49 protein-coding genes and 4 pseudogenes (1 of these 53 only partly in view) are annotated in these 57,671 nt (G+C 43.6%); 22 read left to right on the top strand and 31 right to left on the bottom strand.

The window, feature by feature from the left end; translation table 11 throughout:
• The 7 genes from scpC to HUG15_RS20120 form a co-directional block, all read right to left on the bottom strand.
• Positions 1-1,417 carry the 5' portion of a succinyl-CoA:acetate CoA-transferase ScpC gene (scpC, locus tag HUG15_RS20085; protein ID WP_200125183.1) on the bottom strand. 101 nt of this gene lie to the left of the window's left edge, so 1,417 of the gene's 1,518 nt are visible here — the first part of the coding sequence; the start codon lies at positions 1,415-1,417; its stop codon lies off the left edge, out of view.
• Positions 1,418-1,546: 129 nt separating this feature from the next.
• Positions 1,547-2,197 (bottom strand): LytTR family DNA-binding domain-containing protein, encoded by a 651-nt coding sequence (locus tag HUG15_RS20090; RefSeq protein ID WP_200125185.1) that lies wholly within the window; start codon positions 2,195-2,197, stop codon positions 1,547-1,549.
• An 831-nt stretch (positions 2,198-3,028) separates the two neighbouring features.
• Positions 3,029-7,912 carry a brain acid soluble protein 1 gene (locus HUG15_RS20100; RefSeq protein ID WP_200125189.1) on the bottom strand — a complete coding sequence of 1,628 codons (4,884 nt, stop codon included), beginning with the start codon at positions 7,910-7,912 and terminating at the stop codon, positions 3,029-3,031.
• A gap of 18 nt (positions 7,913-7,930) precedes the next feature.
• Positions 7,931-8,272, bottom strand: a complete 342-nt coding sequence (locus HUG15_RS20105; RefSeq protein ID WP_200125191.1) for a DUF5362 family protein — start codon at positions 8,270-8,272, stop codon at positions 7,931-7,933.
• Positions 8,273-8,416: 144 nt separating this feature from the next.
• Positions 8,417-9,127, bottom strand: a complete 711-nt coding sequence (locus HUG15_RS20110) for an RDD family protein (protein ID WP_246516416.1) — start codon at positions 9,125-9,127, stop codon at positions 8,417-8,419.
• A gap of 386 nt (positions 9,128-9,513) precedes the next feature.
• Entirely contained in the window at positions 9,514-9,942 is a 429-nt protein-coding gene (locus tag HUG15_RS20115) for an RDD family protein (RefSeq protein WP_211202286.1), read from the bottom strand.
• Positions 9,943-10,279: 337 nt separating this feature from the next.
• Entirely contained in the window at positions 10,280-10,498 is a 219-nt protein-coding gene (locus HUG15_RS20120) for a hypothetical protein (RefSeq protein WP_211202287.1), read from the bottom strand.
• A 153-nt stretch (positions 10,499-10,651) separates the two neighbouring features.
• On the opposite strand from HUG15_RS20120, the gene HUG15_RS20125 reads away from it, so the two are divergent.
• The 3 genes from HUG15_RS20125 to HUG15_RS20135 are packed head-to-tail and all read left to right on the top strand — an operon-like array spanning position 10,652 to position 13,247.
• The gene (locus tag HUG15_RS20125; protein ID WP_200125197.1) at positions 10,652-11,335 is read left to right on the top strand and encodes a response regulator transcription factor; all 684 of its coding nucleotides are present in this window, start codon (positions 10,652-10,654) and stop codon (positions 11,333-11,335) included.
• A complete protein-coding gene (locus HUG15_RS20130) occupies positions 11,332-12,702 on the top strand; it encodes a sensor histidine kinase (protein ID WP_200125199.1) in 1,371 nt (456 codons plus the stop codon). Before HUG15_RS20125 ends, HUG15_RS20130 begins: the two co-directional genes overlap by 4 nt.
• On the top strand, positions 12,699-13,247 hold the full coding sequence (locus HUG15_RS20135; protein WP_200125201.1) for a PepSY domain-containing protein: 549 nt from the start codon (positions 12,699-12,701) through the stop codon (positions 13,245-13,247). Before HUG15_RS20130 ends, HUG15_RS20135 begins: the two co-directional genes overlap by 4 nt.
• Before the next feature lie 206 nt (positions 13,248-13,453).
• On the opposite strand, the gene HUG15_RS20140 is transcribed toward HUG15_RS20135, so the two are convergent.
• From HUG15_RS20140 to HUG15_RS23760, 5 genes and pseudogenes are all read right to left on the bottom strand, one after another.
• Entirely contained in the window at positions 13,454-13,951 is a 498-nt protein-coding gene (locus HUG15_RS20140; protein ID WP_200125204.1) for a YusW family protein, read from the bottom strand.
• Between the two features lie 137 nt (positions 13,952-14,088).
• A complete protein-coding gene (locus HUG15_RS20145; protein WP_200125206.1) occupies positions 14,089-15,240 on the bottom strand; it encodes an acyl-CoA dehydrogenase family protein in 1,152 nt (383 codons plus the stop codon).
• 283 nt (positions 15,241-15,523) lie between these two features.
• On the bottom strand, positions 15,524-17,233 hold the full coding sequence (gene cysI, locus HUG15_RS20150; protein ID WP_200125208.1) for an assimilatory sulfite reductase (NADPH) hemoprotein subunit: 1,710 nt from the start codon (positions 17,231-17,233) through the stop codon (positions 15,524-15,526).
• A 20-nt stretch (positions 17,234-17,253) separates the two neighbouring features.
• A complete protein-coding gene (locus HUG15_RS20155) occupies positions 17,254-19,116 on the bottom strand; it encodes an assimilatory sulfite reductase (NADPH) flavoprotein subunit (RefSeq protein WP_200125210.1) in 1,863 nt (620 codons plus the stop codon).
• A 480-nt stretch (positions 19,117-19,596) separates the two neighbouring features.
• Positions 19,597-19,680 (bottom strand): annotated as a pseudogene (locus tag HUG15_RS23760) (DUF454 family protein); the annotation flags it as partial.
• Positions 19,681-20,408: 728 nt separating this feature from the next.
• On the opposite strand from HUG15_RS23760, the gene HUG15_RS20165 reads away from it, so the two are divergent.
• The 4 genes from HUG15_RS20165 (at position 20,409) to HUG15_RS20180 (ending at position 23,996) form a co-directional block, all read left to right on the top strand.
• The gene (locus tag HUG15_RS20165) at positions 20,409-21,008 is read left to right on the top strand and encodes a LemA family protein (protein ID WP_200125212.1); all 600 of its coding nucleotides are present in this window, start codon (positions 20,409-20,411) and stop codon (positions 21,006-21,008) included.
• Positions 21,008-21,883, top strand: coding sequence for a zinc metalloprotease HtpX (gene htpX, locus HUG15_RS20170; protein WP_246516698.1), 876 nt, complete (start codon positions 21,008-21,010; stop codon positions 21,881-21,883). The genes HUG15_RS20165 and htpX overlap by 1 nt, the downstream gene beginning before the upstream one ends.
• A 15-nt stretch (positions 21,884-21,898) precedes the next feature.
• On the top strand, positions 21,899-22,975 hold the full coding sequence (locus HUG15_RS20175) for a branched-chain amino acid aminotransferase (protein WP_200125216.1): 1,077 nt from the start codon (positions 21,899-21,901) through the stop codon (positions 22,973-22,975).
• Between the two features lie 88 nt (positions 22,976-23,063).
• Entirely contained in the window at positions 23,064-23,996 is a 933-nt protein-coding gene (locus HUG15_RS20180; RefSeq protein ID WP_246516700.1) for a nuclease-related domain-containing protein, read from the top strand.
• A gap of 137 nt (positions 23,997-24,133) precedes the next feature.
• Here HUG15_RS20180 and HUG15_RS20185 read toward each other — a convergent pair whose 3' ends face one another.
• Positions 24,134-24,517 (bottom strand): hypothetical protein, encoded by a 384-nt coding sequence (locus tag HUG15_RS20185; protein ID WP_200125220.1) that lies wholly within the window; start codon positions 24,515-24,517, stop codon positions 24,134-24,136.
• Between the two features lie 137 nt (positions 24,518-24,654).
• Positions 24,655-25,269 carry an RraA family protein gene (locus tag HUG15_RS20190; protein ID WP_200125222.1) on the bottom strand — a complete coding sequence of 205 codons (615 nt, stop codon included), beginning with the start codon at positions 25,267-25,269 and terminating at the stop codon, positions 24,655-24,657.
• Between the two features lie 106 nt (positions 25,270-25,375).
• On the opposite strand from HUG15_RS20190, the gene smpB reads away from it, so the two are divergent.
• Positions 25,376-25,849 (top strand): SsrA-binding protein SmpB, encoded by a 474-nt coding sequence (gene smpB / locus HUG15_RS20195; RefSeq protein WP_200125224.1) that lies wholly within the window; start codon positions 25,376-25,378, stop codon positions 25,847-25,849.
• 542 nt (positions 25,850-26,391) lie between these two features.
• On the opposite strand, the gene HUG15_RS20200 is transcribed toward smpB, so the two are convergent.
• From HUG15_RS20200 to HUG15_RS20220, 5 genes are all read right to left on the bottom strand, one after another.
• A complete protein-coding gene (locus HUG15_RS20200; RefSeq protein WP_211202289.1) occupies positions 26,392-27,315 on the bottom strand; it encodes a sensor histidine kinase in 924 nt (307 codons plus the stop codon).
• Positions 27,315-28,025, bottom strand: a complete 711-nt coding sequence (locus HUG15_RS20205; RefSeq protein ID WP_200125228.1) for a response regulator transcription factor — start codon at positions 28,023-28,025, stop codon at positions 27,315-27,317. The genes HUG15_RS20200 and HUG15_RS20205 overlap by 1 nt, the downstream gene beginning before the upstream one ends.
• A 64-nt stretch (positions 28,026-28,089) precedes the next feature.
• Entirely contained in the window at positions 28,090-28,803 is a 714-nt protein-coding gene (locus tag HUG15_RS20210; protein ID WP_200125230.1) for an ABC transporter permease, read from the bottom strand.
• A gap of 49 nt (positions 28,804-28,852) precedes the next feature.
• The gene (locus tag HUG15_RS20215; protein ID WP_200125232.1) at positions 28,853-29,611 is read right to left on the bottom strand and encodes an ABC transporter permease; all 759 of its coding nucleotides are present in this window, start codon (positions 29,609-29,611) and stop codon (positions 28,853-28,855) included.
• Positions 29,608-30,525, bottom strand: a complete 918-nt coding sequence (locus HUG15_RS20220; RefSeq protein ID WP_200125234.1) for an ABC transporter ATP-binding protein — start codon at positions 30,523-30,525, stop codon at positions 29,608-29,610. The genes HUG15_RS20215 and HUG15_RS20220 overlap by 4 nt, the downstream gene beginning before the upstream one ends.
• Before the next feature lie 403 nt (positions 30,526-30,928).
• Here HUG15_RS20220 and HUG15_RS23200 point away from each other — a divergent pair.
• From HUG15_RS23200 to HUG15_RS20255, 8 genes and pseudogenes are all read left to right on the top strand, one after another.
• Positions 30,929-31,039, top strand: a pseudogene (locus HUG15_RS23200) (2,3-dihydro-2,3-dihydroxybenzoate dehydrogenase); the annotation flags it as partial.
• A 22-nt stretch (positions 31,040-31,061) separates the two neighbouring features.
• Complete coding sequence (locus tag HUG15_RS20225; RefSeq protein WP_200125236.1) at positions 31,062-32,225, top strand: isochorismate synthase; 1,164 nt, start codon at positions 31,062-31,064, stop codon at positions 32,223-32,225.
• Between the two features lie 6 nt (positions 32,226-32,231).
• Entirely contained in the window at positions 32,232-33,848 is a 1,617-nt protein-coding gene (locus tag HUG15_RS20230; protein WP_200125238.1) for a (2,3-dihydroxybenzoyl)adenylate synthase, read from the top strand.
• 26 nt (positions 33,849-33,874) lie between these two features.
• Positions 33,875-34,795, top strand: coding sequence for an isochorismatase family protein (locus HUG15_RS20235; RefSeq protein ID WP_200125240.1), 921 nt, complete (start codon positions 33,875-33,877; stop codon positions 34,793-34,795).
• 12 nt (positions 34,796-34,807) lie between these two features.
• Entirely contained in the window at positions 34,808-41,929 is a 7,122-nt protein-coding gene (locus tag HUG15_RS20240) for an amino acid adenylation domain-containing protein (protein ID WP_200125242.1), read from the top strand.
• Positions 41,926-42,120, top strand: a complete 195-nt coding sequence (locus HUG15_RS20245) for an MbtH family NRPS accessory protein (RefSeq protein ID WP_200125245.1) — start codon at positions 41,926-41,928, stop codon at positions 42,118-42,120. Before HUG15_RS20240 ends, HUG15_RS20245 begins: the two co-directional genes overlap by 4 nt.
• Positions 42,121-42,122: 2 nt before the next feature.
• Entirely contained in the window at positions 42,123-43,538 is a 1,416-nt protein-coding gene (locus HUG15_RS20250; protein WP_200125247.1) for an MDR family MFS transporter, read from the top strand.
• Between the two features lie 10 nt (positions 43,539-43,548).
• Complete coding sequence (locus tag HUG15_RS20255; protein WP_211202290.1) at positions 43,549-44,232, top strand: 4'-phosphopantetheinyl transferase family protein; 684 nt, start codon at positions 43,549-43,551, stop codon at positions 44,230-44,232.
• A gap of 106 nt (positions 44,233-44,338) precedes the next feature.
• On the opposite strand, the gene HUG15_RS20260 is transcribed toward HUG15_RS20255, so the two are convergent.
• The 7 genes from HUG15_RS20260 to pdxR all read right to left on the bottom strand — a co-directional run bounded on the left by HUG15_RS20260 (position 44,339) and on the right by pdxR (position 50,391).
• Positions 44,339-45,007, bottom strand: coding sequence for a hypothetical protein (locus HUG15_RS20260; RefSeq protein WP_200125251.1), 669 nt, complete (start codon positions 45,005-45,007; stop codon positions 44,339-44,341).
• Positions 45,008-45,207: 200 nt separating this feature from the next.
• Positions 45,208-46,089 (bottom strand): hypothetical protein, encoded by an 882-nt coding sequence (locus tag HUG15_RS20265; RefSeq protein WP_211202291.1) that lies wholly within the window; start codon positions 46,087-46,089, stop codon positions 45,208-45,210.
• Positions 46,086-46,346: a hypothetical protein gene (locus HUG15_RS20270; protein WP_200125255.1), complete on the bottom strand. Its 261-nt coding sequence runs from the start codon at positions 46,344-46,346 to the stop codon at positions 46,086-46,088. Before HUG15_RS20270 ends, HUG15_RS20265 begins: the two co-directional genes overlap by 4 nt.
• 247 nt (positions 46,347-46,593) lie before the next feature.
• Complete coding sequence (locus HUG15_RS20275; protein ID WP_200125257.1) at positions 46,594-46,857, bottom strand: hypothetical protein; 264 nt, start codon at positions 46,855-46,857, stop codon at positions 46,594-46,596.
• On the bottom strand, positions 46,858-47,133 hold the full coding sequence (locus tag HUG15_RS20280) for a hypothetical protein (RefSeq protein ID WP_200125259.1): 276 nt from the start codon (positions 47,131-47,133) through the stop codon (positions 46,858-46,860).
• 82 nt (positions 47,134-47,215) lie between these two features.
• Positions 47,216-47,845 (bottom strand): class D sortase, encoded by a 630-nt coding sequence (locus tag HUG15_RS20285; protein ID WP_246516417.1) that lies wholly within the window; start codon positions 47,843-47,845, stop codon positions 47,216-47,218.
• 1,157 nt (positions 47,846-49,002) lie between these two features.
• Positions 49,003-50,391: a MocR-like pyridoxine biosynthesis transcription factor PdxR gene (pdxR, locus tag HUG15_RS20290; RefSeq protein WP_200125261.1), complete on the bottom strand. Its 1,389-nt coding sequence runs from the start codon at positions 50,389-50,391 to the stop codon at positions 49,003-49,005.
• 146 nt (positions 50,392-50,537) lie between these two features.
• Here pdxR and HUG15_RS20295 point away from each other — a divergent pair, with 146 nt between their 5' ends.
• The 6 genes and pseudogenes from HUG15_RS20295 to HUG15_RS20320 form a co-directional block, all read left to right on the top strand.
• Positions 50,538-50,966: a GNAT family N-acetyltransferase gene (locus tag HUG15_RS20295; RefSeq protein WP_200125263.1), complete on the top strand. Its 429-nt coding sequence runs from the start codon at positions 50,538-50,540 to the stop codon at positions 50,964-50,966.
• Between the two features lie 20 nt (positions 50,967-50,986).
• Positions 50,987-51,985, top strand: a complete 999-nt coding sequence (locus HUG15_RS20300) for a S66 family peptidase (protein ID WP_200125265.1) — start codon at positions 50,987-50,989, stop codon at positions 51,983-51,985.
• A 191-nt stretch (positions 51,986-52,176) separates the two neighbouring features.
• On the top strand, positions 52,177-52,608 hold the full coding sequence (locus HUG15_RS20305) for a GNAT family N-acetyltransferase (protein ID WP_200125267.1): 432 nt from the start codon (positions 52,177-52,179) through the stop codon (positions 52,606-52,608).
• 33 nt (positions 52,609-52,641) lie between these two features.
• Entirely contained in the window at positions 52,642-53,436 is a 795-nt protein-coding gene (locus HUG15_RS20310; protein WP_200125269.1) for an AAC(3) family N-acetyltransferase, read from the top strand.
• 43 nt (positions 53,437-53,479) lie between these two features.
• Positions 53,480-54,101 (top strand): annotated as a pseudogene (locus HUG15_RS20315) (LysE/ArgO family amino acid transporter).
• Between the two features lie 56 nt (positions 54,102-54,157).
• Positions 54,158-54,325 (top strand): annotated as a pseudogene (locus HUG15_RS20320) (DinB family protein); the annotation flags it as partial.
• Between the two features lie 150 nt (positions 54,326-54,475).
• On the opposite strand, the gene HUG15_RS20325 reads toward HUG15_RS20320, so the two are convergent.
• From HUG15_RS20325 to HUG15_RS20345, 5 genes are all read right to left on the bottom strand, one after another.
• Entirely contained in the window at positions 54,476-55,642 is a 1,167-nt protein-coding gene (locus HUG15_RS20325; RefSeq protein ID WP_200125271.1) for an RNA-guided endonuclease InsQ/TnpB family protein, read from the bottom strand.
• 470 nt (positions 55,643-56,112) lie between these two features.
• Positions 56,113-56,274 (bottom strand): hypothetical protein, encoded by a 162-nt coding sequence (locus tag HUG15_RS23205; protein WP_246516418.1) that lies wholly within the window; start codon positions 56,272-56,274, stop codon positions 56,113-56,115.
• A gap of 175 nt (positions 56,275-56,449) precedes the next feature.
• Positions 56,450-56,872 (bottom strand): hypothetical protein, encoded by a 423-nt coding sequence (locus HUG15_RS20335; protein ID WP_200125273.1) that lies wholly within the window; start codon positions 56,870-56,872, stop codon positions 56,450-56,452.
• Positions 56,873-56,889: 17 nt separating this feature from the next.
• Positions 56,890-57,111, bottom strand: a complete 222-nt coding sequence (locus HUG15_RS20340; protein ID WP_200125275.1) for a MerR family transcriptional regulator — start codon at positions 57,109-57,111, stop codon at positions 56,890-56,892.
• Positions 57,108-57,404, bottom strand: coding sequence for a hypothetical protein (locus tag HUG15_RS20345; protein WP_200125277.1), 297 nt, complete (start codon positions 57,402-57,404; stop codon positions 57,108-57,110). Before HUG15_RS20345 ends, HUG15_RS20340 begins: the two co-directional genes overlap by 4 nt.
• Positions 57,405-57,671 lie beyond the last annotated feature (267 nt).

Raw genomic sequence — 57,671 nt, forward strand, 5'->3', positions numbered from 1 at the left:
GTTCACACGCTTCTTTGTAATAAGCATAGAGTTGTTCCCGATACATCGAATGGGCACAGTTATCAATGATGAGAGGCACGCGTTCTTTCGGTGCTAATCCGCGCAAGTCGGCATAGCCTTGTTCTGTCACAATAACATCCACATCGTGTTCGGTATGATCGACGTGGGAAACAAAAGGCACGACGCTTGAGACATCTCCCCCTTTTGCTATTGATTTGGTAACAAAAATCGAGAGTCGCGAATTTCGCGTGAAATCTCCTGAACCACCGATTCCATTCATCATTTTGGTGCCTAGAATATGAGTCGAATTCACGTTGCCATACAGATCGACTTCGATCGGCGTATTAATGGAAATCAAGCCCAGACGCCGAATGATCTCCGGATGATTTGAAATTTCTTGTGGCCGTAAAATCAAACGGTCGCGGTACTTGTTAATATCGGCATAGACTTTGTCAATTTTCGTTTCGGACAGTGTGATGGAACACCCCGAAGCAAAGCGGACTTTGCCAGCGTCCATAAGATCGAAAACAGCGTCTTGCAAAACCTCGGAGTACACTTCCAAATCCGTAAACTCCGAATCCAAAAGGCCATGCAGAACGGCATTGGCCACCGATCCAATGCCGGACTGCAGTGGCGCCAGGTTATCCGGCAAACGACCCAATTCTTTTTCTTTACGTAAAAAATCGATCAGATGGTTAGCCATAACAGCCGTTTCCTCATCGGGCGGCACAATCGTCGATGGGGAGTCGGCTTGATTGGTAATAACGACCCCTTTAATTTTTTCAATATCGACGGGAATGCCTTTCGATCCGAGACGGTCATCAACATTCATCAATTGAATGGGGTCACGGCTTCCTTGCTCGCCTGCTTCATAAATATCATGCAACCCTTCCAATTCTGCGGGATGGGCAAGGTTCAACTCAATAATGACCGCCTCCGCTTTTTCTACGAAAATGGATGAGTTGCCAACCGATGTCGACGGAATAATTTCGCCGTTTTCCGTAATTGATATCGCTTCCACAATGGCGACATCAACAGGATTCAGAACGTCTTGGCGAAGAGCTTCAGCGGTGTGTGATAAATGCTGGTCCACAAAAAACATATCTCCCTGATTAATCTCCCTGCGCATCGTCCTATCTGCCTGAAAAGGAAGACGTTTATGAACGATACCGGCATCAGCCATGATCCGATCGATATCGGAGCCAAGAGAAGCGCCAGTATACACATTCACTTTCAAGTTTTCATGTTTTGCTTTATCAACAAGTGCAGATGGAACGGCCTTAGCGTCCCCCGCTCTTGTGAAGCCGCTAAGCCCCAGTGTCATACCGTCTTTTATCCAGGAAGCCGCTGTTTCTTCCGAAACAATACGGTCATGCAAACGTGAGTCGCGTAAGAGCTGTTTTATCTTTTGTTCCATAGAAAAAAACCCTCACTTCTTCAATTTTCTCTTCATTATATCAACCGATTGCTAACGCCTCATGCGTTTCTGTATGAAAAGGCTTAAATGGAAGATGAACCAGCAATAGGATGACATGAAGCAGAAGAATCAGAAGGAAAGGATTTTGCGAAAATGGCTGGCATACGTTTGGCTGACGGGAATTTTCGTTTGATCTCTCATCACCAACAAGAAAGTTGAATGCGTGTCCGGCTGTATTTCGGCAATATAGTTGACATTAATGATATAGGAACGGTGACAGCGAATAAAGGAATCATCGGGTAAATGAGGTTCCAGCTCACTCAAGCTAAATTTGTGCGTACCCGTTCCTCGTTCGGATTGAATCCAAGTTTTTCGATTCTGTGCTTCGAGAAACATGACGTCTTGATAAGGAATCGGAATCCATCGGTCATTCATTTGAACGGTCAATAGGGACGAAAGGAGGCGCAACTGCTTGGATGGAAAAATAGCCGTTACACACCCTGCAGGACGGCCGGCATCAAAAATGGGGACAGACGTCCCGAAGTAAGAAGTGCCAAACACTTTACTATTAATATGGTCAGATGTCTTTCGTTGAATGGATAACGCCTTATAAGTCACGGTACTTTCACTGATTTTGTCACCGGGTTTGATTTTTAAATCAATGTATTTACTCGGCTTATAATAAATAAAGTGTTGAGCATCAGACACGGCGATGGAGGTCTCTTTCGGAAAAAGTTCTTTGAAGGTTTCCATCATCGAAGCAACCGAAAAATCGTCCATGTAGCTACACTCCCTGTGCGAATTCTATCCATCTATTATTATATCATCCAAATCGAGAACAACAATCCCCACACACTCTCTCAAAAGCAAACATGACTCCTCGCTATCCCATTGGAGATGAAACGGATATCAAACATATCGTTTTTTATCGCATTTGCGGATGAATTTTGCGTTCAGCAAACATTATGAGTCTAAAAAACACGAGCCTGAGGACTCGTTTGGCTTCTGGGATCCCTTCCGAGTCCGCAGATGCCTGCCCTGAGGACTCATTTGGCTTCTGCGCTCCCCGCCGAGTCCGCAGACGCCATTCCTGAGGACTCGTTTGGCCCCTTCGTTCCCCGCCGAGTCCGCAGATGCCATTCCTGAGGACTCATTTGGCCCCTTTGCTCCCTTCCGAGTCCGCAGACGCCATTCCTGAGGACTCATTTGGCCCCTTCGTTCCCCTCCGAGTCCGCAGATGCTCAGCCTGAGGACTCATTTGGCCCCTTTGCTCCCTTCCGAGTCCGCAGACGCCATTCCTGAGGACTCATTTGGCCCCTTCGTTCCCCGCCGAGTCCGCAGATGCCATTCCTGAGGACTCATTTGGCCCCTTTGCTCCCTTCCGAGTCCGCAGACGCCATTCCTGAGGACTCATTTGGCCCCTTCGTTCCCCTCCGAGTCCGCAGATGCTCAGCCTGAGGACTCATTTGGCCCCTTTGCTCCCCGCCGAGTCCGCAGAATCACACAAGGCCCATCTAATATTAAGCATTGGTTTTCTCTTCTCATGCCAGAAGGTATTTTTATCATTAGAAGCTTTGTTTTTTCCTGGAAAAGCCAGTAGTTCACGTCCCCCTACTTCCACTCCTGAAACATCCTTTTTACTTTTTGCACCATTCGTTGCCATTGTTCTCGGGTAGTTGTTGCGCCTTCCCTTTTTTTCAATTCTTGATAGGTGGCAAAAGCAATCAAGGCAGCGCCGACAGCCATGATGTACATCCACCAAGGGACACTCGCCCAAAATGCACGAGTGGCGTACAGTGTGTTAACGAGCAATACGACAATTCCGGTGAGAAAATAGACGGCATATTTCAGATAGAACCCAACCAGAACAGCGAGCACCGCAAGTACACTCATCGTTAAACTTGTGTATAACGTTTGTTCCGCGAGAGTAGAGACGCTCATTGTTACAAAACCTATGATGACGACAGCCATTTCCACGTAAGGTTTCCAATTAGCCTCGTAAGCGACGTGTCGCAGAAGTACACTTACAAGGACCATGAACGACACAACGTAGGCATAAATATGAAATTCTGTAGCCAAAGGCAATAAGCGAAGCAATAACGCCAGCGGGTAATAATAGCTGATCAAGAGCGCGATTGCCTTAAAGGAACGCTCCGACGCCCCTTTCTCTTTTATAAACAGAAGGGCAAAATAAGCGAACAGTACAGTGGCAAAAATCAACTCCACGCCAGTTGCTACCGCTTGATCGGAAACCAACAAAAATCCTGCTATGAAAATAAAACCAATACTCACGAGTTGATAAAGATTCACACGCTCGCGCTCGAATAATGACCAGCCAATGTAATAGACACCGACCGATAAAGTGGCTAACGCGACAAAGAAAAGCATACTTACCGTTGCGATAAGTTCCAGACTACTGGCTACGATCACGATACCGGTTAACGAAAGCGGAATCGCATTGCACGCGCCTTGTGTCCATTTTTCCAGCACATAAACTGTACCCGCGGCAATCGCGAAAGCAATGGCCATTCTTCCCCAACCATAAGCGCCGGATTCTGCCACCGGCAGAATCAACAGGTAGAGATTGAACACGATCATTCCGCCAAAATATCCAAACGATTGGTATTGAAATGACTGCTTAAATGCCGTTGCCGCGATAATTGCTCCAGTCAATAGCAAGCTATCCGAAACGGTTAGCCCCGTCAGGTCATTGAACCAATTCATGTTATAAAGCAAAAGAAAAACGGCCAAGACGGTGCGTACCCATAAGTCTTTTTCTTTTACGAACAAAAGAAAAAGATACCCGAATAACACGAGCGAGAAACTAATCTCTGCAGCCGTCAGAGTCGCGGGATCGAACCGCGCCACAATCCCGGCGATGACCACAAACACAATACTCATGAGTTGATAATGATTAATGCGTTTTTGCTCCAGCATTGACCAGCCAATGGAATAAACTCCGAGCGCTAAAGTGGCCAGCGCGACAAGGAAAAGCAACACGGCCGTTGTGAAAAATTCCAGGCTGCTGGCTATCATCACGATGCCGATCAACGCAAGGGGGGCAGCGCTGTAGACACCCTGTTTATCTTTTTCCAGCACATACACCGTAAGTGCAACAATGGCGAGCGCGATGACGAGTCGGCCCCCTCCGTAATCTCCAGCTTCTGTCAATGGCAAGATCAACAGGTAAAGATTGAATGCTATCATCGCGCCAAGATACCCAAATGCTTTGAATGAAAATGGCTTTTTAATAGCTGAAGCCGCAATGATCCCACCTGTCAGCAACAAGCTGTCCGCAGCGGTTACCACCGGCAAATCGCTAAACCAATGGAAGTTATAATACAAAAGATAAGCGGCTAAAAAATAACGTTCCAACTCGCCCTTCCCTTTTACAAATAAGAGGAAAAGGTATGCGAACAGCACCGCGGAGAAAATGATTGTCGTTTCCATCGAAACCGCGGTATACATTTGAAACATAAGCCCCGCGATTAACGCGAAAATGATACTTACACTTTGATAAACATTGATTCTTTCGCGTTCATATAGCGACCAGCCGAAATAGTAAACCCCAACAGCCAAAGCAAGAACCGCGACAAGGAAAAGCAAGAATATGCTTGTGACGAGTTCCAGGCTACTGAATAAAATCACAAGGCCGGTCAATGACAGCGGAATAGCGCTATAACTCCCCCGTTTCCATTTTTCCAACACATACACCGTTCCCGCAGCAATTGCAAACGAAATAGCGATGTGACCCCAGTCATAAGCAGCGGCTTCTGTCAATGGCAGCGCGATCAAGTAAAGATTGAGAACGATCATTCCGGCAAGGTGTCCGTATCCATTAAAGGAAAGCGGGCGCCAAAATGCAGCAGCTGTGATTAGGCCGCCTGTCAGCAACAATCCATCGACGGTTGTAACACCAGGCAATGCATGGAACCAATTCAGGTTATGGAGCAAAAGAAAGACAATAAGTGTCAGACTTTGTCCTACGCGCCACCCCGTTCTTTTTTCCATAAGCACTTCAGCAAGCAAAATAATGAGAGGAACGAGCAACCCATGAATGGATAATCCGCTTATCATCACGTAAAGCAACGGGAAGAGGGCGATCATTCCCAGTCCGGCGATGTAAAAACACTGCCCTCCATATCCATACAAACGGGATAGGCCTCTGCCGGACCACGTAAAGACGCCACCCGCAAGCAACAGAAGTCCCCAGAAAACAATCGGCGAATCGCTGACGGGGTAGTCCAACAAGCTTAAGTAAGCAAGCACACTAAAGGAAGTTACGCCCCACCATAATTCCTTATTCCGGAAGAAAAAGCGGACCGCGATCCACAAATAACCAGCGCCTGCAATGGCATGGACCGTAGGCCAAAAGTAAGCGAATAATGGAAACTCCCCGAGCAGGTATAACAAAGAAATCGTATATAACGCACCTGCCATAATAAACGGAATTCGAGCGATTTCTTGTCCGTATTGACGCGTGAAAACGTAGGTCATCGCCGTTAACACTGCAGCTGCAAGCAAGAAATGATGGGCCGCTTGCATCAGCGATGTATAAATCGCCGTATCTTCCAACAATGCCGGGAACGCTGCACACAACGCCAAAAATAACGCCGATGCGCCTACGATGCCGCTAGCGTTTCGATATTTCTTTTCTTCATAGGAACACGAAAGTGCGGTGATTACATAGATAAGCGCGAACACACTTGCTTGCAAGGCCCATTCCCCTATCAGCATCAAGACAACAAGCCCGAACATGATCACGGTCGCCAGTTTTAACGGCCGTTTGATCAAGTTTACATCGATTTGTTTTCGTAACGTCACCACGTACACAACCGTCAGCAAACTAACAAAAAGTGCTGTGATTGCAGGCAACCCAACGAGCCAAAAATCAATGATAATAAAGGCGGAATACAGGCTGATCAAATAAGAGAAAAAGAGCGTTACCTGTTCTTTTTCCTGCCAACCGTGGAAAACGAACAATGCGCTCAGCCATGCGAACGTGACCGGGTAAAGCGCCACGTCGCCGAAATTTCCGAACATCATTGCCTGACCATAGAGATGCGTGCCAGCTAGTGTGATGTAAAAAAGAACGCGTAATGGCATATAGAGCAAAGGTTGTGCATCATTGCTTCGCTCCCATTGATAAACACTGAGTAATACGGTCGGCACAATAAGGACCAACAGAGCGGCAATCGTGGAAATTGTCGTGAATTCTACAACAATCGCTCCGGTCACACCAATGGTAAACAGCAAAACGCCGGGGATCGCGCTCCCTTGAAATTGACGTTTTTTTCGTGCCAGCAAATAAAATAATGCACCAAGAACGGCAAGATTCACAAAAGTGAACATCGTCTCGGAAAACAGAATGAATTGAATAAACGTGACGAGCAACAATTGTCCGAATACAAACCCCGGCAACAACGAACGGTAGTCGGCTACCCATGTACTTCGCTGAAATCTATTCCACCCAAGCAGCTGAACGAAAATCAAACCCGCGAGGATGAAAACGTACATTTCAACGGAAGCAGCGGCAAAAGCAGCGGCGAACAATGCGCTGATGCTTACGGCAGCAACCGTGGACAATTGAAAAGCGCGATGTTTATTAAAATGATGCAAGACGGCATAAAGACCGACACATAGGAGAGCAGCGACCGCAGCAAACAAGGTGCTTCCTTCACCTTCTGCCGAAAGATATGTTCCGAATACACCATAAAAACTGATGGAGAAAAAGACGATCGGGACGAAAAAAGCAAATAACAATAAAAACGCAAGCATCGTCTGCTTTATTTGCAGTTTGTGCGCCAGGAAGCTCATCCCTCCGAACAAAACGGCGATTCCGCTGATGAGGAATACCTTCGTTACATCCGCAAGCATTAACCAATTCGTAAGCGCCAGCAGAACGCCTCCCAGCAAAAGAAGGGTTACCCCTGAAGATAATATGTACGTTAAGCGACGTTCCCGTTGTTCTTCCGGCGACCGTTCTTTCTTGGCGGCCGCTTGCGGCTGGGGCTTAGCAACGGCAGGGGGTTCCTGCTTAGGTTCCTTTGGTTTCGGCGGCGGCTCTGCGACCGGTTGGGGGTGCGTCTCCACCTTTGGCTTCGATTCCTCGACGGGCGGTTGTTCTTCCACCTTTTCTCCCGACGGCTCAATGGCCGGTTTTTCTTGATCCTCTTTGAGCTTCGGTTGCTCTGCCTCGGACGGTTCTTGTTTTTCTTCCATTGGCTTCGATTGCTCAGCCGGTTGTTCGTCTTTTTTCGCCTTCGGTTTCGATGGTTCGACAGCCGGTTGCTGTTCAATGGCCGGTTCTTCTTTTGGCTCCGTGCGTGCACATTCCGCTTCTGCTTCTCTTTTTAATCCTTTCAATTCCGCTTCAATAACATCCAGAATCGCTTTTTCCACAAACGCATTCAATCGCCCTTCATTTACTAACCGTCTGATCTCTTCCCTGGCAATTTTCATGCGTTCCAGTCTGTTGTTTGTTTCATTGTCCACAAAGGTCACCCCCCTCTACTAGAATGATCCCAGTATCATTAAAGAAAAAATAGCCATAAATACAACGGCAAGACCGATCGTTACGATCGCTGTAATACTGCCTATCATTAATACTCTTCCATAATTGTCGAACAACACGGCAAAGACGTGAATATCCTTGCTTTCCATTGCCTTTTGTGCCGATGTCGAGGTCTTGAAAATAAATACGCCCATGATGACCATGAGTACACCCGGGGCGGCACCGATTAAAAAACTCGGCAGCCCCACTAAAGCATATAAACTACCACTTATTATCATGATAATGCCCAACACTCTTCCCCACACGTGAATTCTCTTGAGATGTTTTTCGAATGGATCCATGTTTCCCTCCTTTTGGCTGATAAATCGTTTGTTTCGGCTGATATATGTTTGTTTTCCGCTGATATATTGCGCTATTCCGCTGATATCGAAGCATTTTCGGCTGATAAACGCTACAATGTTTGCTGTTGGGCACCATTTACCCGTTCATTCTTCATGCGCATCCGCAATCATTGTCCAATCTTGCTCATGATTTTCTTGATAAGCAATAGACACGACATCCCACGGTTGAGCCCCTTCTCTATGTAGAACAATATTCACGTTTATATCCTGATTCTCGCCTTCAACATCAATAAAAGATTCATATTGGCCACCGTTTCCTCCACCGCTATAACTGATGCTCGGGAAAGATCCGAATCCTTCTACACCACCCGTCATTTCGTTTATCGTTTCATCCTGTTCGATATAATTTGTGGCAAATTGATTGACAGCACTTTGATTGGCGATAAACATCGGCAACACATTGAACATAATGATTAACAACCCCAATGATAATAGCCCTTTAAGAACCGAAGCCGTTCCCGGTTTTACAGCGATCACAACCGTATCTCCAGCCATGTCTCCAATTCTTTTTGTTTTTTTATTAAAAATAAGCACCGCAAATTCAATGATTGTTAGTATAGCGAGTATCAGATTGCGAATAAATACTTGTTTTTTTTCCGGGAATTCCTTTAAATTCCGCCCCATCCTGACTTCGATTCCAAAAAGCCACTTCCCCAAACTCTTTCCTTTTACGCTATCTTTGCCAAGATATAACGTAATCGCAACTGCTATAATGAGAATAAAAAGAACTATTTTGGTTGTCTCATGTATCGTTGATCCAGTAATCAAAGGAATGAACATACCCAAAAATAACATAATGAGCAGAACATCAAATAAACCGGAAAATATTCTGCTTGTTTTGCTTGCAAGTTGGTATACGGTTTGTCCCAGGATAGATCCCTCCTATCGAGTGGTTCGTTCTTGATCTTTTATCTTACAGCGGCACCGCATTTAACTATTTCATCGATCAAACTTCTATATGAGTTAGATCATCGTATACCAAGTCGATGAAGTCACCGAGCATCATCGTTTATATCACCACTTATTAAGTTGCGCCCGGGCAAAAATAAAGGCACAATTGTAAGCAACCAAAAGGATGAAAGCTTCCTCATCAATGCCTCTCCTTAAATATGTATTCTCAATATAGAAGCCCTCAACATAATCTTCGGGTAATTTTTATCACATAGAATCATCAAGATGTTTCATTTCTCACTTTTTTCATTCATTTTCGTGCCCCCTTTCGAGGAACTAACTCTTGGGTTTTCTCGCACTTCCGTTAAAGACAAAAATTCGCCAAGCCTGCGTTTAAATAAAGTAATAGGAATAACTCCCCAAAAACCAATATAATCCAGAGGTCTAAAAACGTTTCGAATTAGCAACTGCCAAACGAAAATCTCACTTTTTCCAGTCTTTGAAGAAACGACTTTTAATCCCATAACCTTTTTTCCAACTGTCTGATTGTTTCTGCCTTCCAATATGTACCCGTAACCAATAAATATGATTAGCAAATAAACAAGGAACCAGCCTTCAAGACCAGTTTCCATAAATATTGGAAACGGTATATTTACGAGAAGTGTTACAATAATAAAGTCAATCAATCCTGCTAACAGCCTTTTTCCCCTAAAAACCATATGGTTCACCTTTTTTAACATGCTGATCAAAGTACTTTTAAAACAATTTTTCTTCAATCCATTTTAGCATAAAATAGGGTTATAGGAATTAATAGGATATAAAAGTGACATTTTAATTCATTTCCATAATGTATATTAATACGCAAAGTTTAAAATAAGATAAGCGACGTCTCGGGGACCCTCCACTGTTCCTTGAAGCAGCTAAAAATTCCCGGGATCCGGCTGAAACCATTAACTCACTTGTATCTCCCACCAATCCGCTTGTTGCGGGTTTAATCCTAACGGATCCACATAATTGATTGGGTTAGTTAGCACATATTAAGCGCTCGTGGTTGTGTTAAAGCGCCCGCCCACGATTGCCGGTACTGTCATTATAGTAATATTGACGCCTATGGCCGCCTTCATTTTTCACAGCGGTTAGTTGATGAAGAGCATCATAATTGAATTGTTGCTCTTCTACGCCATACACGTTTCTCTTTCCGCAAAAGTCCCATAATATACACTCAGAAGAAAAAATAAATATTATTTTTAAAATTTTAAGCAATAATAGCATCACAAAGAAATATCCCAACCTGTTTAAATAAATGTTTATTTAGATAGCAAAAGAAGGATGGCTATTTTTTTATGGGTGGGAAAAACAATTTCTAATCGTATTCTAATCTCTTTGACCGATTATTTTTGTATAATGAACGTAGAGAGGTGATCGGTCTTGGCCAGAATATTGATTGTGGAAGATGAGAAGCGTTTAGGGCGGCTTTTGACGTTGGAGCTGGAGTATGAAGGGTATAGCGTCGAAGTGCAACACGACGGCCAGTCGGGGTTGGAAGCGGCTCTCGAAGGGGGCTGGGACCTCATTATACTCGATGTGATGCTGCCGTCATTGAGCGGTATGGAGATCCTAAGGCGTTTCCGTCGGGAAGATTCGTTGACACCGGTGATGATGCTGACGGCGAGAAATGAAATTCCCGATAAAGTGAGTGGCCTTGACCTCGGCGCGAATGATTACGTATCCAAGCCATTTGAAAACGAAGAGCTTTTGGCAAGGATTCGCGTGCAACTGCGCGAACATAAAAAAGGGCAGCCACAAAAAGAAATTCTACATTTTGAAGACTTGACGGTGAACGTCAAGAGCCGGGAAGTGCAAAGAAACGATGAACAGATCGAGCTGACACCGCGTGAATTCGATTTGCTCCATCATCTCATCGCCAATCAAGGCCACGTCTTGAACCGGGAGCAGCTCATTCAAGCGGTATGGGGCTATGATTTCATCGGCGACACCAACATTGTTGATGTCTATATCCGCTACCTGCGCAAAAAAATAGATACCGACGCTACGCCGTTAATTCATACCATGAGAGGCGTCGGCTATATCATGAAAAGGGCAAACCGATGAAATTAAAAACAAAATTGCAAGTATCAGCGGCACTGGCATTGATTTTATTTGTCGCCGCTACAAATATTTTCGTCTATATTTTTTATGAAAATGATAGTTGGGCTTCGGAAATATCGAGAGTCACCAACCAGGCGGAAGCGACGGCTGAACAGCTCAGCGCAGCGATCGACGACGGATCGGGATTAGACGGTATCATTCAAGCCAACCTTCCCGGAAACGGGATGGTGAGGGTCATCAATCACCAGGAAGATACGATTCATACCTCTACGAGAGAGCAGCGATTTTCAGAGTTTCCCGCACGCTTTACGAATACACAGGAATCGCGCACATTGGTCACCGATGATGGAGAGCGGTTTGTTTTCATTTATAAACCGATCGTTTGGGAAGATGGGAATATCGTCACTTTGGAAGTGTCGGAACACTTGCAAGGCATGGAAGAAAATATGGAAGTGCTCCGCTATATCCTAGTCGCGGCGTCGTTCATCGTGCTCATCCCTGCGGTCCTTGGAGGTTGGGTGTTAGGCGCTATCATCTTGCGTCCAATCAACAGCTTAATCACAACGATGAAAAACATACAGGAAAAGGGGAATTTAAAACCGATCAACAACAAACGGCGTTCCCGGGATGAACTTCAACAGCTGATCGAAGCGTTCAACGAAATGGTGGAGCGCTTGGAGCGGGAATTTGAAAAACAAGATCAATTTGTGTCCGATGCCTCGCATGAATTGCGCACACCGTTAACCATCATCGACGGCTACGCCACTATGCTGAAACGCTGGGGAAAAACAAAACCGGAAGTGTTGGATGAGGCGATTGAAGCGATCACCGAAGAAGGGGGACGGATGAAACATTTGGCCGAACAATTGCTGCTGCTTGTAAGAGACGGAGAACATCTTCAATTGGACCCCGAACATTTTCAGCTTGATACGGTTGTCGGGAAAGCGGCGCGAGCAATGGAAACCGCCTCGCAACGCGAGGTTTATTTTTCTGCCGAGACTGACACGCTTTTCGTCCATGCAGATCTGGAAAAAATAAAACAAGTGCTCTACATCATTCTTGATAACGCACTTAAATACAGCGACAAGAATATTGATGTTTCCGTTTGGCAAGAGAACCGCATGGCCTATGTATCCATCACCGATTACGGTGCCGGCATTTCCGAAGCGGACCAGAAACGTATTTTTGACCGCTTTTACAGAATCAATAAAGCCAGGTCCCGAGAAGACGGAGGCACGGGATTAGGGTTGTCGATTGCCGGTAAATTAATGGAAGCACAAGGCGGGCGAATCACATTGGACAGCAAAATCAGCGCGTATACGACATTTACCATTGAAATCCCGATTGGAGAAGGAGGAAAAAGCCAATGAAAAAACTGCTTATTATAAGCACCGGCATTGTCGTTTTTTTGCTGGCAGTGGTTGGTGTGACACAGTTGAATGCCGGTACAAGCAGCGCGCAACTAGCGGAGGGTGAAATTGTGGAAAAAGTCGGCAATGAGTACCCTGGGGATGTAACGAATGTGGATCCCTTGCAGCATAACGGCCAACCCGCGTATGAAGTAGAACTTGCAAACGACCAAGGGGTCTACGCTCTTATGATCGATGCTGCCGAGGGAGAGGTGATGAACCTGGAGATCATTGAAGCTCGAACGGAGAGCGGCGGAGAAAGCGAGGAGGAAACGAATGACGAGGAAGAAGAAACAGAATCGGTGGATGATGAACTTCCGGTGAGTGCTGCCGAAGCCGTACAAATCGCTGCGAATGAAGTAGATGGGATCATTGAAGAAATGGAGCTCGAGATAGATGATGAAGGCACCTATTATGAAATTGAAATCGAGTCGAGCAGTGGAGACATCGATATAGACATTGATGCGTATACCGGAGAAATACTCGTTTTTTCGTATGATGATTAAAGAAAGATTTAGCTGCTTTTGGCGACCTAACTCTTTGCTGTCAGCCATATTAGGTCGTCATAATGCCTTTTGGCGACCTAACTAGTAAAGTCCATCTGCATTAGGTCGTCATCATCGCTTTTTGACGACCTAACTCAATGCTGCCATACGCGTTAGGTCGTTAATTTTAAAAAAACCAAGCCCGCAGGCTTGGTTTTTCGTCGCTGTTACCCTTCTTCAATCTCCAATTCCTCGCCGTTCAAAAATTCGATTTCAATTTCCAGTTCATTGTAATCCGAATCTAAGTCAAACGCTTCAAGCGCAGCTTGCTTCACTTCCTCCTCATTTGAGTTTTCGTTAATGCCCGCGTTTGGCAGGATGTCGGAAAGCTCGTTCAACGCCTCGTCACCGCTGATTTTCGTTTCTTCATCCCCGCGCTCATCCTCAATTTCCGCTTCCGGATCGCCGCCTTCATATTCGTAATCTGCTTCATATTCCCGATCACCATACTCTACGTCCAACTCAAACTCCTTAAATGGAAGAGTTTCGAACCAGTCATTTTCGCCATCTGTCTGCACGGTTGTTTCTTCCTCTTGGACCGACGTTTCACCACTGTCTTTCGGTGCTTGCCCATCATCCCCTGCGCTAGCATTAAATTGGGAAAATCCGAAGGCCGACAGAGAGATAGCAGCGACACAGCCGGTGGCAATCATAAATTTTTTCATGTCATATTTCCTCCTTTTATTTGGTATACATTCACTGTACACCTCCCCGATGAATCTTCTCTGAAATCAACATTAAAATTCGATTAGAAAAATAAAGCGGCGTACCACTCTCGAAAGTGATACACCGCTTCTCGGTTTTATTCGTTTCGCCCAAACACATCGCCCGCCAGTTGCATGATCGTCATGTCATCCATCGGTGGGTTATGCAGACCGGCACGCACATCGCGGTAATACCGGCCGAGCGGCGTGTCCGGTTGCAAACTTTTCGCTCCGGCAACGCGCATGGCAAGGTCCACGATATCAACCGCGTCGTTAACGACCGCGTGTTTCACCGCGCCCAATTCCGTTTTCATCTGCTGGCGGGCTTCCTGGTCGCTTCGGTCCCATTTGTTGGCGACCGAATAGAGGAAATGGCGGCTTCGCTGCCGCATCAGTTCCGCTTCGCCGATTTTCTGCTTAATGTTTGGAAGGTCGGCAATCGTCCCTTCGATGCTGTTCGGAGAATAATGATTGGCGTAGTTGGCGCTGTAATCAAGGGCCGCCTCCGCGATGCCGAAGTAGCAAGCCGGGATGTGCAAGAGCCACCCGGCTGCTTCTTTTTGCGGTGTCATCGCCTGCACGTAATCCTCTTCCTTGAGCGGCACGTTCTCAAGCACGAGATCATCGCTCCCGGTCGCGCGCATGCCGAGAGCGTCCCACGTATGATCAACGGATACCCCCGGCAAGCTGCGATGGACGAGGAAGTTCCCCACTTCGTCCCTGCCTTCAATGCCAGCGCTGACGATAAAATAATCCAGCGTAGGCGCGAGCGTGGTAAAGGTTTTGCGCCCGCTGATCGTCCAGCCGTTCTCCGTTTTTGTTGCTGTTGTTTCCGGACGTCCGCCACGCGTTGGGCTCCCCGTCGCCGGTTCACTGGCGGCCCCATTGAGCAGAGCGCCGTTTTCCACGATATCGCGGGCGACGGCCGCGTATGTTTTTTCATCCCATGTTTCGTTTTCCCCTAGTTGCATCGCGAGACCCATATGCCAACCGATGGATAACGCGGTGGAGCCATCGGCGTGGGCGATCGTTTCTTGCAACTCCAGCATCTCCGACAGACTGATGCCCTGACCGCCGTATTTTTTAGGTACAGTAAGTCCCGGGTAATTTGCTTCCCTCAGCGTTTTGAAATTTTCATGAGGGAATGTTCCCGCGCGATCGTGCTCGGCAGCTCTTTCTTTGAATGCAGGCGTTATTTTTTCCAATATTTCCAGTCGTTCTCGTTGCGTCTGACATGTTGCCAAGTCCATGGTTATCCTCACCTTTTTAAGCATCTCCCCTCATTATACTAAAACAATCGGGATGATGCATAAGCTACAAATCATCAAGAGAAATTTCCAATTCTACTTCCCCGTCTTCGACTTTTTTGTGTTTTGGCTGATATTTTGCATGATTTGGCTGATAAATCTCTTTATTCGGCTGATATCCGCTTGGTTTTGGCTGATAAAACCTTCATTTCCGCTGATATCATCCTGACGACGTCCCACGCAAAAAAGCCCCGAGTTCTATTGACCCGAGGCTATCTTAATGGATTTAATCGTGAAAGTCGAGTCCCGAATGTACTTCGTTTACATAGCCGGCGCGCACGACATAATCCCCGAAATGTTCGCCATCGTTCCGCTCTTTCGCATACGCGGAAATGATTGGGCGTAATTCTTCCAGAATTTGCGCTTCACCGATATTTTCCCGGTAAAGTTTATTCAGCCGGTCTCCGGCAAAACCTGCGCCCAAATATAAGTTATACTTTCCGGGAGCCTTGCCGATAAAGCCGATCTCTCCAAGGGCCGGGCGGGCGCACCCATTGGGGCATCCCGTCATGCGAATGATGATTTCCTCATCCCTTAACCCCGATTCCTCCAACATTTCTTCGATTTTTTCCAACAAAGACGGCAGGTATCGTTCCGATTCGGCCATTGCCAACTCACAGGTCGGGAAGGCAACGCAAGCCATGGAATTGCGCCGCAGGGCGGATTGCCGTTCCCCATCTTCCAACCCGTACTTCTCGATCAACGCTGCAATTTGCGTTTTTTTCTGGCCGGTCACATTACTGATGACGAGATTTTGATTGGGGGTGAGGCGGAAATCACCGGTATGGATTTTCGCGATTTCCCGTAAACCGGTCATCAGAGGATAATCTTCGAAATCCTTGATACGGCCGTTTTGGATAAATAGTGTCAGGTTCCAGCGGCCTTTTATTCCTTTTACCCAACCATAGCGGTCGCCATTATGATCAAAATGATAGGCACGCGCTTCTTCAAGCGCCCATCCCAATCGCTCGTTCAACTCTTGTTTGATCCAATCGAGCCCATTGGCGTCAACCGTGTATTTGAAGCGAGCGTTCGTTCGCACCGAACGGTTGCCATTGTCCCGTTGAATCGCGATCACTTGCCAGGCGACGTCAAATAGTTGTTCCGGTTTGCAAAACCCAATCACGCGGGCCAACTGCGGGTACGTTTCCGTATCCCCGTGCGTCATCCCCATGCCGCCGCCGACCGCGACATTAAACCCTTGCAGTTCTCCGTTCTCCACGATCGCGATGAATCCGAGATCTTGGGAAAAAATATCCACATCGTTGGAAGGCGGAACCGCGATGCCGATTTTAAATTTCCTCGGCAAGTAGACGTCTCCGTATAAGGGTTCCTCGGTTTCTTTACTGTCCACGACTTTTTCTTTATCGAGCCAAATTTCATGATAAGCATTCGTTTGCGGAGAAAGGTCATCGCTCAACCGTTTCGACCATTCATAAACGTCGGAATGAATTTCGGATTGATATGGGTTTGGATTGCACATCACATTCCGGTTCACGTCCCCGCACGCGGCTAAAGTATCCAACAGGGAATCGTTAATTTCTTGTATGTTTTTTTTCATATTCCATTTCATTATGCCATGCAATTGAAACGCTTGGCGCGTCGTCAGCTTCAACGAACCGTTGGCGTATTTATTCGCAACTTCATCCATGGCGAGCCATTGCTCGGGCGTGGCGACACCGCCGGGCGCACGCACACGCACCATAAATTGGTAGGCAGGCTCCAACTTTTGGCGGCGTCGTTCATTGCGAAAGTCACGGTCATCCTGCAAATAGCTCCCGTGGAATTTAAGCAAGCGCTTATCATCATCGTTCATTCCGGCACTAATCGGCTCTTGCAAACTTTCGACCAGCGTTCCGCGCAAATGGTTGCTGTCCCGTTTGATACGTTCGACGTCACTGGGAGGACCGTGCAATCCTGTTTTTTCTTTCGTCACTTTTTACCGCTCCCTTCTTGTTAATAAACATCCCGTTGATACCGGTTTTGCAGTTTCATATCTTCAATATAAGCAGTGGCTTCTTCCTCACTCAAACCGCCTTCTTGTTGAAGAATAGCCGACAGCGTGTCATGGACGTCACTGGCCATCTGTTTCTCATCCCCGCAGACGTACAACACGGCTCCTTCTTGCAGCCATTGATAGAATTCGCGGGCGTTTTCGCGCATGCGATGCTGAACATACACTTTTTCCTCGCCGTCCCGGGAAAAAGCCACATCCATTTTCGTCAGCACGCCATCCTTCAACCATTGCTGCCAATCAACTTGGTAAAGAAAGTCCGAGGAAAAATGTTGCTCGCCGAAAAACAACCATGTTTTTCCTTCTGCTTCGATTTCTTCCCGTTCTTCCAAAAAGGAACGAAATGGAGCAACCCCTGTGCCGGGTCCGATCATGATAATTGGCGTTTGGGGATCTTCCGGCAATTTAAAATTCGGGTTGCGATGAACATAGACAGGCAACTCTTCTCCCGGCTCTGTCCGCTCGGCACATTGTCCGGAACATACGCCGGTTCGAGCGCGCCCATGCGTTTCATACCGGACTGTACCGATCGTTAAGTGCACTTCATCAGGATTGGCATGATAACTGTTCGCAATTGAATACAGACGCGCCGGGATTTTGCGAAGAATCTTGATAAACGCCTCGGCGTCGATTTCCCACGGCCCGAAATCTTGCGCCAAGTCCAGCAAATCCCGTCCGGTCATATAATCCCTAAGTTTATCTTCGTTCCCATCTGCCAATAGGTCTTTCAATTCCTCACGAGAGGATAACTCCGCGGCTTGCTGCATTAACGGCTTCGTCAATACCGTGATTTCAAAATGGGAGGTCAACGCCTCACGCAAAGCCGCTTTCTCCCCTTGTTTGTTCACGGTCACCAAGGCTTCGGGTTCCCAGTTCATGCACTCGATCAGCTGTTCAACCAACGTAGCATCGTTTTCGGGAAAGATGCCTAAACTATCCCCCGGTTCGAATTCCAAGTTCGAGTCTTCCAGCGACAACTCCAAGTGACGGTTTTCTTTATTTGACCCTCGGCCGCTAATATTAATATTTTCCAGAATTTCCGCACGGAACGGATTTTTTCTTGAGTACGCCTCCTTAGCAGGGGTTGGTTGTGCAAGCGGCGCATCCATCGCTGATCCATCGTTGTTTGCCGGCCCCTCCGCGTATTTGCTCAATTCGGCAAGAACGCCATCGATCCACCCTTCCGCATCTTCATCAAAGTCAACGTCACAATCGACCCGCGGATAGAGACGTTCACCGCCCAACTCTTCGAGTCGTTGATCAATATCCTTGCCTGCTTGGCAAAAATATTCGTAAGAAAGATCGCCCAATGAAAGGACGGAAAAGTGTACCCCGTCTAATTTCGGCGCTTTTCTGCTGTTCATTGTTTCATAAAATGATAAGCCGGGTTCGGGAGGATCCCCTTCGCCATGAGTAGCGACAACGACAAGAATATGATCGGCATTTTTTAAATTTTTTGGTTTAACATTCAACATGGAGGCTAGGGTAACATTGCACGGCTGGCTTTCTAACTTACCGTAAAGATCCTCCGCCACTTCTTGGCAATTGCCGGTTTCCGAACCATAAAGAATGGTTACCTCCTGTGTTTTCGGTTGGCTTTCCGTTTGTGTCAAGGTTGCCGTTTCCGGCGGGTGTTCCATGGCAACCGCAGCTGTTTCCGCAAAAGCCGTTGCTGTTTGCGGAGCCGGAGAAGCGAGATAGCCGCTTAGCCATATTTTTTGTGTTTCACTCAGTGTCGGAATTAAACGATTAAGAAGGTCCGTCTGCTCCTCGTTAAACGGACTGTCCGTCACCTGAAGGGCCAACGCCACCACCTCCTGATAAAATTACTGCACGAAAGGATGAACATCCATCTCTATGTAAGTATATATTATATTACTTTGATAATTCTTATGTGTCAAGTAGGTTTTATGTTGAGTTTTTTATGCTATGCCGTTTTTCGAACGAGCATCGCTTCTATTCGCAGATCAACAAATCTTATGCGTTCGCAACCCCCAACCTTGAGGATTAATATGGGTACTGAGCAACGCTAAGCGTCCTCAAAATCAGATTCTGAGGACTCAGTTGGGGCATGGCATAAGAAAAACTAAGGTTTCCGCCAAGTCCTTATAGCGGAAGCCTTGGTTCTTCTTATCCTTTAATCCTTTAACAAAGTGAAACGTTCTTAAAGTGTTGATAAAAACATAAGCCATTGAACGCTAATCAAACGATCGTGAACGCCAAAGAGACCCATAAAACCCCTTCACGGTAATTTTTTATATAAGGGTCAAAATGTTTATTCGTGATTTATTCGAACTTCTAACGTAGCAAGCCGCTGCTAACAACAGAAACGGCGTTGTTGGCAACAAAGGCAGTACAATCCCGAGCACACCTAAAACAACTGATTTACCATCGCGTTATGGCCGGATCAATATTCGAAGTGAAATCTTTTTAACAATAAAGAGGGCCTAAGCCAGTTGCAGGGGCAACAGGGGGAAGGGATAGACATGATTCCAGACTTTATAATGCTTCATGACGACCTCACGGAGGCGTAGTCTCTCTTTTCAGGCATCATAGGCGTTTCATGACAACCGAAACGAGACGCTTTCGTCGGTTTCGGGCTTCATGGGCGCTTCATGACGACCGAAACGAGACGCTTTCGCCGGTTTCGGGCTTCATGAACGTTTCATGCCGGCCCAAACCGAAACGCGCTCTCCGATCTGAGCTTCATGAACGTTTTATAGCTGCCAAGATTTTAGAATCCTTTGGAAAAGCTTGGCTTCCGCCAAACCCTTATAGTGGAAGCCTTAGTTTTACTTATCCTTTAATCCTTTAACAAAGTTAAACATTCTTAAAGTGCAAGCAACACAAAGTGTCCTCAAACCCCAACCGCGAGGGCTAAACTAATATCGAGCAAATGATACCGTTGAACACCGCGATGCCCATAATTGTTTTGGAACTTGGAGAAAATTTATTTTCGACTTGCTCTGATCCTTTGCGCGGTAAACAGCGCCATCAGCTCATTTCACTAAGAAATTTCATAACGTGAACAGCTTATGGGTGTAGAATCATGCAAATTCATTTATAATGGAAAAAAAAGCAGGAAGGAGCCAACATCATGGGAACGGGAATTGGAATTGCAATTTTAATCTTGCTTATCGTCATCATTGGCGGAATAGCCATACTGGCAATCACCTGGTTTACGTCATACAACCGGCTCGTCAAATTACGGAATTGGGTCGAAGAGGCTTGGGCACAAATCGATGTGCAACTAAAGCGCCGGTATGATCTGATCCCCAATTTGGTGGAGACGGTAAAAGGATATGCCCAACATGAACAAGAGACACTGACACAAGTGATCGAAGCACGAAATCAAATGAACAACCCGAATAACAGCCGCAACGAACAAATGGCAGCCAATAACCAACTAGAAGGCATGATGAACCGACTTTTCGCCTTGCGCGAAGCATATCCGGATCTGAAGGCAAACCAAAACTTCCAACAGCTCCAAGAAGAACTTACATCAACGGAAAATAAAATCGCTTACTCACGCCAACTGTATAACAGTACGGTTAGAGACTACAACACTAAGATTCAATCGGTTCCGACGAATCTCATTGCCGGGGTGCATAATTTTATTCAACAAGAAATGTTGGAAACGCCGGAGGAGCAGCGCGAGAATGTAAAAGTTGATTTTAACACGGGCGATCGCTCATGATCATGTACAAACAAATCGAGCGCAACAAGCGGCATACGGTGTTCATTGTCGCCGGCTTCATCGTTTTCGTGCTTGCCGTCGGCGCAGCGATCACGTATTTGATGGCCGGTGAAATTTTCACCGGCATGATTTTGGCGCTCGTTCTCGGAGGCGCGTATACGGCAATGATGCTCATGTCCAGTACCAATGTCGTTATGCGCATGAATCATGCCCATGAAGTGAAAGACGGGAGCGAGCACCGCCGTTTATGGGATGCCGTCGGCAACATGGCCATGGTCGCCCGCATCCCCCGTCCGCGCCTCTTTATCATTAAAGACAGCAGTCCGAACGCGTTTGCCACCGGCACTTCACCCGAAAAAGGGGCGGTTGCGGTCACGACCGGATTGTTGGACCGGCTTAATCATGAAGAAATTGAAGGTGTGATCGCCCACGAAGTGGCGCACATTCGCAATTATGACATTCGCCTGTCAACGATCGCCGTCGCCCTCGTATCCGTTGTCGCCATCATCAGCGACCTCGGCATTCGGATGATGTTTTTCTCCAGAGGGGGCAATAATAATAATAAACACCCGATTATGCTTATTTTTGCACTCATACTCGTGATTATCGCTCCGTTGGTCGCGATGATGATCCGCATGGCCATCTCGCGAAACCGGGAGTACCTCGCGGATGCCAGCGCCGTTGAGTTGACACGAAACCCCGGGGCGTTAGCGCGCGCGTTGGAAAAAATTACAGGGGTCTCCCAGCCGGTAAGCGAAGCTTCCGGTGCCTCAGCGTCGATTTATTTTGCCGATCCGCTCAAACGGAAAACGGCACAATTATTTTCCTCGCATCCTCCGCCGCAAGAACGAATTGAACGTTTATACAATATGTAAAGGAGTATCAAGGCAATGGCTCAACAAACATTGGAAGTTACACAAGCGACAACGTTAAAAGAAAAACCAAACCCCGCAACGCTTGAATTCGGAAAACAATTCAGCGATCACATGTTTATGATGGACTATACGAGCGATGAAGGTTGGCACGACCCGCGTATTGTTCCGTACCAACCGTTGACGCTGGACCCGGCAGCCATGGTTTTTCACTACGGACAAACCGTTTTCGAAGGCTTGAAAGCATACCGGTCGAACGACGGCGACATCCGTCTTTTTCGACCTGAAGAGAACTTCAGACGGTTGAATCAATCATGTGACCGGCTTTGCATCCCAAAGGTAAATGAAGAAGCGATGCTCGATTACTTAAAAGAACTGGTGAAACTCGATAAGGAATGGATCCCGACGAATGCGGGCACGTCCCTTTATGTCCGCCCTTTTATCATCTCCACGGAAGCAACGTTGGACGTGAGCCCTGCACGCACGTATACATTGATGGTCATTCTGTCGCCGGTCGGTTCTTTTTACAAAGGAGGCATCGACCCTGTCAGCATTTTCGTCGAAGATGAATACACCCGAGCCGCTCCCGGCGGAACAGGAAACGCGAAAACAGCCGGCAATTACAGCGGGGCCTACAAAGCACAGAACCGCGCTGCCGACCATCAAAAAGCACAAGTCCTTTGGCTGGATGGCGTTGAAAAAAAATACATTGAAGAAGTTGGCAGCATGAATGTATTTTTCAAGATCGATGGCGAGATTCACACCCCCGCGCTAAACGGCAGTATTCTGGAAGGCATCACTCGCAAAAGCGTCATCGAACTGTTGGAAAGCGAAGGCATGCCTGTCCGCGAACGCAAAATCTCCATCGAAGAAGTCATCGCCGCTAACGAAAGCGGCAGTTTGCAAGAAGTGTTCGGAACAGGCACCGCCGCGGTCATTTCGCCTGTCGGGCGCTTGGAGTACAAAGGGCACGATTATGTCATTAACGACGGGGCGATGGGCGAAACCGCGCGCTGGCTTCACGAAACCCTCGTCGGCATTCAAACGGGTGAGTTGGAAGATCCGTTTGGGTGGTCGGTTTTGATAGAAGGATAAAGATCTCGGATTTCAGAGGACACCAGAAAGCGTACGCCCGCCTCAGCGGGTCGTACGCCATCATAGGAGTGATAAGATTTTGATTATTATGGAAAGAACAGTCCCCGTACAAATTCCCGCACTCAAGGCATTACACCGTCGCCTCCCTTATAATCATCCGAAACAAGCGATTATTCGAGAGGACCTCCGAAAGCGAGAAATCGGGTATCGCGGTGAATGCTCGCTTGATTATTACCTCGAACAACTCCCAAACTTCTTCAGGCAATTTCGCGGGTTAAGGCTCGGTTCGTTCCAAATCGACACCTTGCTCGTGGCGCAAACATGCATTGTCATTGTAGAAAACAAACATTTCGCCGGCAGCATCCAATTTGAAGAACGGATTCAACAGTTTACCCGCACGTTAAACGGGCAGACGCTAAGCTATCCACACCCGCTCCCCCAAGTGAGAAGACATCACCAGTTGCTCGCGCGATGGCTATATGAAAGATGTTGGCCGAACATGCCGATTCACCCACTTGTTGCTTTCACGTATCCTTCATCCGTCATCTCTTCTGAAAAACCCCAACCTTCCATCATTCGCGCCGAATTCCTCCCCGAGAAAGTCCTTTCCATTGAAGAAAACCATTCCGAGCACATTCTCACTGACTCGCAACTTCATTTATTGTGCGAGCAATTGAAATTCGCTCATAAAGAACCCAAATACGAACCGCTTAAAAGCTATGCGATCAAGCCATCTGAATGTTTAACCGGCGTGCATTGCCCTTATTGCAATCATCTGCCTGTGCAACGGACGAGCCGCTCCGGATGGCACTGCCCCCGTTGCAAGCGTAAACATTCTACGGCTCACGTGGAAAGTTTGCGAGATTACCGACGTCTTTTTAAGCCAATGATTAGTAACCGAGAGGCTCGCGCGTTTTTGCATCTGCCTACCGCATCTGTCACAAGACATTGTCTTGTAAATTTAAATCTACCCCGGGAAGGCAATTACAAAAATGCTCGTTATTTGCTTCACGACCTTTGAGATGGCTTCCCGTGGATATTGCGGTATTTCCCGTCGATAATATGCCTGTTTAGACAATCGGTTGTGGTGAAGACGTAAAAAGCACACCCAACCTCGGGTGCACTTTTTTAATGAAGGCGTCATGATGCTGATGAAATTTAAATACCCTGTGCCTGTTTCAAACGATGGATGTCTCTGTCATGTTCAGCCACTTTCTTGTTTAGCATATCCGTATCCGAATCGAATAATCGCAATTGGCGATCCATATGATCAAAGCGTTGGTTCGTTTCTGTACGAAATTCACTGAGTTCAGTTTTAACGCTTGCCACTTCCGTTTTAACGCTTGCCACTTCCGTTTTAACGCTGTCTACGTCTGTTTTAACGCCTGCTACTTCCGTATTTAAATTGGCAATATCCGTCTTTACGCTTCCCATTTCAGCATGCAGGTTTGCAACATCTGTCTTTACGCCTTCAACATTCGCATCCAATGCATCCAATCGATGCAACACGGCATTTAAAATCTCTTTTGTTTCATCGGACATCATCGCACCTCCTCATTTTCTAAAGTTTAATCGATCTTTTTCTATACTTTTATTATAGGCTAAAAGACCCGGAAAGGCAAGGACTATTTTCCTGCATACGTGGAATATAGGCAAATAAAATAATACGGGCGCAACCGCTACTTCTTATTGTTCCTTAAAAAATTTTCAATGTATTCCCTCGCTTTTTCCTTGCTCCCGCCGTAATCCGCTTCTCTTTTTTCATCTTTTTCGATACGGGCTTTTGCTTTTTGGGCCACTTCGCTCGCCTGATCAGCCGGCACGATAACGACACCGTCGACATCGCCGACGACGATATCCCCGGGGTTTACTTCCACGCCCCCGACCGTAACCGGAACATTAATGTTCCCTTCTTTCGTTTTCTTGCTCGCTGCCGTCGTCGTTCCTCGCGTGAAAACAGGAAAATCCAATTCACGGATATCCTCAACATCACGGATGACCCCGTCAATCACAACGCCGTGCAAACCGAGCGTTTTCGCCAAACCGATGACAAAATCTCCCGCAAGCGCGTTCGCCGTCCATCTTTTCCCATCAACGACGAGCACGTCTCCCGGTTTCGCATTATACATCCCTTCCAACACGGAGATATTTTCACCCGCGGGCGCATCAACCGTGAACGCCCGTCCATACATATGCCAATTGTCAGATAACGGTTTAATTCCGATATCCATGTGATTTTTCCCGTCCATCCCATCAGAAACCGGCGTTGTCGGCAAATTTGCAAATTCCTCCATATCCTTCTCCCCTTTATGTATTATTGTCTAATCATAGCACAATTGCGGCTTCCCGGTAAATTTGCTACCATAAAGGAATGACTATGGAAAAAAAGGATGCACGGCTATGGCAAAACATGAAGGAAAAATAATCGCCCAGAACAGAAAAGCGCACCATGATTTTTTTATTGAAGAAACGTTTGAAGCGGGCATTGTATTGCGCGGTACCGAGATCAAATCGATACGCGCCGGAAAAATCAATATTAAAGAAAGCTTCGCACGCGTCGAGCATGGGGAAGTTATTTTGCACCAAGCCCACATTAGCCCGTATGAGCAAGGCAATCGCTACAATCACGACCCGGTTCGCGAACGGAAATTGCTCCTTCACAAACGGGAAATCAAACAACTCATCGGCAAAACCCAGCAGCAAGGGTATTCGATTATTCCGATCAAGATTTATTTAAAACAAGGGCTGGCCAAAGTACAAATCGGACTCGCGAAAGGCAAAAAGAAATACGACAAACGACAAGCTCTAAAAGAAAAAGATGCCAAGCGGCAAATGGACAAGGCCATCGGCCAACGTATGAAAGGCATGGATTAATACGGTTTTAGATAGACTTGCCGCCCCCGCCATTTTCAATCCCAAGGACACCCCCGCAGAGGGGGGTTTTTATGCCTGTGCTCGATTGACAAGTTTCATTCGTTCGTCATGAATTGCTGAAACTTGTGTTGAAAAGGTCGTTAATATGGAACTGGCGTAAGAAAAATCCAGTAGACCAATTAAATCAGTGGTTTACTGGATTTTTCTCGTTCATTTAAAATGACTTTATTGTTACACAAATATGTTATTTTTTCCATTTTATCATGCACCCTCTTGCAAATCAGATTGTTCATCTCTCAATTCCTTTTAGCACTTTCCTGACGAGTGGGCTGAAACAAAGTTTGTAGTGCTTTTCCATATAAATTAAGAGGTAAACTGTCTTCACTAATATTATGAATGATACTCATGCCATTTCATCCGGGGATAGGGAAGATTCATGATTTTCTTTCGACATTAATTCCTCTATGGCCTTGGAAATATTTTGAAGGGGATTTCTCGGCAAAGCGGTTAAAAAGGCAAATATCGATTCAAATAACTGATCATCATTGTTTTGCCGAGGGGAGTGAAAAAGAGAACGATGTCCTTTCGAATGGATGACTTTCTACGTTTATTGATCCATTATGTTTTTCAATCAATCTTTTTGAAATCGTTAAGCCAATTCCGTTTCCTTGAAAATTTTTATTACGTGAATGTTCGCCTGTGTATAACCGATTAAAGATATAAGGTAAATCTTCTTGATTGATGCCTCTACCACGATCCCAGACCTCAACCCAAGTTAACTTCACCTCTTTATTTATGGAAACACCAAGCACGCCCCCGTGTTTACCATAATCTATTCCATTAGAAAGTAGGTTGGACAAGATACGCTCTACGCTTTTTCTGTCAGCCCATACCATAACAGGGGTCTCGGGTATCTCGAGAACAGGTTCCATATTGGCCTTTTTCAAATCTTGATAAAGCCCTGCAATCAGCTCCTTGATAACACGAACAACGTCTGTTTTTTTAAAATCAAATAAAGAATCCTCTGATTCAAGCTTAGCCAAATCAAAGAAATCATTTAATAACGATTGAAGCTTCTGTCCTTTTTGGTGTGTAATTTTTAAAAACGTCTGTCGTTCTTCCTCCGTTAAACTCGGATCTTCCCGTATAGCTTGTACATAACCAAGTAAAGACGTCAACGGGGTTTTAAGATCATGTGACATGTTTGCCGTCAGTTGTCTTCTCGATTTATCCAAGTAATTCATGTGTTCCATATTGGCTTGAAATTTATTAATGAATATATTGCATTCCTTCACCAACTGCGCCACGGTACGATAACGTGTTTGTAGTCTGATCCGCTGATTAAAGTCTCCCTTATTCACTTCAAAAAGATCGCAATAAATGCGGCGAACTTGCCGAAGCAAACGTAAGTGCTGGAAAGCTAGGACCGTAAAGCAAAATAACGTCATTAGAAAAAGCCAAAGCATCATGTTATGTCTTCATCTCCAAGCTTATAACCGATTCCCCAAACCGTTTGAATGTACTTGGGATTTGAAGGGTCTGGCTCTATTTTTTCACGAAGGCGGCGAATGTGCACCATAATTTTATTCTCATCGGTATTGAGATAAGACTCACCCCAAATGTTCTCAAATAAATATTCCTTTGTGAAAACCTTTTTGGGATTAGACATCAACAATTTTAAAATTTGACATTCTTTTTCTCTTAAAGATGTCGTGTCGTCTCCAATTTCGACTACGTAGGCATTAAGATCAAGCGTCATATCCCCATACGTAAGATAATGATCCGTTTGGTCATTGCCAGATAAATTGTACTGGGTAAAGCGTCGAAGTTGAGCCTTTACCCTTGCGATCACCTCACTCATATTAAAGGGTTTAGTGATGTAATCATCGGATCCTAAATTTAATCCTACAACTTTATCTTGGCTTTCATCCTTGGCAGATAGGATAATCACTGGTGTATTTTTTTCAGAACGTATTTTTCGCAGGATTTCAAACCCATCAATGCCCGGCAACATCAAATCCAATACGACTAATTCGAAGGAATACGTAGAGAGCTTTTGAAAAGCCTCTTCTCCTGTATAAGCAGGAAATACTTGAAACATTTCTTTACGTAAATATTTACATAACAACTGATTGGTTTCATAATCATCTTCAACAACAAGGATTTTCGCTGACATTACCTTCATTCCTTTAATCGAAGTAGTTAAACAGCTGGTATGAGGATTATGCTAGCCATCCTCTTTAACCATCTTTTTTATAAAGAATAAAGCTAAGAACCAAAGGAACGACAAAAACAATGAAAAGAGAAATTAACGCCTTAGCTATATCCGCATCCAGTATACCAAGAATATCGTAGGTCACAAGAGTGGGGATTGACCAAGGATAATACGCTCCCAATCCGAGCGAAGTGACTAAACCACTGGAAAAACCAGCAATCACAGCCACCGCGATACCTCCGATCATATTTCGTCCCGCAATGCTTATCATAATGATAATGGGTGCCAAAGCCATTTGCATGCCAGCTGCGACCACGTAAAGAAAAATGTAATTATATAACTCATTGGGGGATGAAACCCCCGCGGCTACACCAATTCCGACCGTGAATAAAAACAATGAAATAGCACCCAATAAAATCAATAAAAAGATAAGGAACATCTTACTCCATAAAATTTTAGCCCTAGAAATTGGATAAGTAAATAACTGATCCACAATATGATGACGATAGTCATTTGTCACAATAAATGCTGTCACAATGGCAAATAATGGGGCGCCAAGTAAAAGATTAAAATTTGTAATCGTACCTTGAAGCAACGCCCCCATCGTTATAGGGTCCGTACTGGCATTTTGCGTCATAACATAACTTAAACAGGCATTTACCGCCGTACAAACAAGAATTAATAAAATAAGTTTTGACCGTTTAATTTTTAGCGATTCAATATATACCGTTTCAAACATGTGATTTCTCCCTAACTGATCATATACTTTGAGTCTCATACGTTATTGCTTAGTCACCATCGACATCGGCTTTCTCATATAAGAACATACTTAGTAATAATGCGACTGAAAAAACAATTATTAATACAGCAATGGCAATAGCAACATTTAAATCACCGTAATTACCATAATCCGTCAATGCAAAAATAATTCGTGTAGGCGCCGCCCAAGGAAAAACAGTCGCCCATTGAGATCCCAAGCCCACACCGGCAACAATAACGCCAAAAATCGCTACTATTATAGGTGCAATAATAGTCTTAGTCGTTATACTGACCACAACGGTTATCGGCACAAGAGAGAATTGCATCAGTATCGATAAACCATAAAGTTGTAAATAAGAAGATATCAAACCATTGGATAATGAACTAACGATATTGGCTTGTTTACCAATTTCAGCAATCATTAACGTCAAACACATTGAAAAGATAAATGTTAAAACAATGTAGATGAAAATCACCATTAATTTACTCAATAAAAACTGTCCTCGCCGACCTGGGGAGGTAAAAAGATGATTAATGGTTTTTAATTGATATTCTCTCACAAATACTTCGCCTGTAATTAATGCAAAAAGTGGCAATCCAATCATTAAATTCAAAAAGATCACATTGCCTTGAAAAAGTTGGCTTACATCAATCATATTTCCTGTTGCCAGGTACTCTACATAAGCCGGACCAAAGGATAAGATAACAGGCGCTAACGTAGCTAAAGGAATGAGAAGAAGCATGATGGACCTTTTTAATTTTAGTAGCTCAGCAACAACGTTTGTCATTCTGCTCCACCCTCAGTTAAATGAATAAAGTAATCCTCCAGGGTATCTGTAGAAACATTGATTTTTTTAATTCCTACCTGATTTTCCATAAGCACCTGATTAATCGTTTCAGATTCATTCGTTCTTTCATAGATCCGGATCATGTTTTGTTCCATGACCTGGTATTGTTCAATATTTAATTTCTGTTCAAGAAGCATAGAAGCTTTTTGGGCATCGTTTACGTCTAATTCGATATAATGGCGATTCTTTTGATTAATTTCATCTAGGGTAAGCTCCTTAAGGAGTTTTCCTTGATGAATAATACCGACGGTGGTAGCTAAATGCTCTATTTCACTTAAGATGTGACTGGAAATAAGAACGGTAATCTGGTGCGTTTCCACCAACTCCAAAATGAGTTGGCGAATTTCTTTAATTCCTCTGGGATCTAGGCCATTTGTTGGTTCGTCCAAAATTAATAAGGACGGATGATGTAATAAAGCTTGAGCGAGCCCTAGTCTTTGCTTCATGCCAAGCGAATAATTTTTGACTTTTCGTTTCTTAACCTCTAATAATCCAACCAGTTCAAGTGCTTCATCAATTGAAGACTTTTCCTGTACCCCCATATATCGACGATGAATATCCAAATTTTCTTCTCCCGTTAAATTGGGATAAGCACCGGGTGTCTCAATAATCGATCCAATTCTTTCAAACGGACGTTGGTCATTCCCTTTCACGTGCTTTCCAAACATTTCTATACTTCCCGACGATGGTTGTATGAGTCCCATAATCATACGAATAGCCGTCGTTTTTCCAGCCCCATTTTTCCCCAAAAATCCGTAGATTTCTCCTTTACGAATATTAATATTGACGTCCTTTACTGGGGTATTATGCTTAAACTGTTTTGTCAATTTGTGTGTTCTGAGTACATAATCCATCATGCCATAACTCCTTTGATTCAGTATAATGCCATTATAAACAGCAAATCTTTCTCTTCTCTTACACATTTCTTAACCATTTCTTAAATCTTGAATGGTTTTATTCCTCGTCATGAATTGCTGAAACTTCTCCAAAACATAGAGTTGTACATATGCCGCTGATAAATATTCTAAAAATTATAAATTATATCATCATCTTGACCCAGCAATTGGAAGCGTTTATCATTATATTCAACATTTAATTGATAATGATTTTCATTATCAATTATGCTCTTTTATAAAAAAACGGAGGTGAACGCATCAGCCGTGTGCTTAGAAAATAAAATTGCTGTCGTCACTGGGGCATAGGTAAGGATACAGCAAATGCTTTACAGCGCCACGGTTCCCGTATATCTGCGATAGAGCAACACCCTTCAAAATCACAGATACTGTATTATTTCTCACTCCCAACCGTTCTTCACATATGACGATGCAAGAATTATGCGTAGATGGTGGCGCAACACTTGGCTGTTAAACATTTAAATGGAGGAATTGGAATGATTAAAACGGAATTAAAAACGAACCCTTCCCAACATCAATATCGTGATTATTCTTTTTATTTAGAAGCCCCCAATTATACAATTTCAGCTCATAATGTCACCCATGAAATTCATGACTACAATGCTCATGCACCATTAAAACATCAAGTTACCGATCACTTTGAGCAAGCCAAAAAACTCGGAATTCATTCGCCTTATATTGTCGGGGCCTTTCCTTTTGAAACAGACAAACCACCATACTTATTCATTCCGGAAAAAGTTCATATAACTTCAAAGTCTCAAAGAACAGGGAAGAAACAACCGTTGTCACCTTTTCAAAACGCTCCTCGCCTTACAGAAACGCCTTCTCGAAAGGAATACATGAATCTTGTCGATGAAGCTCTTCACAAAATGAATACGAGTGACCTTAAAAAAGTTGTTCTCAGCCGGACGTTACAAATCGAGTCAGATGACGTTATCGGGATTGATGAATTAATCACTAATTTGGCCGAACACAACCCCGAAGGCTATACATTCTCTACTGATTTGGGAAATGAAAAAAAACTCACCGGTGCTAGTCCTGAATTACTCGTTTCTCTTTATCAAGGATTAGTTACTGCAAATCCTTTGGCAGGTTCTAGACCCCGTTCCAATGATCCGATCGAAGACCGAAGAAGAGCTGATGAATTGCGTCATTCCAGTAAAGACCATCATGAGCATAAACTCGTCATCGACACAGTAGCTGAGGCACTGCAACCACTGTGCGTTGATATGAGCATTCCTAAAATGCCTGAACTTATCCAGACGGAAACCATGTGGCATTTATCTACGGAGGTCACTGGAAAAGTCGATCCTAAACAAAACCTTACGTCTGTTGATCTGGCACTCGCTTTACATCCAACTCCTGCAATATGTGGAACACCCGAGCATTTGGCGAAAGATCAGATAAAAGCCGAACCCTTTGACCGTAATTTCTTTACCGGCATGGTTGGATGGAACAACTATGAAGGAGATGGCGAGTGGGTTGTTTCCATTCGGTGTGCGGAAGTTAGTTCTCATAACATACAGCTTTTCGCCGGTGCCGGTATTGTAGAAGGTTCTCATCCTGAAGACGAATTGAGAGAGACATCGGCAAAGTTTGAAACGATGCTACGGGCTATGGGCTCAAAAACGATGGAGTGATAAATCATGACGAGAGAAGAAATCCCTACTTGGCCACAATCTTTTATTGACTACTATATCGAACAAGGATGTTGGGAAGGTGAAACTTTCGGTGATATTCTTAGTCGATTAAACAACCTCTACCAAGAAAAAATTGCAGTTAAAGACCATACGAGTGCCCTAAGTTATCGAGCGTTAGATGAGCGCGTTCATCAACTAGCCTCCGGTCTTTTATACCTTGGTATTCAGCCACAAGATCGTGTCATTATACAATTGCCAAATTCGATTGCTTTCGTTGAAATAATCTTTGCTCTATTTCGCATTGGAGCGTTGCCGGTATTCACCCTGCCTGCTCACCGATGGAGTGAACTTAGCTATATTGCTGAAAAAAGTGAAGCTGTAGCGTATGTGGTGCCTGACCAATATGATGGGTTCGGTTACTTACCTCTTGCACGTACAATTAACAAAAACATTGAATCCATACAAAACGTCATTGTCGTCGGGGAAGAAGCTGAATTCACGAATTATCATTCGTTATTCATGGAGACACAACCTATGCCTGCCGTAAGCGCAGATTCTGTCGCATTCCTTCAACTCTCCGGCGGGAGTACAGGGCTGCCAAAACTCATACCAAGAACGCACAATGACTATATTTACAGTTTAAAAAAGAGTAATGAAATTTGTCAGATGACAACTGCGTCCATCTATTTGGCCGTACTGCCAGCCGCTCACAATTTCACGCTAAGCTCGCCGGGTATTCTTGGAACTTTGCTGGCTGGCGGTAAAGTCATTCTTTCTCCCAGCGGGAGTCCCGAAGTAGCCTTTCCGTTAATGGAAAAAGAGCGAGTCACCATCACAGGTTTAGTGCCTCATTTGGCCCTTCTATGGTTAGATGCAGCCCCACGGCGGTCGTTCGATTTTTCGAGTTTGGAAGTGATGCAAGTAGGTGGTGCGAAGTTTGGTTCTGAAGCCGCAAAACGTGTCACGCCTACGTTCAATTGTACATTACAACAAGTATTCGGAATGGCAGAAGGGCTCGTGAACTATACACGTCTGGATGATCCGGCTGAAGTCATAATTCATACCCAAGGACGGCCAATGTCTGAGTACGATGAAATTCTCGTCGTCAACGCAAACGACGAGCCCGTGGGAGTAAATCAACCGGGCGAGCTCTTGACTCGCGGACCATATACGATTCGAGGCTACTATAAAGCACAGGAACATAATAAAAAGGCGTTCACCGAAAACGGATTTTACCGGACCGGAGACATTGTATGTGTAGATGAACATGGCTACATCACAGTCACGGGGCGCGAGAAAGATCAAATCAATCGAGGTGGCGAAAAAATTGCCGCTGAAGAAGTTGAAAACCATCTGATTGCACATGAGCAAATATTTGATGCAGCGATTGTATCGATGCCCGACGCTTTCTTAGGCGAAAAATCTTGTGCCTATATGATTTCTAAGAGTGAAGAAATGGACGATTCAGAGTTACGAACTTATTTGAGAGACCGAGGCATGGCTGTTTACAAAATCCCGGATCGATTTATTTGGGTAAACGAATTCCCGCAATCAGGTGTAGGAAAAACGAGCAAGAAAGATCTGAGAGAAGCAATTAAAGAATTTTATAACACAAACTTATAAAGAAATCGAGAAAGGTAGATGAAAATATGCCAATTCCAAAAATCGAATCTTATTCTATGCCTAATCAATCGGACATTCCAACATCAAAGCTTAACTGGTCTGTACATCCGGGACGTGCAGCACTCCTCATTCATGATATGCAGGAATACTTTTTAAACGCCTATGATCAGCAAGCGGACCCTTATACGACGCTCGTGGACAATATAACAGAACTAAAACAAGTTTGTACCACACTCGGCATCCCTATCATCTATTCTGCCCAGCCGAGAAATCAAAAGAAAGAAGAACGCGGTCTATTGCAAGATTTTTGGGGTGATGGCATTCCAAATGATCCTAAGGCTGAAAAAATTATCGAAGCACTTTCTCCGGACGACATGGATATACGAATCACGAAATGGCGATACAGCGCTTTCCAAAAAACATCTCTTTTTGAGGATCTGAAAAAACAAGGGAGAGATCAACTAATCATCACAGGTGTATACGCCCATATTGGTTGCATGTTAACAGCGGCTGAAGCATTCATGAAAGACTTTCAAACCTTTTTTATCGCAGATGCACTTGCAGACTTCTCACTCGAGGATCATCACATGGCTTTACAATACGCGCATAAAAGGTGTGCAGTCGTTGAAACAAATGAACGAATCAGACAACAGCTGCAAGATCAACGTCAAGACTTCTCCTTTTTACCGAAAACGAAAATCGCTGTTCATCGCCAAGTTGCCCAATTGATGGAACGCTCACCTGCAGACATTCGTGATGACGAGAGTTTAATTATACAAGGGTTGGATTCCCTGCGGATGATGATCCTTGCTGAAGGTTGGCGTCATGCAGGAGCAGACATTAGCCTTTTGGACCTTGTTGAAACCCCTACGATCAATGCTTGGTGGAGCTTATTAGCAAAAGAAGAAGTCTTTCTCAACACACCTAATACAGATTACGACGTATAGGAGGACGTTACCATGACGGAGACAGTCACGCCAAAACCACTCACCGGCGCGCAGGCCGGAATATGGTACTCTCAACAACTGGATCCGAACAACCCAACGTACAATACCGCAGAATACTTGGAGATTAAGGGAGGTCTGAACATACAGCAATTTATATCTGCCATCCAAACAAGCTTAAGCGAAGCTAACGGATTACACGTTTCTTTCTATGAAGCGGATGGAGAACTTCTGCAACGACCTCACAAACAAAACGTAAATGTCGATCATATTGATGTAACCCAAGAGAAAGACGCTGAGCTTGCTGCACAGTCATGGATGAAAAAAGATCTTGAACATCCTGTTCAATTAGAATCAGACGCATTATTTCGAACAGCACTTATCCAACTCGATAAAAATCATTACTACTGGTTTTTAAGAATTCATCATATTGCAGCGGACGGGTATGCTTTTTCGCTCTTAATGCAGCGTACAGTTAACCTTTATTCGGCGTTACTGCAAGACAAGCCGTCCCCTACGCCTTTTCATTCTTATGATGATTGGATTCAAGCAGACCAAGATTACGTAAATTCACAAACCATAGAAAAAGACCGTAAGTTCTGGTTGGATAAATTTCAAGATAACCCCTCCATCCAAAGTTTAAAAGAGCCTGCAAAATCAATGGGGTATTCAGTAAATAGAGAACGTGGGAACGTTCCGGCCGAACAAACGACATTGCTCGCAAAAGAATACGGTGGATGGACCGAAACGATTGTTGCAGCATTTGCCGTTTACTTGCACAAATTAAAAGGAATTGAAGATATCGTTCTTGGTTTTCCAATCATGGGGAGGTTCGGAAATGCTTCGCAATACGTTCCTACAACCGTCATGAACACGGTACCTTTAAGAATCATTATAAATGAGAAGTTGTCATTAAAAGAACTGGTTTCAAACGTTCACTTCGAAATACAAAAGGCAAAGAAAAACGGGGGCTATCGCCATGAACATTTGAGGCGGGATTTAAGCAAAGTCGGTCATTACAATCGATTATTTGGACCTATTGTAAATGTGATGCCGTTCCATCTTCACCCTAAGATTGAAGGTTGTGAGACAGAACTGCACCGCCTGTCTGCAGGTCCGACAGAAGATATAACCGCCCATTTCTATACCAATTACGATAGCTCGCTACTCGTAGATATTGATGGCCACCCTGATATTTACAAGCCCCACGAACTTAAGCGTCATCTTCAAAGACTGCTCGACCTCATTAAGCAATTCGCTAATACAGGGAATGGCGAGCTGATTCAGCACCTATCCGTTCTTCCTCGCGAAGAATACGATCAGCTAATGCGTATAGGTACTGGTCCTGTACACCAATGGTCATCAGCGTTCTTTTTAGATGACATTGAGGGTTGGGATAATGTAAGCGAAAGAGCAATTGTTTGCGGCAACCATGAAATGAGTTACGAAGAGCTGCGTAAAGAAGTGGCCCGTTATGCAAACTTTTTCGTAGAACAAGGCATTCAAGAAGGCAGTTATGTAGCCATTGCGCTGCCACGATCCATTGATATGGTAGCGATAATGCTCGGGACATTAAAGGCGGGAGCTGCTTATTTGCCATTGGACCCTGATTACCCGGCTGAACGACTAACCTATATGGTACAAGATACAAAACCAACTTGTTTAATGACCACAACCCATTGTTTATGGTCAAAAAACCTGGATACACCAACATACTTTATCGATGAGCAGACATTCCAAAAAACGCTACATGACTATTCAAGTAAATTTGTGCAACATCGCGTACCGAAACACTGCAATCCTGCATATGTGATTTACACTTCCGGATCCACCGGACGCCCGAAAGGAGTCGTTGTATCAAGGCAAGCTTTACTAAACTTTTTGGAATCGATGAACACAACATTCAATTTAAAACCAAGCGACCGTTTCTTAGCTGTCACTACGATTGGATTCGATATTTCAGCATTAGAGCTTTATCTGCCTTTGATGAACGGTTCAACCCTTTTTATCGCTGAAAAAGAAGTGGTCCAAGACCCTAAAAAACTCGACTCCCAGGTCACTTCTGCCAGTATCTCCGTTATGCAAGCAACACCAACATTGTGGCAGACGCTCGTCCATTATTATCCTGACTCTCTTAAAGGATTACGAGTACTTGTTGGCGGTGAAGCATTGCCGGAGTCATTAAAGGAAAAGCTCTTAGCATTACAATGCGAGGTAACAAATTTATTCGGCCCTACCGAAACGACCATCTGGTCAACGCTAAAGAAAGTTACAACGGATGAAATCGGTGTGAATACCGTCGGTTTGCCAATCAGTAATACTGATATTTTTGTTCTTGATCATCATTTACAGCCTATGCCTGCCGGTGTTACCGGTGAACTGTATATTGGGGGTGACGGACTGGCAATCGGTTATCTGAATCGCCCCTCTTTAACGGCCGATCGCTTTATCGCGAACCCGTTCAGCACAGACGGATCCAGGCTCTATCGAACCGGTGATTTAGCAACATGGGATGAGAAGTATGGTCTGATTCATAAAGGCAGAATCGACCATCAGGTGAAAATTCGAGGATTTCGCATAGAAATTGGGGAAATTGAAAACGCATTAACGGCATTATCAGGAATTAAACAAGTAGCTGTCCAAGCGATCGAAGTGAATGATGAACAGCAACTGATCGGGTATATTGTGCAAGATGATAAATACAACGCGGAATTATGGGACGAAAAACTGCGTACCACACTGCAATTAACGCTACCGGATTATATGATCCCTGTTCAATTTGTTCACTTAAATGAATTGCCTTTAACAGAAAACAGAAAAATCGATCGGAAAGCACTGCCTATGCCAAATGTTGAACATCAAGAAAGCCACTTATTACCGCCACGAACAGATGATGAAGTCATGATGTCTCAGCTATTCAAGAATGCCCTTCGTTTAAATAACGATATTAGCATGAATCAGAATTTCTTTACACTGGGCGGTCATTCTTTAAAAGCTGTTGAGTTATCAAGAAGTATCCAAAACCATTTCGGTAAAGCAGTGAGCATAGCAGATATATTCGAGTTCCCAACCATTGAAGGACTTTGCCAAAGACTTCATGATATGAATCCTATTACAACACCAATTGTACCTACACATAATCACAAAGATATTGTACCTTTAACAGTCGAACAAGAACGCCTATGGTTTCTCCATCAATTTGAAGGGCCAAACTCGGCATATAATATACCATTCGTCGTTAAAATGAAGGAGGGCGAACTTGACGAGCAACTTATACGGGTTGCTTTAGGCGATGTGATCACTCGCCATGCCATGTTAGGCGCCTCATTTTTTGAACAAAATCATAAGCCTGTTCAACAGTTACAACCAGGCGATGATCAACCATTTATAACAAATATTCACCTTAACGATGAGGATCTTGAGACAGTCCTAAATGATCTAAGCCAGTATACGTTTAACCTTGAAAACGATCATCCGTTGCGCGTATTTATCATTCATGGGAATGAATCTATCCAAGCGGTTCTCTTTTTATTCCACCACATCATTTTAGATGGCTGGTCGCTATCGACCTTCGCAAATGACTTCAGTGCCGCTTACAATGCTCATAAACGCGGAACATCGGCTTCTTTCGATACGCCTTCCATTGATTATATTGATTATATGCGTTGGCAGAAGCGTTGGTTTAGCGAACATCAACAAACATTAACTGATCAATTATCATTCTGGAAAAATGAACTGCACAATGTACCGGAAGAGATTCAATTACCAACAGACGGAAACCGGGATCCATCTCTCAAAATGAGTGCGCGATATGAATCAGTAGAACTAGACGAATCATCCGTTGCGCGATTGGAAACCATTGCCCAAGAGCAAGGCACCAGTTTATTCACTGTTCTTTTTACAGCTTACTCGATTCTATTGAACAAAATGGGAGCAGGAAATGATCTCCCCATTGGCTTGCCGGTAACAGGAAGAAATCATGCGCAAACGGATTCACTGCTCGGATTGTTTGTAAAGACGCTTGTTGTTCGCACAAAACCAAACGAGCACGCTCGTTTCATTGATGTGCTTGCTCAAGTACAAGAACGAATCCAAAGCGCTCATAAACATCAGGATGTTCCCTTTGAGCAAATTGTCGAAGCTGTTAATCCGACAAGAGTAAAAGGTAGAAATCCATTGTTTCAGGTAATGTTTGCCTATCAAAATCTCCCGGATTTTTCATTATCCATCGATGATGTAACCGTTGAGGAGACCATTTATCCTACAGGCCATGCGAAGTTCGACCTCTCTTTAGAACTGTCAGAAGTACATTCCTCTCATGGTAACAAAAGGGTGAAGGGCATGTTTGAATACCGTCGCGACCTGTTTCATGAAAATACCATTCAAAAACTCAAAACCTATTTTATCCGTATTTTAGAAACCGTATGTTCCACCCCGGCGATCAAGATTGATGGTATCGACGTATTAAACAAAAGGGAGATTGCAGCGCTCACAACATCCAAAACACCGAATCCGGTTCCTGTATCAGATACGATTGTGGATCATTTCGAACGACAAGCGAAGCAACACCCACAAAAATGCGCATTATCATTCGAGGGCAAACAGTTGTCTTATCAAGATGTAAACGAAAAATCAAACCAACTCGCACGTTGTTTACGTGAAAAAGGCGTCGGCGGGAACGGGTTCGCCGCCATTTCACTTCCAAGGTCATTGAATATGATCGTTGCAATCCTTGGCACGTTAAAAGCCGGGGCAGCCTATGTACCAATTGATCCAAACTATCCAGCCGATCGAAAGGAATATTTAGTTTCCGACTCGCGTCCATCGGTCATCATTACGAATGCAGAAACCAGCATAAATATTTTTCACTCTATCGATGCCGAAACGATTGTTCTAGATAATGAAAATGTCCAGCAAGAATTGAAGTCAAAATCAAAAACCAATCTGCAACCTAATGAAAGAAATACGACACTAGATCCAGAGAACCCGGCTTACGTGATATATACATCAGGATCTACAGGAAAACCGAAAGGTGTCGTCATTACACATGCAAACGTAGTGCGACTATTCCGTTCAACGGATCAATGGTTCTCGTTTGATCATCATGATACATGGCCATTATTTCACTCTTACGCATTTGACTTTTCTGTATGGGAAATATGGGGAGCCCTGTTACATGGAGGTAAATTAGTGATCGTTCCATACGAAACGAGTCGTGATCCACATTCTTTTCGAGCGTTGCTCCAGGATGAAGACGTGACGGTCCTGAATCAAACTCCTTCTGCTTTTTATCCGTTGTTAGAAGTTGATAAAGGCTTTCAACAACCAACACTTTCAAGTTTACGATTTATTATTTTCGGAGGTGAAGCATTAGATTTAGGCAAGTTTGCAGGTTGGTATGACCGCTATGCACCAGATCAGCCTTGTTTAATTAATATGTATGGGATTACCGAAACGACCGTACATGTCAGTTATGTAAAGTTAAACGAAAACGACCTAAATCAGCGAGGAAGCATCATTGGCGATTCCATCCCTGACCTTGCCATCTACATTTTGGATGACCAACTGCGACCTGTTCCTCCGGGCACAACAGGTGAAATGTATGTAACAGGCAGCGGATTGGCTAAAGGATACCTTGGAAAGCCCGCATTAACGGCAACCCGTTTTATCGCAAATCCATATGCAATTAATGAAAGAATGTATCGGACCGGGGACCTTGCGAAATGGAGAAGTGATGGCCGGATCGAATATTTAGGTCGAATCGACCATCAGATTAAGCTTCGTGGCTTCCGCATTGAATTAGGAGAAATCAATCATACACTTTCGAGGATTCCGGGCATTGAACAGTGTGCGACGATCCTAAGAGAAGATCACCCCGGCGATCAGCGGCTCGTCACCTATATCGTTCATCACCAACACGATCAAAATGATGAGGGTCTTATCTCTTATGTCAAAAAAGAAGCAAAGAAGGTTCTCCCTGACTATATGCTACCGTCTCATTATGTTAGCGTGGATCAATTGCCGCTGACAACGAATGGAAAGCTTGACCAGAAAGCACTGCCAAAACCTGTACAGAAAATAGCGCAAACGACAAGTCCACGCACTCCCCAAGAAGAAGTGCTGTGTCAATTATTCGAGGAAACACTAGGAATAGACCAAATCGGAATCTATGATAGCTTTTTCGAATGCGGCGGGCATTCGTTGCTCGCTATTCAGCTCATTCGAAAAATAAATCATCATTTTAACGACAACCTTTCAATTCGATCATTGTTTGAAGCGCCTGAAGTTGCCGAACTAGCGGAATTGCTTAATAGTGATCATTCTCAAAGTGAGTTGGATGTTATGCTTCCCCTACGTAAAAGCGGAAACAGCACCCCCCTCTTTTGTATTCATCCAGCCGGCGGACTTAGCTGGTGTTATGCAGGGTTAATAAAGTCGATCGATGATGTTCCGATTTACGGTCTTCAAGCCAGAGGCATTTTGCATCAAGACACCATCGCACGTTCGCTAGATGAACTGGTTGACGATTATGTAACGCATATGCGACATACGCAACCTGAAGGGCCTTATCGCCTCCTCGGCTGGTCTCTCGGCGGGAATATTGCTTTTGAGATTGCTTGCCGGTTGAGAACGATTGGCGAGAGAGTCGAATTACTTGCAATTTTAGATTCATATCCAAGTCACATGCTTCCATTTAGTGAAATACCAGATGAATTGGAAGCCATCAATGCTTTATTAGCTATGGGAGGATATGACATCGAATCAATCGATGATGACAATATTACGCTCGCAAAAGCAATTTCTTGGTTAAAAAATGAGAACAGTGCATTGGCAAGCTTAGATAAAGACACCTTGTATCGATTAAAGGATACGTTCATAAATTCCATCAAGCTTCTTCATACGCATGATCTTAAACGCTATGATGGCGATGTTCTCTTTTTCCGATCTACCGTCCTCCCATCATGGATTGAACCTATTTCCATGTCTGAGTGGCAATCTTATATCACCGGAGACCTCAAAGTACACGATGTTTATTGCAAACATAAAGACATGTGCCAGCCAAAGCCGGTTAAAGAAATTGGAGAAGTTGTGGCAAATCATTTAACTAAAATGGAGAAAGGAAGGGGACACACATGAATGACCCTCGCGAGAATGAGGACGAACAATATCGCGTATTAATGAATCAAAATGGACAATACTCGATTTGGCGAATCGATCTTCCTGTCCCTGATGGATGGACTATTGTATTCGAACAAAATTATAATGCTTGTTTGGAATATATCGATACTCATTGGAAAGAACTGTATCGGCCTGACGGGACAAAATAAATGTGATTAAACGTGAACGAATTGTACTGTGCACTGTCTATGTCATGGCGATGTTTATGGTTGCAATGGATACAACGATCGTAAACATCGCTATACCAACAATATCTTCTGATCTTCAGGTGCGTCCTGCATCAGTAAGTATGATTAATATCGGTTATTTAGTCAGTCTCGCAATCTTTCTGCCGACTGCCGGTTGGCTAAGCCAACGATTTGGCTCAAAGAAGGTTTTCTTCGTTGCTTTAGCCTTATTTTCAACGTCTTCTTTATTTTGCGCGTTGGCAGGAAACATTAAAATGTTAAGCATCGCCCGTATTGCTCAAGGGGCGGCAGGTGCAATGATCGCTCCAATTGGCATGGCCATGATCTACCGTACATTTACAGCGGAAGAGAGACCACAATTAGCAAGAATGCTTATCGTACCGATGGCTCTGGCTCCGGCTTTAGGTCCGGTTGTGGGAGGCGTTATCATTGAGGAATTCACGTGGCGATGGATCTTTATAATTAACATCCCAATTAGTGCGATCGCGATTACCCTGGGCGTTATTTACCTTCAGGAATTTACAAGTCAAATGGAAAAGAAATTTGACTTTAGAGGATTCCTCCTTCTTTGTCCGGGACTTGGACTTACGATATTCGGATTAAGTCAGACGCATGTTTTCGGGTGGGATTCTCCAATCATAGCCACTTGCACACTTCTGGGAATGTGCCTTCTATTATGTTGGATGTTCACTTATCAAAAGACAGTACAACCTTTGTTGGATCTAAGTGCCCATTCTGATCGTTTATATCGCCGAATGACGTTCATTATGGCTTGTTCTCAAGCCGCCTTACACGGTTTCTTATTCGCTTTTCCTTTAATGTATCAACGCACAATGGACGCCACTGCCCTCGAAGCAGGACTTATTATATTCCCGGAGGCTCTTGGTTTAATGCTTGCCTCTCAACTCGTCCCCTTGTCAAATAAAAAATGGGGGCCCAGGCTCGTCATTTCTACGGGGTTGGTTGTAACCATTTTTATTTTAATAAGTTTAAGTCAAATCACACCACACACGAATGAATGGTACTTACGGGGATTCCTATTTCTGATTGGTTTCTTTCTCGGTCATACTGTAGGAACCATTCAAGTAACTGCATTTGCACGAATTCAAAATGAGAACATGTCTAACGCGACAACTTTATTCCAAGTTCAAAACCGGACGAGCTCAGCTATGGGAATAGCTCTGTTAGCGTTCGTGATGGAAATAGGAAGTGAAACAATGAGCTACTCCCTTGCACTTATCAGCGCAGCTTGTGTGCTCAGTATTGGTTTAATCATCGCCCAGTCAATTAAAAATGAAGATACCGACATCGTATTTCAACCTTCAAAAGAACGTGAACATATCGAAACCGATACAAAAACTACACATTCACAAAGATAAGGGGGCGTACATGCCCGATATATACTTGCATAAACGACCTGAATGCTTAACAAACGATACCGTTCATCACCTGCTTATACACCTACCATGTGAAGAACATGCCCGTATAAAAAAACAAAAGAAGCAATTGATTGACCAATACAGGTCAGCTGCCGGCGTTTTACTTGCGATGCATATGTTTGATCTTTACTGCGGTCATAAAAATTATCATTTTCAAAGAAATGCAAACGGAAAGCCAATCATTAAATCAGACACGCCATTCGCTTTTAATCTTTCACATTCCGGTCAATGGATTGCGGGGGTTGCAAGTATTGAACGGATGATCATTGGGATTGACATTGAAGAAATCAAACCCGTCCCAGGCTGGTTGATGAAGGATTCGAACATTTTCACTCATGATGAACGTCGCTGGTTATTCGAAAGTGAATGTCCAACAGAACGTTTTTATACACTATGGACCGCCAAAGAGAGTTGTCTAAAAGCCATGGGAACAGGTCTTGTCGATGAGTTACACAAAATCACCATTGATAATACGCGAAAATTCATTCGCAATAAGTTGGAGAACACTATCTATCACTTTATTCCCTATGATGAAATTCCACAGTACAAACTAACAGTATCAGCTCATCAGCCAATATCTCCAAGCCCGGTCACGTATGTTTCACAATCAGATTTGTTTGATGTTCCTTCTTAGGAGATAACAGGCCATTCGTATGATAGGGTCAATCAGAATTTATTTCTGGTTGGCCATTTTAATTGGATTTTTCAACAATAGTTCCATCATTATCCATCGGCTTGGATTAATCGACTCCCCCCGGCGGCGTCGCCAGTATGGCCAAATAAAAGACAATTGCAATGACCAATATGTAGCTGCCAATATACAACAATAATTGACGGTTCAAGTACTTGTGCATAAAGAGAACACTCGTCTCGTGTTGAAAAAGATTAATTTCTTTTATGAGGGCTTTCGCACGTTTATTTTGAAAGAAATATAGAATGGTTTCCACAAATAGACGGCAAAACATATAAAAAATAAGGAAAAAGGAACCGAGTACGTACATCTCCCATGGATCTTCCGTTGAAGATTCCAAGGCGAGCACAATTGTTGGAAATGCGAAAAAGAGAATAAACAATAACCACAAGAAAAAAACGGATATGATTCTAAGTAATGCCAATAAGCATCCTGGCGAAAATTCCAAACTCATCGCGCCAAGCATTTTGCTCACTCTAGCATAATCGATGTTCTCGCGGCTTTTTTGGACATAATCTTTAGCATAATACTGCCAATAGGCATTTCCGGTTCCTTGGTTAAAATAGCCCGGTTCATACTTAAAATAAAGATCGCGCCGTTTATATTTAACAGGCCGTTTCGGAGTGGCAGGGTCTCTAACTTTATTAATCCCTCTGCTTAGGAATCTGCTTACATGAAAGGATTCTTTGCTTTCTTCCTTCGATTCCGGAAGTTTCATTCTAAAAAAGCGGTCCCGTCTATATCTTCGTGGCCCACGGTACCCCCATAGCAATAAAATAAGGTATATAAGACATAGCATCATGACTATATTCGAAGGAATGCCTAACATAGTTGATCCTCACCTCCAGAAAACCCTAATCATACATAACCGGCGACAAGCATTTCTGCGTTGCTGTTTGTTGTCGATTGACATGTCAATCACCAATCAATCCCATATGGCGGTTCCGCTTGGCCAAGCAGGATATAGGTAATGCCTGTGAGGAGCACATAACTGACGATGTAGAAAGCAAATTGCCGATGAAGATATTTGTTGATGACATCGATCGTCGCCTCAGATTTTAACAGATTGAGTTCCTGGACGATTCGTTTTGACCGGCGAATCTGAACGGCATACTGGATCGTTTCCAAGATCAATCGACAACCCATATAGATAAGGATCATATAACCGCCGAGAGCAAGCAACTCCCATGGCGGGTTCGGATCATAAGATTGGTCCCCGATATGCTCCATAACGATCACTAAAGGCATAAAACCCACAGCAAAAAAATAAAAGAGAAAAAAAACAAAGTGGGACAGGAAGCGCAATGGCCACATCCGCCAGCCCGGTGACAGGTCGAGACTGATCACCCCGAGCATTTTCGCCATCTTGGCGTAATCGATTGTCTTCCGGCTGTTCAGGACACGGTCGGCAATGTAGTGAGACCAAGATGCCCCTGAACTCGTACCGGGAGGGCTGTACAAGTAATAAACATCTCTTCGCGCAGAATCCTTTATATCCCCCCGAATCGAGCCGTCGTTCGTTAACGGAAGTCCTTCATCAAACAATCTGCCGGCATTCACATCCTCCCTGCTGTCTTCATGGAACCCGGCGCCCTTCATCGAGAAAAATCGATCTCGCCTGTAACGCCTGGGGCCGCGCCAACCCCAGATCCATGCGGCTAGATAGATAGCAGCAAGCATCAAACATACATGCAACGGAATAAATTCCCCAAAAACGTCCACGTCATAACCCTCCGTTTGAAATTCCTCACGTCCAAATAATGATTCACTTTTTTGCGTCATATGCCATGCGTCGATCAAGCGTCATGATTGCCTTCCTCCCCGATGGGGATAAAAATCGTGTTTCCCTTGCTATCTTTCCATCCGTCAACACTCTTACCATTGTTTAAGTGGTCGATCAGCTGTGATTGATCTTTCAAGTTATCAGGTCTGATCATGGCTAGTATATTACCATTGGCATCCCTGATCATAAATTCATGTAAATCGCCGTCCATAGCCACTTCATTGACCTCATACAGAAACCAATCATTATTATCTCTCTTGATCCATGTTTGCATGGTGACCATTCCTTTCGTTTTTTTACAGCGTCATGCGAACGGTTTCTATCATATACCCCTTTTATGGTTTGACATAAACGGATGACATGTCGAAGTGTTGCGGATCATTCCCTTATGGCATTCATCATAGTCATCAGTGCCCATAATCGTTTTCTTTTTTTTACAATCATTATGAAATAGGAAAAGCGACCGCACAGAAGTGCAAGTCGCTTTCGGTTCCCTACTCGCCCAAATGTTAGGTCATGAATTAGCGCGCGGGCGCTTTTTTCATTACGATGAGCAAAATCCCAATAATGAGGATAGGCAACAAGAAATAGGATAGGCTTTGCCCGCCTTGCATCATCCATGAAAACAGCACAATCGCTACGGCAAAGATACCGATGCCGGGCAAGATCTTCCGAATATTCACGAACGTGAACTTGCTGAAGTGATTGATAATAAACAAAAGGAACGCGCCGATCAACAGAAACGCCACCACTTGGATCACGACGATGACCGCCATCGTTGACATTTAATACTTCCTCCCTCTATAATGCAATACCACATTTCGAATACAAAACAATTGGATCGCCACCGGAATGACCAACATGAATGTGATGCTATAGAAATTTTTCAAAAATCCAATAATGATCACTGCACCCATCCCGATGATGGCCATGATATTGATGCGGAGAAATTTGCGCATGCTCACGATTTGATGGAAAGCTTTCAACACGAAAATAAGCAACAGCAAGAACACAATAAACAAAAATCCAAACGATAGTAATAACCCAGTCAGACTGCTCATACGCTCACCTCTTCTTATGTAAACGTATGACAAGCCTCCGCTCCCTATGAAAAAAGTTTAGCCGTGGCGGCTAAACTTTTCGTTATTTTTCATATAGATCGACCAATTCGCCTTGCATAATATAACGATCAGGTGCGGCCCCGATATAATCGAACGGATAACACGTCGTCACCGTCAAAACCGGTTCGTCTTTTTCAACAATCACGGTTCGATCGTCTGCATCGGTAATCCAGATGTCATCAATTTCATATTCATAAATCCAGCCATCGAATTCCACCTGCATAACATCGCCTTCTTCAACATCTCCCATTTCAGTGAAAACCGTGTCTCTGTGGCCGCTTAAAACCGTGTGTTTTTGAACATTGGGGGTCTCCGTCCACTCGTCGGAAACATACATGCCAACGCCTTGATCGAGTGTTGCATCATCGGTGCCCCAAAAAACCTCAAAGCGGGAATCTATGGAGGGGATTTCAAGGGAAGCAATTTCATCACCTTTTTCAAATTCAAAAGATTTAGTTGGATCCGGTTCCGATTCCTCTTCCTCTTGTACAGGCTCAGGTTCAGGTTCGGGTTCAGGCTCGGGTGCCGGTTCAGACGCTTCCGCTTCTTCCTCAATAGACTCGACCGTTTGCGTGCTTTGCATCCAGTCATAACCGGCCCAACCTGCCAAGGCAAGCCCAAAGGCGATAAGCATATAGAAAAACACGCGCATTGCTACTAATCTCCTTTCACATAAGCGTAGGCGGTTGAATGCTACTCCTATCATAACTTGAAACACAAATAATCACAATCTTTTTTCATTACGAGCTTTTTACGCTGTACCGATCTTCCACTTTACGCATAACAGCAGGACTGGGTTCACCGCCTAGCCGCGTGTTTCAGAAGTTCTTTCTTTGAACTTTTCACATCATCTTCACGGGTTATAATGCATAATTGCTGAGCTTATATTCTTCGGCCAACACCATTTCTACGCCACAGGGAGGAGTGACAAACCTGTTCTCGTTCTCAAGCGGTGGGAAAGTGGTCTAATGGTTCAACAAACCGATTTTGTCCCATTATAGGAATAAAACAGTTCCCAATGGGACGATAACCCTCTTTTCGTCCCATTTTAGGAAGAAAAGTGACGACCAATGGTACAATAAACTCGATTTTGTCCCACAATAGGAAGGAAAACGAATTCCAATGGGACGATAAACCTGATTTTGTCGCTTAAATTCTGCCCCTCCCGATATCGTTCATATCAAACCACTCTTTTTAGGCCATGATTCATAGATATTCGGCTTATATCCGGCGACCGCTTTCCTCATTATTTGCCGTATTTTTTCGGAACACCACCAGAGGAAAGAATTTTTGAAACGCTCCCCTTCAACCTTTCCTTCCGCGAACCAGCAATTGCTTCTGATACTCGTTGATCATTCGTTTTTTATGCTCCAAAACAATCATGACCCGTCGCCACACCCACGGAAATAGGAAAAAGATGGTCAACCTATCATGATTTGTTACACTTGCGGACTTATCTGAATCCCAAGCAACGATTTGAGTACACTAAACCGATTTCTGAGGACTCATTTGCATCCCGGGCGACACAAGGAGTCTTCAAAGTCCAATCTCGAGGACTAATCTTATACACGATGCACATGCCGAAGACCTTTTTACGATATGGGATCGATGTTCCCGGACCGATCACTATAAGCACCGCCAATCTCCATGAGCCCGTTGTTTTTTTGGGGAGTTCTTTTCGCATTGCAGTCATCCCTTGTATGCCAAGGGCTCCGGGACAGCGCAATTAGCTAATGACGGCATCCTCCCGATTTTCCACAACCGGAACTTGCTGGCGGAGCAAACAAGAAACAGGTAACGCATAATCGATCAAAAGAGAGCTTTTTTAAATTGAATGATCCCCTGTTTTATTTCAGTTTCCGATAAACCTCCAAACCCAAGTAATAGCGAAGGGGAGCTGTGATTGTCCCTTTTCTCGTAATAAATCGAGGTTGGATAGACGTTCACATTGTGTTTTTCAGCTGCTTTGATTAGCTCTTCTTCACTCATGTTATTGTGCACTTTCAAGAGGATGTGCAAGCCCGATTGATCGCCAATAACCGTAACTCTTTCTCCCAGCTCTTGATGAATCGCTGCCATTAATGTCTTATGTTTGCTGCGGTATACGGTTCTCATTTTATTTAAGTGCCTTTCCCAGTAGCCATTTTTCATAAATTGAAATAAAATATTTTGATATAAACGAGGGACAGTTTGTTTATTCATCAACATCGTTTGCTGGTAATTGTTTTTCAATTCCCCAGGTAAGATCATGTAGCTTATACGCGCAGAGGGAATCAATGATTTGGAAAATGTCCCAAAGTAAATAACATTTTCTGAAGCGTCAATCCCCTGTAAACTTGGAATCGGCTTTCCTTTATATCTAAATTCGCCGTCATAATCATCTTCGATGATATATCCTCCTGTTTTTTCTGCCCATTTAAGGAGCTCCAACCTTCGCGAAATCGGCATAACGACCCCGGTAGGAAATTGGTGGGAAGGGGTAACATAGGCAATATTTGCCGAGCTATTCTTTAACCGTTCTACGTCGATCCCTTCTTCATCCAGAGGGATTGGATCAATAGACATGCTGTGGTTTTTCAACGCATGTTTCGTCCTATGGAAGCCCGGATCTTCAATTGCTACAACAGAATCCTTATCCATAAGCATACAAAGAATACCAACTAAGTATTGTGTCCCCGCCCCAATGACAATTTGGTCCGGGGAACATCGAACGCCTCGAGATTGGAAAAGATACATAGAAATCTCTTTACGTAAATTAAATTCGCCTTGAGGATCACCGTTTAATAAATGTTCCTCATCACTTAAACATTCGATACTAATTTTACGCCAAGTTTTGTGCGGGAAATGGTCCAAATCAATTTTCCCGGGATGAAAATCATACGCCATTTGCTTAGATAATGCTTCCATTGGGGGAAATGTTGGCGCATTTTCGGCAGGGAGTATATCGTACGCCACTTTTTGGACAAATAACCCTTTTCTAGGTTGGCTGTGAATATATCCTTCTGCTTTCAGCTGATCATATGCGGACTCGATTGTAAGTTGGCTAACTGCAAGGTGTTCAGCAAGTTTTCGCTTTGAAGGGAGCTTTGTTTCCTCCTCTATCCTACCCGACTGAATTTCTCGTTTGAAGTATTGATAGATTTGGAGATACAAAGGAGTGTTACTTTTAGCGTTTAAATGAATGGTGACTTCAAACATTGACCCTACCTCCGTTTTTCTATCTGGCATTGCTTAATGTAATGAATCTGGCTATTTTGATAATGCCAGTGTGACGTTATACTCATTTTATTCCTTATCACTACTTAATGATAGTGGTTAGATAAAATTCAAGGAGGGCTAAGTAAATGGATGTAAAAGAATTAATCTCTGAACATGAATGGTTGGAAGCGTTCCCGATTATGAATCAATTGCGTTCGCATCTTAACGAAAACGAATACGTGGAATTGGTGGCAGAGGCGAGTGAAAAAGACATGTACCGATTGTTTGCTTTATATGATCAAGGAGAGATCGTCGCTGTCACTGGATTCAAGCCTATGATAACCTTATACTACGGACGGTTTGTTTGGATTTGCGACTTAGTTACGGATGCAACTAAACGTTCAAAGGGGTACGGAGAAGAGCTTCTATCATTCGTGCACGAATGGGCATTAGAGAATAATTATGAAAGTGTTGCCCTTTCCTCGGGCTTACAACGCTACGATGCCCATCGCTTTTATGAAGCAAAAATGAAGTATGATAAAGCCAGCTATGTTTTTAAACGATCATTGAGTTAGTAGAAAAGGATGTGGCAACGATGAAAGCAGACCACCTTACAAAAGGAGATAAAGTGGGAATCATTTCCCCTTCCACCCCGGCACCGGTAAAGTTTCCCGAACGTTTTAAAAGAGGCAAAGCGTATTTGGAAAGCATGGGATTAGATTTAGTTGAGGGCTGTTGTACACATAAGGAACAGAGTTATCGGTCATCTACTATTCGTGATCGGGCAGAAGAAATAAACGAATTTATAAGAGATCCGGAAATTAAAGCCATTATCAGTACGATTGGAGGGATGAATTCGAACGCCTTATTGCCTTACATTGATTACAAAACCTTGAAAAAGCACCCAAAAATTATGATGGGTTACAGCGATGTCACAGCATTACTTTTGGGGATTTATCAAAAAACCGGGCTGCATACGTTTTATGGGCCTGCCGTTGTCCCCTCCTTTGGAGAATATCCAGAAATGCTTAAATCAGGTGCAGACTATGTAAAAAATGAATTATTTGCCGAAAAAAAAGCTCCCTATACACTTGAAGTACCTGATAAATGGACTGAAGAACTTATCGATTGGCATTCACAAGACAGGGCAAAAACGATGGTTACTAATGAAGGGTGGAAATGTGTCAGAAGTGGCAAAGCAAGCGGAAAACTAATCGGCGGCAACTTGAATGCAATGTTTGGCTTTATAGGTACGGCGTATTTCCCGGATCTAAATGACGCCATTCTATTTATCGAAGATTCTTTTAAAGACATGGCCACAGAAGAACGGTTGTTTTCCATGTTAAAACTCCACGGTGTTTTTGACCAAATCCAAGGGTTAATTATAGGCAAACATGAACATTTTGATGATCTTGGTTCTCCTTTCACGCAGGAAGACCTTTTACTTGAGGTCATCGGTGATCGAAGCTTCCCAATTCTGGAAAATGTTGATATCGGCCATACTTTCCCCTCTCATGTGTTCCCGATTGGAATTAAGGTAGAGTTAGACGCAGATAATGGGGACATTGTTTTTACTGAAAAGGGTGTTCATTAGGGATTAATTTTTCCTTAAGCAGCCAAAATAACCCCTTTATTAATGCAAGATTTTCATTTATGCTTGAAGTACTATACCCTTTTTTGGGATTATAGTCTCCTCTTGGTAAAAGCTCACCTTTTTGACAAGGTGAGCTTCATTTAAATGCTATGATATTAGAAGCTGCATGAAATCGATTGGAGACATTACAAATGGAAATTAGAACAGCAACTGAAAAAGACATAAGTGCATTAGCCGGACTGATGGAGCATTTAGGGTATCCAACGACTACCGAGGAAATGAATTTAAGATTTAGCAATATAGAATCACACCCCGACTATCACACTTTGATCGCTTCATATAATGATAAAACCGTGGGAATGGTCAGTTTAGCTAAAAGCTTTTTTTATGAAGCGGATGGCATATATGTTCGAATCGTAGCCATCGTTGTAGATCCCGACTATCAAAACCTTGGAATTGGAAAAGAACTCATTAAAGCAGCAGAAAATTGGGCAAGAATGATTGGAGCTAATGTGATAGCACTGAATAGCGGGGATCGACCGGAAAGGTCAAATGCACACACGTTTTATAAGAACATGGGGTTTGAAGACAAAAATATTGGGTTTACTAAAAGCCTTTTATAATACAATTGTCAAACGATAAGGAGATAGGCCATCATGAGTCAATCAGAATTAATTCAACAATCTAAAGCACCCCAAACACGTACTTCGCTTGCAAATGACTTAAGAAAGTTAGGCTTGGACGAAGGCATGGTTATTATTGTGCATTCGTCGATGAAATCGTTAGGTTGGGTCTGCGGTGGACCAGTGGCTGTTATTCAAGCTTTACAAGAGGTGATCACTCCAAAAGGTACGATTATCATGCCAGCTCACAGCGCTGATGTATCGGACCCCAGAGAATGGGGAAATCCGGCAATCCCGGAAGAATGGGTCACCGAAGTAATAAATGAATTGCCTCCATTTGATCCCAATGTAACACCAACCGTGGCAATGGGGACCATTGCAGAGTCATTTCGCACATACCCGGACGTGAAGCGCAGCTATCATCCTGTACATTCTTTTTCAGTGTGGGGAAAGAACCGCGAGGAAATCGCAAGGAACCATTCATTAGATAATGGACTGGGCGATGACTCGCCACTTGGCTTTATATACCGAAATAGTGGTTATGTATTGATGCTTGGAACGGATTATGAAACGAACACGTCCATGCATTACGGAGAGCACAAAGCTACAGGTATTAAAGAAGTCAAAAAGATGAGTCCAATTCTAGAGAACGATCAAAAGGTATGGAAAGCATTTACGGAGATTGATTATGATGAGGAAAAGTTTCCAGCAGTTGGCGAGAAGTTTGAACAGGAATATGAGCTGAGGAAAGGTTATGTTGGCCATGCTTTCTCAAGGCTGATTTATCAACCTGATTTAGTTGAATACACGGGGAAAAATATAAACTAATTTTATATTCGACGCAACTCTGTAATTAAGAAAGGAACGTTTCATGCTAGGAGCTATCTTACACGGAATTATATTATCCTTCGGATTAATTTTAGCTTTTGGAGCGCAAAATATATTCCTTTTTAATCAAGGGGCTGCTCACAAAAAGTTACGGCATACTATGCCATCCGTAGTAACAGCTTCCATTTGCGACACCATCTTAATTATTCTTGCAGTCTTAGGCGTTTCACTCATCGTCATGACTATACCTATTTTTCAAATCATCTTTTTTTGCGGTTGGATTTCTTTTTCTTATTTACATTGGATGGTCTATTTGGTCAAGTGATCCAATAGAAGTTAATAAGCAGCACGGAGCGATGAATGCAAAAAAACAAATCCTATTTGCCGTATCTGTTTCTCTTTTGAACCCTCATACTGTCCTTGATACGGTAGGGGTTATTGGAACCAATTCGCTGGGGTATTCTGAAACCCTTGAATTAATGGGGTTTACGATCGCTTGTATTGCCGTATCATGGCTATCTTTTGTTGGATTAGCGATGAGCGGCAAAACGATACGCACGATCGATAAAGAAGGTAAAATCGTCGTTCTTATTAATAAAATTTCAGCAGTAATTATTTGGGGAGTAGCGATCTTTCTAGGATATCAACTGTATTTGTTGATCTAATAGTGATTGCCTATAGGTTGTATAGTACAAATTCACTTCAAAGGGGGCTCTAACTGATGTTTTTTGACTTGCAAGGTGAACCAAACATGCCTCCAACTGTGGGAATATTGTATTCCGCTGTGAAAGAAAATAGCCAGCGGCTACGATTAATCACGGATGGCATGTCGCAAGAAGAAGTAGATTATAAAGGCCCAAATAATAATTTCAATAGTACTGCCCAGGTGAACCTCTCTACCTAAATCAAAGATTTTGGTGGAGCTTCCCTCTTCACGGACGATGGCTTTGTTCTATGTGAACCGAGTCTTACATCATCTCCCAGGGCTTTGTTTTATACTGCTCGGACAGGACCTTGCCCTACAGTGGAAACAATCGATTTATAAGGTTGGGCTCAAACCATAGAGATCCAGCCCAACTTTTTCAATATTGATGGCCGCATTATGGTCGCGATCTAAAACTGTTCCGCATGACTTGCACACATGTGTGCGAACGGACAAAGCCTTTTTCACTCGCTTCCCACAGCTGGAACAGTCTTGACTGGTATAATGGGGTTTAATTCTTACGAGTTCTCCACCATTATTTTTACATTTGTACTCGAGCTTACGACAAAAAGCACCCCAACCAGCGTCATAAATTGATTTTGCCAAATGACGGTTTTTCACCATATTTCGAATTTTTAAGTCCTCCACAAAAACGAATTTATATGTTTTCGAAAGATGATAACTTCGTTTATGGAGAAAATCACGCCGTTGGTTCGCCACTTTTATGTGCAGCTGTTGGACTTTTAGACGTTGTTTCTTCCAATTATTTGACCCTTGTTTCATGCGGGAAAGTTTCTTTTGCGCTCGTTTCAATTTCTTTTCTGTTTTCAAAAGGAATCTCGGATTTTCGACGTTGCTTCCATCCGATAGCACGGCAAACTTATGAATCCCAACATCAACGCCTGTGGATTGAACAGGGAAATCAACCGTTTCGTTTACGTGTCTTTCGACGCTGAAGATCGCAAACCAACGATGACCTTGGCGTTTGATCGTGACTTGTTTCACCTTTCCTTCTATTGAGCGGTGAAAGTTGACATAGATTGATCCGAGCTTTGAAATAAGAAGATGATTGTTTTCGCCTAACGAAGCAGCATAACGCACGTCGCGTACGTTAACTTTACCGGTTTTCTTGTTTTTTACCTTTCGTTTTTCCACCCCAAATTGTGTAAATGTCAGTGACTGGTAATCTTTATGCTTTTTGATTTTTGGATAACGTGCACGCCCTTCGAAAAAGTTCTTATACGCTTCTTCCAGGCGAAAAAAAACCTCCTGCAAAGGTTGCGACGGCATTGTTTTAAGAAGGGGGAATGTTTGTTTATCCTTTGTTTGCTGTTTTTGCAATTCATGTCGGGATAGTCCGGTCTTATTCTTTTGGTAAAAACGCTGTTTATCCAAAAGAGCGGAATTGTATTGTTGACGACAGATAGACAGCCAACAATTCATTGTTTCCATCTGATCTTTGTTTGGAAACATTTCGTATTTATAATTCATGCGTACCAACATGTTGTCACCTCCCGAACGTTTGATTTGCCTCTATTATACCAAACATATGTTTTTTATCAAGCTTTTTTCCTATTTTTCTAATAAAAAATGCCGATTCATCCCCCACTAAATCAAAGATTTTGAAGGAGGCTCCTCGGCAAAACGGTTAAAGACAATGATTTAGGGACCGTAGTTACCTTCGGACATGAAAATGAAAAAAAGCAACAATTCGCTTGGCCTATGGCACATGACTGACCACAATAGGTATCATCAGGCCCATATTAACCAACTGCAAAAGTGGTTTAAAGATCTTTGAGCGATTAACAATATGTCTCCAAGTTTTGGATATCCCTCATATCTCAAAATTATAAGCCTTGAGCATCCTTTTCTTTATTCCATTTAAGTTTATTTACTTGATAAAAAGTCCAATGCGGTTTTGCCCAACGTGATGGATGAAAGAAGACAAACAAATTGGATATCACATTTATTTTCTACAGTCTTTCTTCTGCTCTTTTATAAGCTTTCATTTTATCTCGTGGGCCAATTGCAATAATTTTTATTTTTATGGGATCTTCTTTTACAGCTAGATAAATAATACGAATTCCTCTACTTTTGTGCTTTATTTTTGCATAGTTGTGCAAAAGGCTATTCAAGGGCTATTCTACTCCTTCAGGCTTAATCAGCGCTCCTTGTTTTGCCCTTCTAAGAATTAGCTGAAAGATGAGGGAAAGCTGCCCTCGATGTTTTTTCAAATCTTTATCTACATCTGGATGAAAGGAAAGTTCAACGTTATAGTGCTTCAATACATTTATCGTTTTGGACCATAAATCACTCGTCTTCCTCGGTTAGTTCCCCGGCCATCACCTTAGCATTTAAAGAATCAAAATCAATTTTAATGCCATCATCGCTTAAACTCTCAGCTAGGTCCTCTAAAGACACCGATCCGTTTGGGTCTGAATTTAAACGAGCAATTGCCTCCATTTCAACAAGTTTATCCTGTAATTTATCCAATTCTTCTTTATAATTCAACAGTTCTTTATAATGCTCTACATCCGCCAACACAACAGCTGTACCTTTTTTCTTTGAATTTTGAATAACATACACATCATCGTTTTCATCTTGTGCGGAAAAACGCTCCATGATTTCACTTAACTTATTTTTTCGCGTAATATCAGTAATATTCAAAACATGATCACGCGCAAAATCTAATGTGTCAGCATCAATTGGTTTGCGTCTTTTTTTCTCATCCATGTTGATCACACTCACTTTCAGCCCCTAGCGCCTTCATCCATGTCTATTTCCCAATCAGAACTGTAATCATCACCCAAAACATCTTTCATAATGTCTTCCGTAATGTCGAAGCCCTCTTCTCGCTTTCGTTTAACATACTCAAAATATTCACGAGGTACCTTATAACGCCCCCTTTTCCCAATGCGATGAGCGGGTAGCAGACCCTTTTCGATCCAATCACGAACCGTTTCTGTCGTCACTTCAAAGTAGTCAGCAACCTGTCCCGTGGAAACGTATTTCCTTCTTCCCCTTCGCCATGGTCTTCCATAAATACTGTAGAATCCTTTGTATTTGATTGTTCAATTTCTATTTCATCATCAGAAAGAATAACTACACTTTTTCCCCCAATTCGCATGACCGCACCGCGATTCAAAAGGTCTATGGTTCGTTTAATGGCTGACAAATCATCACTTCGATGTTCATCCGTCTTATTTAAAAGCTCTTCGAGATCCTGTATGATATACTCAATGTTCAATTTGTGCTTTGTAGACATGTCGCGCCACCTCCACATCACGATTATACCACAAATCAAACAATGCAAAGTTTGCAAAATACGAGTTCCTTATGAACATATCAAGGATGAACGGTTTGGATGTGTATAAAACCATGCTTGAAATACTCCACCTTAATATCTAACGACATTTGATAATGGAGATTCCTCACATTCGTAACCGAAAGTTATGAATTAGGCTATCCCCGTAGTCTCTAAGATTAATCGTAGTGCTTCATTACGAATATTTATACTTGCATTAATATCTCG

It is taken from the genome of Salicibibacter cibarius, assembly GCF_016495725.1.
Taxonomy (GTDB): domain Bacteria; phylum Bacillota; class Bacilli; order Bacillales; family Marinococcaceae; genus Salicibibacter; species Salicibibacter cibarius.

Coding starts and splice junctions, on each gene's coding strand:
- HUG15_RS20245 (WP_200125245.1), top strand. CDS start 41,926: ATGAATGACCCTCGCGAGAATGAGGACGAACAATATCGCGTATTAATG.
- HUG15_RS20300 (WP_200125265.1), top strand. CDS start 50,987: ATGAAAGCAGACCACCTTACAAAAGGAGATAAAGTGGGAATCATTTCC.
- HUG15_RS20305 (WP_200125267.1), top strand. CDS start 52,177: ATGGAAATTAGAACAGCAACTGAAAAAGACATAAGTGCATTAGCCGGA.
- HUG15_RS20190 (WP_200125222.1), bottom strand. CDS start 25,269: ATGGAGGAATTTGCAAATTTGCCGACAACGCCGGTTTCTGATGGGATG.
- HUG15_RS20110 (WP_246516416.1), bottom strand. CDS start 9,127: ATGTTATTTTTGGGTATGTTCATTCCTTTGATTACTGGATCAACGATA.
- HUG15_RS20270 (WP_200125255.1), bottom strand. CDS start 46,346: ATGCAAACATGGATCAAGAGAGATAATAATGATTGGTTTCTGTATGAG.
- HUG15_RS20235 (WP_200125240.1), top strand. CDS start 33,875: ATGCCAATTCCAAAAATCGAATCTTATTCTATGCCTAATCAATCGGAC.
- HUG15_RS20335 (WP_200125273.1), bottom strand. CDS start 56,872: ATGGATGAGAAAAAAAGACGCAAACCAATTGATGCTGACACATTAGAT.
- HUG15_RS20275 (WP_200125257.1), bottom strand. CDS start 46,857: ATGTCAACGATGGCGGTCATCGTCGTGATCCAAGTGGTGGCGTTTCTG.
- HUG15_RS20295 (WP_200125263.1), top strand. CDS start 50,538: ATGGATGTAAAAGAATTAATCTCTGAACATGAATGGTTGGAAGCGTTC.
- HUG15_RS20145 (WP_200125206.1), bottom strand. CDS start 15,240: ATGGACTTGGCAACATGTCAGACGCAACGAGAACGACTGGAAATATTG.
- HUG15_RS20105 (WP_200125191.1), bottom strand. CDS start 8,272: ATGGATCCATTCGAAAAACATCTCAAGAGAATTCACGTGTGGGGAAGA.
- HUG15_RS20115 (WP_211202286.1), bottom strand. CDS start 9,942: ATGGTTTTTAGGGGAAAAAGGCTGTTAGCAGGATTGATTGACTTTATT.
- HUG15_RS20215 (WP_200125232.1), bottom strand. CDS start 29,611: ATGACAAACGTTGTTGCTGAGCTACTAAAATTAAAAAGGTCCATCATG.
- HUG15_RS20240 (WP_200125242.1), top strand. CDS start 34,808: ATGACGGAGACAGTCACGCCAAAACCACTCACCGGCGCGCAGGCCGGA.
- HUG15_RS20285 (WP_246516417.1), bottom strand. CDS start 47,845: ATGCGCGTGTTTTTCTATATGCTTATCGCCTTTGGGCTTGCCTTGGCA.
- smpB (WP_200125224.1), top strand. CDS start 25,376: ATGGCAAAACATGAAGGAAAAATAATCGCCCAGAACAGAAAAGCGCAC.
- HUG15_RS20220 (WP_200125234.1), bottom strand. CDS start 30,525: ATGGATTATGTACTCAGAACACACAAATTGACAAAACAGTTTAAGCAT.
- HUG15_RS20205 (WP_200125228.1), bottom strand. CDS start 28,025: ATGTCAGCGAAAATCCTTGTTGTTGAAGATGATTATGAAACCAATCAG.
- pdxR (WP_200125261.1), bottom strand. CDS start 50,391: ATGTTTGAAGTCACCATTCATTTAAACGCTAAAAGTAACACTCCTTTG.
- HUG15_RS20345 (WP_200125277.1), bottom strand. CDS start 57,404: ATGTCTACAAAGCACAAATTGAACATTGAGTATATCATACAGGATCTC.
- HUG15_RS20180 (WP_246516700.1), top strand. CDS start 23,064: ATGGAAAGAACAGTCCCCGTACAAATTCCCGCACTCAAGGCATTACAC.
- HUG15_RS20090 (WP_200125185.1), bottom strand. CDS start 2,197: ATGGACGATTTTTCGGTTGCTTCGATGATGGAAACCTTCAAAGAACTT.
- HUG15_RS20130 (WP_200125199.1), top strand. CDS start 11,332: ATGAAATTAAAAACAAAATTGCAAGTATCAGCGGCACTGGCATTGATT.
- HUG15_RS20135 (WP_200125201.1), top strand. CDS start 12,699: ATGAAAAAACTGCTTATTATAAGCACCGGCATTGTCGTTTTTTTGCTG.
- HUG15_RS20165 (WP_200125212.1), top strand. CDS start 20,409: ATGGGAACGGGAATTGGAATTGCAATTTTAATCTTGCTTATCGTCATC.
- HUG15_RS20175 (WP_200125216.1), top strand. CDS start 21,899: ATGGCTCAACAAACATTGGAAGTTACACAAGCGACAACGTTAAAAGAA.
- HUG15_RS20225 (WP_200125236.1), top strand. CDS start 31,062: ATGATTAAAACGGAATTAAAAACGAACCCTTCCCAACATCAATATCGT.
- HUG15_RS20210 (WP_200125230.1), bottom strand. CDS start 28,803: ATGTTTGAAACGGTATATATTGAATCGCTAAAAATTAAACGGTCAAAA.
- HUG15_RS20280 (WP_200125259.1), bottom strand. CDS start 47,133: ATGAGCAGTCTGACTGGGTTATTACTATCGTTTGGATTTTTGTTTATT.
- HUG15_RS20310 (WP_200125269.1), top strand. CDS start 52,642: ATGAGTCAATCAGAATTAATTCAACAATCTAAAGCACCCCAAACACGT.
- HUG15_RS20255 (WP_211202290.1), top strand. CDS start 43,549: ATGCCCGATATATACTTGCATAAACGACCTGAATGCTTAACAAACGAT.
- HUG15_RS20230 (WP_200125238.1), top strand. CDS start 32,232: ATGACGAGAGAAGAAATCCCTACTTGGCCACAATCTTTTATTGACTAC.
- HUG15_RS20200 (WP_211202289.1), bottom strand. CDS start 27,315: ATGCTTTGGCTTTTTCTAATGACGTTATTTTGCTTTACGGTCCTAGCT.
- HUG15_RS20325 (WP_200125271.1), bottom strand. CDS start 55,642: ATGTTGGTACGCATGAATTATAAATACGAAATGTTTCCAAACAAAGAT.
- HUG15_RS20140 (WP_200125204.1), bottom strand. CDS start 13,951: ATGAAAAAATTTATGATTGCCACCGGCTGTGTCGCTGCTATCTCTCTG.
- HUG15_RS20185 (WP_200125220.1), bottom strand. CDS start 24,517: ATGTCCGATGAAACAAAAGAGATTTTAAATGCCGTGTTGCATCGATTG.
- HUG15_RS20260 (WP_200125251.1), bottom strand. CDS start 45,007: ATGAAACTTCCGGAATCGAAGGAAGAAAGCAAAGAATCCTTTCATGTA.